The sequence below is a fragment of the Sphingobacterium sp. SGR-19 genome (genome assembly GCF_011043555.1).
Lineage (GTDB): Bacteria > Bacteroidota > Bacteroidia > Sphingobacteriales > Sphingobacteriaceae > Sphingobacterium.
Window position 1 is genome coordinate 1 of the sequence record NZ_JAAKGS010000013.1, and the last position, 57,671, is coordinate 57,671.

The 57,671-nt window shown below is 41.2% G+C and carries 48 protein-coding genes (1 of these 48 running past the window's edge); 7 read left to right on the forward strand and 41 right to left on the reverse strand.

Annotated elements, in window-relative coordinates:
• Positions 1-20 precede the first annotated feature (20 nt).
• The 24 genes from G5B43_RS18250 to G5B43_RS18365 all read right to left on the reverse strand — a co-directional run bounded on the left by G5B43_RS18250 (position 21) and on the right by G5B43_RS18365 (position 29,529).
• Positions 21-1,046, reverse strand: a complete 1,026-nt coding sequence (locus G5B43_RS18250; RefSeq protein WP_165296245.1) for a GNAT family N-acetyltransferase — start codon at positions 1,044-1,046, stop codon at positions 21-23.
• The gene (locus G5B43_RS18255) at positions 1,039-2,073 is read right to left on the reverse strand and encodes a hypothetical protein (RefSeq protein ID WP_165296246.1); all 1,035 of its coding nucleotides are present in this window, start codon (positions 2,071-2,073) and stop codon (positions 1,039-1,041) included. The genes G5B43_RS18250 and G5B43_RS18255 overlap by 8 nt, the downstream gene beginning before the upstream one ends.
• A complete protein-coding gene (locus G5B43_RS18260) occupies positions 2,063-2,713 on the reverse strand; it encodes a sugar transferase (RefSeq protein WP_165296247.1) in 651 nt (216 codons plus the stop codon). Before G5B43_RS18260 ends, G5B43_RS18255 begins: the two co-directional genes overlap by 11 nt.
• Positions 2,713-3,834: a polysaccharide pyruvyl transferase family protein gene (locus G5B43_RS18265; protein ID WP_165296248.1), complete on the reverse strand. Its 1,122-nt coding sequence runs from the start codon at positions 3,832-3,834 to the stop codon at positions 2,713-2,715. Before G5B43_RS18265 ends, G5B43_RS18260 begins: the two co-directional genes overlap by 1 nt.
• A gap of 1 nt (position 3,835) precedes the next feature.
• Positions 3,836-5,110, reverse strand: a complete 1,275-nt coding sequence (locus G5B43_RS18270) for an ATP-grasp domain-containing protein (protein ID WP_165296249.1) — start codon at positions 5,108-5,110, stop codon at positions 3,836-3,838.
• A 164-nt stretch (positions 5,111-5,274) separates the two neighbouring features.
• Entirely contained in the window at positions 5,275-6,498 is a 1,224-nt protein-coding gene (locus G5B43_RS18275; RefSeq protein ID WP_165296250.1) for a glycosyltransferase family 4 protein, read from the reverse strand.
• 21 nt (positions 6,499-6,519) lie between these two features.
• Entirely contained in the window at positions 6,520-8,331 is a 1,812-nt protein-coding gene (locus tag G5B43_RS18280) for a heparinase II/III family protein (RefSeq protein ID WP_165296251.1), read from the reverse strand.
• A 422-nt stretch (positions 8,332-8,753) separates the two neighbouring features.
• On the reverse strand, positions 8,754-9,212 hold the full coding sequence (locus G5B43_RS18285) for a serine O-acetyltransferase (protein ID WP_165296252.1): 459 nt from the start codon (positions 9,210-9,212) through the stop codon (positions 8,754-8,756).
• A gap of 1 nt (position 9,213) precedes the next feature.
• The gene (locus G5B43_RS18290; protein WP_165296253.1) at positions 9,214-10,317 is read right to left on the reverse strand and encodes a glycosyltransferase family 4 protein; all 1,104 of its coding nucleotides are present in this window, start codon (positions 10,315-10,317) and stop codon (positions 9,214-9,216) included.
• 31 nt (positions 10,318-10,348) lie between these two features.
• Complete coding sequence (locus G5B43_RS18295; RefSeq protein ID WP_165296254.1) at positions 10,349-11,470, reverse strand: chondroitinase-B domain-containing protein; 1,122 nt, start codon at positions 11,468-11,470, stop codon at positions 10,349-10,351.
• Between the two features lie 23 nt (positions 11,471-11,493).
• A complete protein-coding gene (locus G5B43_RS18300) occupies positions 11,494-12,864 on the reverse strand; it encodes a hypothetical protein (RefSeq protein WP_165296255.1) in 1,371 nt (456 codons plus the stop codon).
• 18 nt (positions 12,865-12,882) lie between these two features.
• Positions 12,883-14,235 carry an oligosaccharide flippase family protein gene (locus G5B43_RS18305; protein ID WP_165296256.1) on the reverse strand — a complete coding sequence of 451 codons (1,353 nt, stop codon included), beginning with the start codon at positions 14,233-14,235 and terminating at the stop codon, positions 12,883-12,885.
• A 4-nt stretch (positions 14,236-14,239) separates the two neighbouring features.
• Positions 14,240-15,451 carry a UDP-N-acetyl-D-mannosamine dehydrogenase gene (gene wecC, locus G5B43_RS18310; protein WP_165296257.1) on the reverse strand — a complete coding sequence of 404 codons (1,212 nt, stop codon included), beginning with the start codon at positions 15,449-15,451 and terminating at the stop codon, positions 14,240-14,242.
• A gap of 59 nt (positions 15,452-15,510) precedes the next feature.
• Positions 15,511-16,626 carry a non-hydrolyzing UDP-N-acetylglucosamine 2-epimerase gene (wecB, locus tag G5B43_RS18315; protein WP_165296258.1) on the reverse strand — a complete coding sequence of 372 codons (1,116 nt, stop codon included), beginning with the start codon at positions 16,624-16,626 and terminating at the stop codon, positions 15,511-15,513.
• Between the two features lie 16 nt (positions 16,627-16,642).
• Positions 16,643-17,941 carry a nucleotide sugar dehydrogenase gene (locus G5B43_RS18320; protein ID WP_165296259.1) on the reverse strand — a complete coding sequence of 433 codons (1,299 nt, stop codon included), beginning with the start codon at positions 17,939-17,941 and terminating at the stop codon, positions 16,643-16,645.
• A 50-nt stretch (positions 17,942-17,991) separates the two neighbouring features.
• Positions 17,992-18,474, reverse strand: a complete 483-nt coding sequence (locus tag G5B43_RS18325) for an adenylyltransferase/cytidyltransferase family protein (protein ID WP_165296260.1) — start codon at positions 18,472-18,474, stop codon at positions 17,992-17,994.
• A gap of 73 nt (positions 18,475-18,547) precedes the next feature.
• Positions 18,548-19,930 (reverse strand): nucleotide sugar dehydrogenase, encoded by a 1,383-nt coding sequence (locus tag G5B43_RS18330; RefSeq protein WP_165296261.1) that lies wholly within the window; start codon positions 19,928-19,930, stop codon positions 18,548-18,550.
• Between the two features lie 38 nt (positions 19,931-19,968).
• Positions 19,969-21,366, reverse strand: a complete 1,398-nt coding sequence (locus tag G5B43_RS18335) for an ATP-binding protein (RefSeq protein ID WP_165296262.1) — start codon at positions 21,364-21,366, stop codon at positions 19,969-19,971.
• Between the two features lie 43 nt (positions 21,367-21,409).
• Complete coding sequence (locus G5B43_RS18340; protein WP_240904923.1) at positions 21,410-21,952, reverse strand: ArsR family transcriptional regulator; 543 nt, start codon at positions 21,950-21,952, stop codon at positions 21,410-21,412.
• Between the two features lie 17 nt (positions 21,953-21,969).
• On the reverse strand, positions 21,970-22,431 hold the full coding sequence (locus tag G5B43_RS18345) for a hypothetical protein (protein WP_165296263.1): 462 nt from the start codon (positions 22,429-22,431) through the stop codon (positions 21,970-21,972).
• A gap of 146 nt (positions 22,432-22,577) precedes the next feature.
• Complete coding sequence (locus G5B43_RS18350; RefSeq protein ID WP_165296264.1) at positions 22,578-23,717, reverse strand: cellulase family glycosylhydrolase; 1,140 nt, start codon at positions 23,715-23,717, stop codon at positions 22,578-22,580.
• A 17-nt stretch (positions 23,718-23,734) separates the two neighbouring features.
• Positions 23,735-24,937, reverse strand: coding sequence for a sialidase family protein (locus tag G5B43_RS18355; RefSeq protein ID WP_165296265.1), 1,203 nt, complete (start codon positions 24,935-24,937; stop codon positions 23,735-23,737).
• 17 nt (positions 24,938-24,954) lie between these two features.
• Entirely contained in the window at positions 24,955-26,481 is a 1,527-nt protein-coding gene (locus G5B43_RS18360) for a RagB/SusD family nutrient uptake outer membrane protein (RefSeq protein ID WP_165296266.1), read from the reverse strand.
• A gap of 3 nt (positions 26,482-26,484) precedes the next feature.
• Positions 26,485-29,529 (reverse strand): SusC/RagA family TonB-linked outer membrane protein, encoded by a 3,045-nt coding sequence (locus G5B43_RS18365; RefSeq protein ID WP_165296267.1) that lies wholly within the window; start codon positions 29,527-29,529, stop codon positions 26,485-26,487.
• 192 nt (positions 29,530-29,721) lie between these two features.
• On the opposite strand from G5B43_RS18365, the gene G5B43_RS18370 reads away from it, so the two are divergent.
• The 6 genes from G5B43_RS18370 to G5B43_RS18395 all read left to right on the forward strand — a co-directional run bounded on the left by G5B43_RS18370 (position 29,722) and on the right by G5B43_RS18395 (position 39,562).
• Positions 29,722-33,642: a hybrid sensor histidine kinase/response regulator transcription factor gene (locus tag G5B43_RS18370; protein ID WP_240904924.1), complete on the forward strand. Its 3,921-nt coding sequence runs from the start codon at positions 29,722-29,724 to the stop codon at positions 33,640-33,642.
• A gap of 62 nt (positions 33,643-33,704) precedes the next feature.
• The gene (locus G5B43_RS18375; RefSeq protein WP_165296269.1) at positions 33,705-34,037 is read left to right on the forward strand and encodes a hypothetical protein; all 333 of its coding nucleotides are present in this window, start codon (positions 33,705-33,707) and stop codon (positions 34,035-34,037) included.
• A gap of 6 nt (positions 34,038-34,043) precedes the next feature.
• The gene (locus G5B43_RS18380; RefSeq protein WP_165296270.1) at positions 34,044-34,325 is read left to right on the forward strand and encodes a hypothetical protein; all 282 of its coding nucleotides are present in this window, start codon (positions 34,044-34,046) and stop codon (positions 34,323-34,325) included.
• 2 nt (positions 34,326-34,327) lie between these two features.
• Positions 34,328-35,959 (forward strand): PepSY-associated TM helix domain-containing protein, encoded by a 1,632-nt coding sequence (locus tag G5B43_RS18385; RefSeq protein ID WP_165296271.1) that lies wholly within the window; start codon positions 34,328-34,330, stop codon positions 35,957-35,959.
• 169 nt (positions 35,960-36,128) lie between these two features.
• The gene (locus tag G5B43_RS18390) at positions 36,129-38,303 is read left to right on the forward strand and encodes a TonB-dependent receptor domain-containing protein (RefSeq protein ID WP_165296272.1); all 2,175 of its coding nucleotides are present in this window, start codon (positions 36,129-36,131) and stop codon (positions 38,301-38,303) included.
• Positions 38,304-38,332: 29 nt separating this feature from the next.
• The gene (locus G5B43_RS18395; RefSeq protein ID WP_165296273.1) at positions 38,333-39,562 is read left to right on the forward strand and encodes a DUF4374 domain-containing protein; all 1,230 of its coding nucleotides are present in this window, start codon (positions 38,333-38,335) and stop codon (positions 39,560-39,562) included.
• Positions 39,563-39,614: 52 nt separating this feature from the next.
• On the opposite strand, the gene G5B43_RS18400 is transcribed toward G5B43_RS18395, so the two are convergent.
• Together G5B43_RS18400 and G5B43_RS18405 are read right to left on the reverse strand one after the other, a co-directional pair.
• On the reverse strand, positions 39,615-40,037 hold the full coding sequence (locus G5B43_RS18400) for a hypothetical protein (RefSeq protein WP_165296274.1): 423 nt from the start codon (positions 40,035-40,037) through the stop codon (positions 39,615-39,617).
• A 28-nt stretch (positions 40,038-40,065) separates the two neighbouring features.
• Complete coding sequence (locus G5B43_RS18405) at positions 40,066-40,875, reverse strand: tyrosine-protein phosphatase (protein WP_165296275.1); 810 nt, start codon at positions 40,873-40,875, stop codon at positions 40,066-40,068.
• A 136-nt stretch (positions 40,876-41,011) separates the two neighbouring features.
• Here G5B43_RS18405 and G5B43_RS18410 point away from each other — a divergent pair, with 136 nt between their 5' ends.
• A complete protein-coding gene (locus G5B43_RS18410) occupies positions 41,012-41,662 on the forward strand; it encodes a hypothetical protein (RefSeq protein WP_165296276.1) in 651 nt (216 codons plus the stop codon).
• 7 nt (positions 41,663-41,669) lie between these two features.
• Here the strand turns inward: G5B43_RS18410 and G5B43_RS18415 are convergent, their stop codons facing one another.
• From G5B43_RS18415 to G5B43_RS18485, 15 genes are all read right to left on the reverse strand, one after another.
• Complete coding sequence (locus tag G5B43_RS18415; RefSeq protein WP_165296277.1) at positions 41,670-42,305, reverse strand: response regulator; 636 nt, start codon at positions 42,303-42,305, stop codon at positions 41,670-41,672.
• Entirely contained in the window at positions 42,305-43,150 is an 846-nt protein-coding gene (locus G5B43_RS18420) for a hypothetical protein (protein WP_165296278.1), read from the reverse strand. Before G5B43_RS18420 ends, G5B43_RS18415 begins: the two co-directional genes overlap by 1 nt.
• On the reverse strand, positions 43,138-46,080 hold the full coding sequence (locus G5B43_RS19645) for a histidine kinase (RefSeq protein WP_165296279.1): 2,943 nt from the start codon (positions 46,078-46,080) through the stop codon (positions 43,138-43,140). Before G5B43_RS19645 ends, G5B43_RS18420 begins: the two co-directional genes overlap by 13 nt.
• Positions 46,077-46,559 carry an adenylyltransferase/cytidyltransferase family protein gene (locus tag G5B43_RS18430; protein WP_165296280.1) on the reverse strand — a complete coding sequence of 161 codons (483 nt, stop codon included), beginning with the start codon at positions 46,557-46,559 and terminating at the stop codon, positions 46,077-46,079. Before G5B43_RS18430 ends, G5B43_RS19645 begins: the two co-directional genes overlap by 4 nt.
• A gap of 109 nt (positions 46,560-46,668) precedes the next feature.
• On the reverse strand, positions 46,669-48,228 hold the full coding sequence (locus G5B43_RS18435) for a capsule assembly Wzi family protein (protein ID WP_165296281.1): 1,560 nt from the start codon (positions 48,226-48,228) through the stop codon (positions 46,669-46,671).
• A 35-nt stretch (positions 48,229-48,263) separates the two neighbouring features.
• Positions 48,264-49,262: a mannose-1-phosphate guanylyltransferase gene (locus G5B43_RS18440; protein WP_165296282.1), complete on the reverse strand. Its 999-nt coding sequence runs from the start codon at positions 49,260-49,262 to the stop codon at positions 48,264-48,266.
• A complete protein-coding gene (locus tag G5B43_RS18445) occupies positions 49,259-50,035 on the reverse strand; it encodes a WecB/TagA/CpsF family glycosyltransferase (protein ID WP_165296283.1) in 777 nt (258 codons plus the stop codon). Before G5B43_RS18445 ends, G5B43_RS18440 begins: the two co-directional genes overlap by 4 nt.
• Positions 50,032-51,144, reverse strand: a complete 1,113-nt coding sequence (locus tag G5B43_RS18450) for a glycosyltransferase family 4 protein (protein ID WP_206367422.1) — start codon at positions 51,142-51,144, stop codon at positions 50,032-50,034. The genes G5B43_RS18445 and G5B43_RS18450 overlap by 4 nt, the downstream gene beginning before the upstream one ends.
• Positions 51,141-52,310, reverse strand: a complete 1,170-nt coding sequence (locus G5B43_RS18455) for a polysaccharide pyruvyl transferase family protein (RefSeq protein WP_165296284.1) — start codon at positions 52,308-52,310, stop codon at positions 51,141-51,143. Before G5B43_RS18455 ends, G5B43_RS18450 begins: the two co-directional genes overlap by 4 nt.
• A 19-nt stretch (positions 52,311-52,329) precedes the next feature.
• On the reverse strand, positions 52,330-53,448 hold the full coding sequence (locus G5B43_RS18460) for a hypothetical protein (RefSeq protein WP_165296285.1): 1,119 nt from the start codon (positions 53,446-53,448) through the stop codon (positions 52,330-52,332).
• A gap of 1 nt (position 53,449) precedes the next feature.
• Positions 53,450-54,304, reverse strand: a complete 855-nt coding sequence (locus G5B43_RS18465) for a beta-1,6-N-acetylglucosaminyltransferase (RefSeq protein ID WP_165296286.1) — start codon at positions 54,302-54,304, stop codon at positions 53,450-53,452.
• A gap of 4 nt (positions 54,305-54,308) precedes the next feature.
• Positions 54,309-55,121, reverse strand: a complete 813-nt coding sequence (locus G5B43_RS18470) for a glycosyltransferase family 2 protein (protein WP_165296287.1) — start codon at positions 55,119-55,121, stop codon at positions 54,309-54,311.
• Positions 55,118-56,347: an O-antigen ligase family protein gene (locus tag G5B43_RS18475; RefSeq protein WP_165296288.1), complete on the reverse strand. Its 1,230-nt coding sequence runs from the start codon at positions 56,345-56,347 to the stop codon at positions 55,118-55,120. The genes G5B43_RS18470 and G5B43_RS18475 overlap by 4 nt, the downstream gene beginning before the upstream one ends.
• Positions 56,348-56,359: 12 nt before the next feature.
• The gene (locus G5B43_RS18480) at positions 56,360-57,484 is read right to left on the reverse strand and encodes a polysaccharide pyruvyl transferase family protein (RefSeq protein WP_165296289.1); all 1,125 of its coding nucleotides are present in this window, start codon (positions 57,482-57,484) and stop codon (positions 56,360-56,362) included.
• Positions 57,481-57,671, reverse strand: the 3' end of a protein-coding gene (locus tag G5B43_RS18485) for an MATE family efflux transporter (RefSeq protein WP_165296290.1). Its footprint extends 1,339 nt past the window's final position; the window shows 191 of its 1,530 coding nt (coding positions 1,340-1,530); its start codon lies beyond the right edge, outside the window; its stop codon occupies positions 57,481-57,483. Before G5B43_RS18485 ends, G5B43_RS18480 begins: the two co-directional genes overlap by 4 nt.

Here is a 57,671-nt window from a genome sequence, read left to right on the forward strand (position 1 = left end):
TGTCTTCTTTTCAATACAATTTAGGAACGATACAAAGGGAAGAAATTACTTTCTTTATCTTGGACATCATTTTTTTCCACCAACATATCGTATGTAGTAGGATCGACTATGTATTTCCAAACAGAGAATTGTTTAAAGTCTTTAGAAAAACCTGATTTGAATCTAAACAAGGAATCATCATCACTACCACCAACGCCGCCTCCTAAATGTAGGTATTCTAATCCAAGTCTATTACCTAGCAATCTAGCTTCATCGAGAACTAACTTCATCGGTGTTAGCCTTATAAATTCCTCTGTCGTTCCGGCTAAATGATACTGCATGATTTTATCCGTGGCTGTAAAGATCGCTCCCGCCACAATGCTTCCCTCATATTTTGCGACTAGCAACTTACTCTCAAACTGTGTATTTGCTAAAAACTCATGAAAGTACTCTTTCGTAAAATAATAATAGGGTGTTGCATTCACCCTGTCCATTGTTTCGTAATAAATTTCAATAAACCGGTCTATATCTTCTGTTCTTCGTACTTCCTCCACGTAAAAACCTTTGTTCCGTAATTGGTTGATTTCCGATTTGTTTGATTTTCTATATTGTTTTCTCTGCTCTTCAGGACTGAGCGTCAGATCTATAGATATCGTTTTGTTTACATGTTGGATGTCTCCAAAATTAACAAAAGCCGATTGTTGGTCTATCAAGGAATGTAATCTAGAAAAAGCGCTTACAATATTATTGTTTAAGCAATAGGTATCGAATCTTTCTTTAAAAAAGGCTAGAAAGCTGTCTGAGAAACAAAAGTCGGCTTTGTTGGTAATTGGTCCACAATAACCATATACCGAAGTCAGGTCAAATAAATCCGTTCCTTCAATTGGTCTTAGTACCAACGGCATTGCTAAAAAGTCCTGTTCATCCTGTGCCAGAAACAAAATAGATCTATACTGGTTATCGATTTTATGATAAAATGCGGTATGATGGAAATCGTAAATATAACTAGTCTTTATTATCTCCTCCCACCTTGGATCATTTACCTCCAATATTTCAAAACTATACATGCTTAATAAATTTATTAATTACATCTACTATAAAATATATATCTTTTTGGTTATATCGGAAGTCAACATGAACAAATAAAACTCGATGTTGAATTTCGATATCTCTTTCACTAATTTGATTCGGCCATAAAACAGCTGGAAAAATATTATGAGATATCAAATAGGTTCGAAACTTCTCTCTTATGGTATAATCTCCACATAAGAACGCAAAACCCATTTCTGTACCATTTTCTGCTGACAGGCAAACAATATTTTTAGAAAGTTCTAGCAGTTTTCTTCCATAATTAATGTTTAGCCTTGTTTTCTCAATCAGTTTTCTCGGCACCAATCCCTTCAATTGAGCTTGCACAATCTTAGGTAATGCTGTATTCGTTTGCAAATCACCGAATAGCTCTTCTGCTTCCAAATATAATGTTCGGAAACTGTCCTTGTGCGAAAACCTACCTTCCAAATATTCGCTCTTTAAATACATTGCTGTTAATTTTTTGAGTGCAATTTGGTTCGAAAATCGATTATCTTCTAGGTTGACAGCAAAGTCACCATGCCTACTCCATATAACCCCCCCTACAGCTAGCGGTAGCTGCTTTCTCAGAGAACCAAAACAATAGTTTGCCGAACTTCTTGATAAGCTTTCTAAATTATGCGTTAAATCTTCAATAACCTCCGTTTTCCTTAAAAACGAACAGTCCAACTTCTTAATTCCAAAAAAATCTACGTTGATAAAAACACTGCCGCTTTCATCTTCCCATTCAACTTCTTCATCTTCATCAAAAGGATTATAGTTATAATACTCGACTTCCAACGGTAAATTCTTGCAAAAATCTACAACTTCATGGCAATAATAGCTTGGGAAGCCCACCTTATGCCATTTATATTTCTTCTGTCCGAATTGTAGTAAATTATAAAGAGCTACTCTACCAGAAAAGAAATATTCAAGATTTTGGTCTTGAAAAAGACTCCCTAGGTTCAATACACTATTCTCATCATAAAAATAATGAAAATCAGACCCAAATTCCTTATTTTTCATCCTCGTCTACATTAAAATAGTGCTTGCTTAGTCCTTTTGTAATCCCAATATCGTCAACCTCAGACATCTTTCTTCCCATACTAATTTCACCGGATTTGAAAACCTTTTGAGCCGTTTTATAAATAATTAAGACATCCAGTTTAAAACTTAGCGTATCTACGTATTCTACGTCTAAATTAAAGCGTTCGCTGAATTTTAGAAAATTTCGTCCATTCACCTGTGCCAACCCTGTTATACCCGGAAGAACTTCATGTCTTCGAATATGATAATCACTATAATAAGGTAAATATTCGACTAGCAAAGGTCTTGGCCCTACCAAACTCATATCTCCTTTTATCACGTTGAATAACTGAGGTATCTCATCTAATGAAGTTTTTCGCACTATTTTTCCCAAAGTCGTTAGTCTATCCTTATCTTTTAAAAGATTCCCATTTTTGTCTTTTTTGTCATTCATCGTTTTAAACTTGATTACATTGAAAAGTTTATTATTCTTTCCAATCCTTTTTTGCACGAAAAATGGTTGAAAATTATTCTGTAAACTCAGCAAAATAATTAAGATCAAAATCAATGGTGAAAATATCACAACTGCCGTAAATGCAGCTATAAAGTCTATACATCTTTTAAAAAATTTCCTATACATTACGTTGAACTTACTAATCTATTTACGACATCATCAAAAGTTTCTTTCAACTTCTCTCGCATAAATTGTGCATAAAGAGACAGTGATTTGGAGTGCTGGCGCTCATATTCTAATTTTTCGAAAATAGCTGCAAATTCACCAACGTCACTTACTAAAAAATCTGTTCGAAACTGCAATCCATATAAGTCTTGTAGTTTACTGCCTTGCCACTTATTGAAAACGCTTGCCGGCACACCATCTGCTAATGCAGTAATAGCGACGTGTAAACTTGAAGTAACGGCTAAAGATGCATGAACAATGACATCCAACATCTGGAAAACAGATAAGTCATTTGGTAGAACTATAAATTCATTCCCCGCAAATTCGTTAATTTGTTCAAGATATATTTCGTCTTGCCATAAATGTATCACAGGCATCATCACAATTTGATAGCCATATTTCTCTTTTGCTTTCAACAGGTCCCCGGCTATAATTTTCGCTTCTTCCTCCGTGACATTATGCACTTGGAAAAGTAAATATTTCGTATTCGGGGAGATAAAATCTAGATAGTATTTCCCTCTTAAATTTAAATCATCAAGGTATTGTGGAAATATCCAACCTAAATCCGGTGTTAATCCAATTTTCTTATTAAATTTTTCAAAGTTTGAATCTTCAAGAACTTTTTTAGATAGGATACCGCGACACGAAATATAGTCTAATGAATCAACTGCTTCAAATACTTTGCTCTCATCCCACTTATCACCAAAGGGTCTCACGCCAACCGAGAGCCAAGCCTTAAACCTACAACGACAAGTCACCCAATCCCAAACCGTGTCCGATGCATGTTCACTTATAACAGATTTGCCTTGTTTCTCATATATAGGTTTCCAAGTACGCTCGTCAAATAGATGTACCACTTCGCCTCCTGCCAAAAATACACCGTCGTATTTGTCGTCCACCTTTTCTTTTTCGTATCCCTGATAATGATATCCTTCCAGATCTATTGTCGACGGTGTATAAAAATGTATATCCACATCAGAGAGGCGCTTTCTAAACTCCATATTAAACACGTGAGAAAAAAGAATATCTCCATAATTATTGATATCGGCAAAGGACATCATTGCAATCTTTATACTCCTCATATTAATTCGCGATTAAACTCTTAACAATATCTACGTCAAAACAGGGAATACCATGCTTTTCACTGACTTCTTTTCTTTCACGATACCAGTTGTCGATAAAAATTGAATCCGGTTCAATAATATAATCAGATTTTTTTTCTTCGAGCGCCATACAAATAATTTGATCAAATAATGCGGGATCGATACAAAAAGTTCTTAGATCTTGATGTATATGATGTCCGTGTTTCGATATTAAATGTATCTTAACACCATTGTTTTTACATTGATATATAAAGCTAATAACATCTCTGTTGACTTTACCATTCACTATTACCGTGTCGTCGTAATCAAGATATACATGTGAATAAGTAAACCCATATTTGTATTTATTTACTGTTGTACGGAACAGTGTGACATCAAAATCTTGTTTTTGAATCGTGACATCCATTCCCAATGCATCGAAAACACTGAATAGGGGAAGATTAACACCTTTATGACGGAAATATCCCATCGTTCCAGCAGTTCTTGTAGAAACTTCCAATAGTTTCAATCTTCCTTCTGTATCTTCTTTAAGTTGAAAAAACCATAAACCACGGAACTTAAGTTTCTCGTTGATTTTTTCTGCTATTTTTCTTATCTCATCCGTCATCGGAAACTCATAGCTTTTGAATGAAATGCCCATTTTCACCTCCGCTCGTTCTCTTGCACCCGTGAATAATAGTTTTCCTTTTCTGTCGGTGAAGCAGTCGATTGTATATTCTTTCCCCGGTAAATATTCTACGAAAAGGGTGTCCCTGTCTTTCTTTAAGGTGCGGTGCTCTTCTCTACATTTTACTATCTTAACTCCCTGCGCTCCTTGACCAACGTCAGGTTTGGAGAAAATTGGATATTCGTTGTCATCCAAAACTGTCAAAAACACCTTCGGACAAAACGAGTCCTCTTTAAACAACTCATATGTCTTAGATTTGAAACGACAAATTTCATTAGTAGAATAATCAGCAGATATTATTTGGGCATTAATATTTCCTCTGTGCTTTGTCAATTCTAATGCAGCAGTATCGTCGGTAGGGAATATAAGTTTTATTTCTTCCTTTCTAATCAGCTCGTTTAACTCCGGAATAAAATCCTCGTCATTTAAAAAAGGTAGCTGTCTAACTTTGTTCTCGTATATTAATTCACTGTAATCATTTCTACCAGATCCCGGAATCACCTCAACATGTACAGAGTGCTTGATCGCCTCATTAATCTCTAAAGCATTTTCTGCACCTGAAGGAAATATCAAAACTTTATTTTTCATTTTTATTACTTTCATCAACTTTCAATACAAAATATCATTCACGACCAGAGATTTGATAGCGAAAATATCTCTTATTTGTGTCATACTCCACACCACCTTCTTTTAATTTCTGCAATTCGTGATCAAACATATGATTATTGCGCCTATAATAATCTTTACCTATGTTATTTTTCGTTAACTCCTTCTAAAAAAGCAACGAACTTGTTTGCTAAATCATTGCGTGAAAATTTCTTTTCTGCCAATTGCCTAGCATTCTCTCCCATTTTTCGACGCAACTCGGGGTTGTTTGCTAAATATATTAGCGTGCTCGCAAACTCTTCCGCATCTTCCGGTCTAACCACCATCCCACATTTGCTTTCTCCGATTATATCAGCAAGCCAACCTGGATAATTATTAACAATTGGTAGTCCAGCTGAGAGATAGTCGAAAAACTTGTTAGGCGAAGTCCCGTAATAAAATGCAGGCACATTCTGAAGAACCATTAAACCGATATCCGCTCTATTCATGACTGTGTTTAATTCATATTTAGACATTCTATTCAAAAATATACAGTTGTCAAGTTGTTGTTTCTTAGCACGCTCTATTAGACGTTGCTTTTCCTTTCCACTACCTACAAATAAGAACTTGATATTTCCAGTATTTCTTTTCTTGAGCTCAGCGGCAGTATCCAACAAAGCGTCAATTCCATTTGCAACTCCATGAGCACCGGTAAAAACGGCTACGACATCGCTTGGATTAATTCCTGAAACTGAAAACGAAGACGCGATTTTTTCATCTCTTCTAAACAGCTCTAGATCGCAACCGTTGGGAATCATTTTAATCAACTTACCTTCTGAACTTCTTTTCTTAATCCCCTTACATATTCCCGGTGAAAGACCTATACAAGCATCTGCGCTTTTATAACCATATTTTTCTAAGATGCTCATCCCTCCTAGTAAAAGGGGGTTTTTCATACCTAAAGCCTTAGGTAACTCAGGCCATAAATCACGGACTTCAAAGACAAATTTATTCTTTTTGCGGAATAACTTCATGACGATTCCGGGTATAGCGGCGGTCAGGGGAGTTGAGGTAGCAAATAACAAATCATACTTTTCTTTCAAAGCTAATCGAACACCAATTATCCCATAGCTTAAAAAGTCAACAGCACGTTTTGAGATAGAATCAGTATTCTGCGTATTCACTCTAACTTGAATCACGTCGATGCCATCTACCTCTCCTCTACTTATGTATTTTGAGACGATAGGTAAATTAAATTTATCGTCCGCGCCCCCACATACCACAGTGACTTGATGACCGTTGGCTATTAAAGCTTGAGCAAATTCATATGAGCGAGTTCCTCCTCCATTTGAAGGGGTAGTGAAATATTGATGGTAATATAAAACTTTCATAATTGTAATTGAATCATTATCTTATACGTTCCGAAAGCTAATTGAGGTCTCGAACTGACCTCTTTCTGCTTCCGTCTCATAGACAAACACTTTATGCGTTTCTTTATTCATATAATAAAAAGAATGCTCTCCTTTAGCTTCGGTAAAGCGTAAATCAAAATTCCCCTTACATGAAATATCGATAAGAGTCTCAATGCCGGGAGATAAGTTAAACCTAAGTTTCTTATTACTTCTACATGGTGATTCAAATCTATCTTTAAGTTTTAACACCATATCCTGCTTGTTAATCACGATAGTACGTTGATGTATATTGCCTCTATAATCCCGATATTCCCCCGTCCAGGTTATCTGATCAGCGGTTTCCAGAATCTGGTCACTTCCTTTTACATTAATCCAAGCTCCATTTAAAAACCTGCTAATCCTCGGCATTGGCTCCTGATCGTCAAACTGCAAAGTATTATGACTCATTATTGACTTAAAATAACCTGAACTTTTAGCATTATAAGAGAAACTTCCACTGTCAATTATTATATTCCTCCCTTTATACCATACATCCAAATTAAGCACATCATTCATAGGGCGAAAGTTATCCTGAGTCGCTTTAATCCTAACCAACAGATCGTGATGAAAAAGCTGCACAAACTCTTTATCTCGAATTGAACTTTTATGTTTTACCAAAGCTTGCTTATTTAGCGTCCTTAAGTCAATACTTCTCCAAAATAATGATTCATTCACGGAGTTGTCTTCCCAAATCAAGATTCCATTTAGTAATGCGAAGTAAAGCTGGATGCAAGGTCTATAATCACGGTAATCAGAATTGTGTAGATTTTCGAACATAGCACCGTCGTTAGCTCCCAAACAAGGAACCTCTCCATTATCGTTGCTAACCATCTGCAATAGCCAATCTCCTAATTTGTTAAGCTTATGAGTGACTTCCGATGAAAACATTGGTTCGTCATACCTTTTTATACCGTATAGAACAAAAGACACCGTATCCATTACTACACGATGATAATTAACAGATTTCTGAGCAAATGTACCATCTGGTAGTATCAGTTTTTTTAACCGTTCGATAAATATCTGCCTTCCTCTCTTCTTGTATTGTTCTAGTTGTTGAAGCAGTTTTTTACTCACAGGCTTTTTTTGTCTGGAAAGCCATAGTGCTCCTATATAAAGTCCAGCCGCTTCGGTAGTTCCGTGATTGTTGTCTTGAGCAATAGCATAGTTAATATTCCCCGCTATACGCTCCAGATGCTGATAGGCAAACTCCCACAGTTCCAGAGAAATATCATCCACATTATCGAGCACCAACGAAGCGTTGAATAATTTCATTAACCGGATTGTTGTCTCTTGGCCGCACAGCCAGTTCACTCCAACATTCGGTGGGTTATTTAAAGACCAATGGTTAAGTAAATCGTTAAGACGATACATATATAGCATCTCTCCACTCACTCGATAAGCTCTTGTTAGGTCAGTCACCCAATCAAACCTCGATAATTCCCAAAGATTCTTAATATCCCCAGTATTCAAATCGAATTCGTTGATATCTGTCCAGTGCTTCTCCCTGCTTTCAATCGATAGCCGTTTTTCGGAAAAAGGATCATAAAACCAGTCTGGTAAATCTCCCACTGAAAATTGATGATAATGATAATAGGTAAATAAACCTGTCCGAATTTCTTCAGCTCGACGAATTATAGACGCAACATCGACTTGAGATTCATGATTACTCTCGAATATTCTCGAGGTATGAAAAAATACACCTTGAACACTGTTCCCAATCTTAAATTTACCCTTCCTTAGTCCGAATTTAATCGATAGTCTATAATAGAGCATATAGGCCATATTCGCAAAGCCTAACTTTGGAATCAGCTTAATAATTAATATTAAATTATAAAATTTACTTTTCATCTATCGAATATTCCCTATTTAGTATTTGTCTAAATTTCCATATTTATTCAGCCCAATCATAAAGTTTTCCAAGATACCTCTCCACTTTTTTATTAAAATAAACATTTGCTTTGCATTTTCCCCATACTCCCATTCCATTTCGAAGTCCATATTTGTTAGTATTATTGCAATTGTCATCTTCTGCAATTGAGAGGTTACTATTGCCACTACATCTATTATTAACACGGGCTAAATCATTAGACTGCATCTATTGATTACTAACACTCTCAAGAATATAAACAACATTCCCTAATTAACTAGACCTTATCCATATTTAAAAAACACAGTTTCGTCACTATCTCGTTATTTTATTTAATTGTATCAAGTTCGTAATATTTTTCTACTCTATTCTCTTGTATTATCCTCATCGGATTTCCCACTACAGTGCAGTTATCTGGAATACTTTTATTAATTACTGAGTTAGATCCAATAATAACATTATTTCCAATTATGATCTCACCAAATACTACACTTCCTGCTCCTATATACACATCATCACCGATGATAGGCACCTTTGTATCTCCAAAGTTTCTACCGATAGTGACATTTTGAGCAACCAGACAATTGTTCCCAATACGCGTTTGAGAATGGATTACAATCCCCAATCCTCCATAACCCAAAGTAAAATTTTTTCCTATCGACGCAGATGAAGGAAGCCACGTTGCAAACAAAAAACGATTGAGCAACGAAAACATCTTCCCAATTTTGGTCCAGCCTCTCTTTTGAAAGAAATTCCCAATTCTATATAATTTTATCGGTATTGACATCTTATTCTGTTAATTTTCTAACCATATCTTTAAACACATTATAATAATGTTCGAAGCTAAACTCATTTGTAATTCGTCTAAAGGAGTTTATCTTCATTTTTTCACGTTCTGTTGGATTATTATATAAATATTCGATTTTGTTACATAGGCTCTCTAGGTTCATGTCTTCTATTATAAACCCATTCTCATCACCGACAAGGTCATACTCAGTACCATCCGCATTTCCTGTAATAATCGGTAAAGAATTGAGCATTCCCTCGCAAATTGCTAATCCTCCAAGTCCCGGAAGTACAAATGCGTCACAATTGCCGAGTATTTTTGAAGCACCTTCATTCATTCGCCCATAAAATTTAATCTCTGTGCTTTCACCTACATATCTTTGTAGTTCGGCCAAATAAGTTCCGTCGCCAATGATGTGTAGTCGTATGTTTTTATATCGTTCGTTCAGTTTTTGGACCGCATCCACTAAAAGTTGTAAGTTTTTAGTTTTCTGTATGGTGCCAATAAAACCAATATTAAAGCAGGTATCATCTAAATATCCTTCGATATAAAATCTTTTAATTTCTTCTAATTTGGTTTCTGTATCAAAGACATTAACTGCCACATAAATCTTTTTATCGTCTACCCCTCTACTTAAAAAATAATTCCTACCCTGGGTGCTATATGTGAATATCGCATCAGAAGATTTCTCTATATATTTTTCCCAACGGTTGATGAATTTTCTGAGCCCAGAATACTTCTTATTCGTCAGTGTCCCCAAACTCCACCAAATGAACTTTTTTTTAAATAACTTCGCATAAAAAAAAGCAATCGAGGCATTAATTAACGATGATGACCCTTCGGTAAAAACAATTTTAGGGCTCTCTCGCATTAGATAAAACAACAAGAGCGGACTAAAGGGTAAAGGTATTCTCAATTCCGGAATCTGAAATCTCCTAAAAGTCACATTGTCCAAATTCGTATTTCTCAACTTGCCTTCTTTAAGCCCCTTTCCGTGTATCAATGTAAAATCAATCTCAGGATCTTTTGAAATTCGGTTATAAAATGGTAGTCTATAGTGCATAACCACTTGATATAAACAAACTAGTTTTATTTTTTCTCTCATTAATTGAATTTAAAAGACCGTAAAGTTTTGTTTAAAAATCGTAAGTATATAATACAGTATTATCACTTCGTTTATTTTTAGTCGCTATTCTGTTGTTCTCAATATTCGTATGCTTATTCTCTAAAGGTATACCATTCTGATAATTTTGACTCAACCTAATGTCTGATGGAAACGAGTGATGATTAGGAAATTGAATACAGTTGAAGGTTACATTCTTCAAATTAAATTGATTCCGTGATATCTCGATATTTTCTACGTTAGGATAACTTTTTCCACCAACCATAAATGTAATGCTTGCGTCTTTCTTATTCTTATTAAATGTATTTCCGACAATTCTATGGTTACTCCCCGCAATTCGTATTGGTGTAACAGTATTGCTGAACGTATTATTAACAATATCACAATTGTTGCCGTACCGAATAGAAATTCCTGACCTAGAATTTATAAAAGTATTATCAGAAAGTACAGCTCCATTCGCTTTAATACTAATTGTTTCTGAATCACCATGATAATTAATAAAACTATTACCCACAATTCGCACATCCGAATCGCCGTCAGCGAGACCAACTCTAATCGCTTCCAAGGCACCTGCAGCTCTCGACGGAACGTCCTGAAATATATTATCACGAATTACATTATTATCAAAATTGGAATTCACATGAATAATTGGAAGTCTATTCCTTTTACCGCTAAATCGACACTTATTTATTACAACATTATTTCCGAAAATATTAATCCAATGAAACTGGGTTTCTTTATCTCTATCTTTAAATCCATTCCTTGATCTAAATTCAACATTTTCAATACGGATATTTGTAACCGTCGATTTCTTAGATCGCCCAATTTCAATCAAACTAGTGGAGCTTTTATATTGAATGACGTTATCCTCAAATGTTAAGTCCCGAATAATAATATTCGCGCATTGATTGTCTAACTTAATAAACGAGTTCCCTCGCATAATGGCATCTTTAGAGCGCGGTCTAATGACAAAAGGCCGCGTCTCGGTCCCTTTCCCTTTCACGACAATTTGTAAATCTCTATTGTCCCCCGAAACATAGTAAATTCCCCCGGGCACAGCTTGCACATTAATTACCTTAGCATTACAAACCGCTAAAAATAATATCCCTAAAACTGTTAAATAAAATCTGTTCATGTCTTTTATAATAAAGAATAGCATTAACTCCTCTCATTTTTTATTCGACGAAGTATAAAAATAATAGATATCAACGGTATTGACAATAAACCATATACCAACCAAATTTCAAATCCCGACCCCCTAATAAATTGAAGGAGAGTAACAAACATAAACACAAGAAAAACAGCTAATATACCTTCATCGTTATTTGCCAATTTCTTCAACAATGAAACGTATAACCTGTTAATCCATAAGAATATAAACAACAAAAAAAACAATCCGAAAATGTGAAAATTCCAAAAAACTTCAGAATAAACGATCACCGGGAAAGATCCACCTATAGCTCTAAATTGTGGTGCAAATATCATTGTATATGCATCTATTATTCCATTCGGCTTATTAGGAAATACTGATCGCGGAAGGGGCAAAAAAAGGAATCTGACCATTGTAGTTCCGTAAGTTAACTCCGCTCGTCCAGTATAAATATAGTTAATAGCATTTGTGCTATTCCCGTAAACCGAATTGGTCTCAAAATTTGCTGTAAAGGCATCCATAAAAAGATCTGACTGTACGTAATCTGGAACATATCCAGCAGCTTCAGAGAAAGATTCAGTTTCATAATTCCCATAACCCCTCATTATTGAAGAAATGGTGACGATATAAAAAAAACCTAAAACACCTAAGATACCAAGCGTTAGTTGCTTAAATGATACAGTGATATCAATACGATTATACATTATCTCTAAAAAAACAACCAGAATAATCACATAGATAATTTCTCTTTTACTATCATAATGACCAATCATAAAAAATGAAACCATAATTAGATATAAAAGATATTTCCATGCTGTCTTCATCTTGACTAATGTCAATGTAATAAAAATCGCTATCACTAGTTTATATACGTATGAAAAATCGCCTCCTCCTCCGATAAATGAAAGGTCAATATGAATAAAACCGAACAAAAACAATACCGCGAATAGAAAGATTAATTTTAATGAACTGAATCCTTTCTGATTCGAAGCTGCCCAGGGAGACAAACTGCGCAATGATTTAAAGGGTATAGCACAAAATACCATTAAGTTGCACAACAAAAAAAATGCCGTAATAAACTGTATAGAACTATAATTATTAAATGCGTGATAATACGTCAAGCTCAAACCAAATCCACGTGAAACGGTGTGATGTCCTACTATGAAATTTAGATTTAGGTACAACAACGAAATAAAAGAAGGGGAAAAAATATAATATCTGTTATTAGGTTGTTGCAAAACAGCAATTGTGAAGACGGCTGTTTGTAATAAATATACATAACTCCCAGTCTCAATTAATAATTCTTTTCCACATAGCGCAACGTATAAAAGAAGAATAATTGTAGAAAAAATAGCACTTAAGCGTGGAAATTTTGTCATATCAAACCGATTATAAATTCACTTTGCGTTTCGTTTGTATAATTTCTCGCCTGTAAAGAAAAAATAGATTACTAACGATCCTAATAGTACAGTAACCACTAAATAATGAGCGTTGAAAAACATACATAAATAAAAGCTCAACGAAATCACAACAACTTCAAGGACTTGCCTCTCTATCCGTCCTCCGACGGAGATATATGTAAATAATAAAGCCTGCGTCACATACGAAATAAACGTGACTAAGACGGAAGCGTATAACCCAAACTTAGGTATTAATAGAAAGTTCAAGCCAATATTAAGTAAACAAGTCAAAATAGATAAAAAAGCAATTCTTTTTGTTCTTTTATCGTATATCATCCTATAGTTCGCCGTCAAATAATATGGATAAACAACAAATGATATAGCAATAAGGGGGATGAGGTACGCGACGTCTCTATAACTATTGCTATAGAAATAGTCCATCAAATAATGACTGAAAATATTTATACAGAAATATAATATAGTGGAGATCGCAGTTCCATATAACAAATAATCATTTAAATATTTTTCCTTCTTTTCTACAGTTGCTTTATATATCAGTGGTTCAAGATATACCGATATTCCGACAAATCCAAATACCATCATCGAGCCAATCGAATATACAAAGGTATATTGTCCAACTTCAAACAAAGTTAAATATTTTTCAATGATAAACTTGTCGCCGTTACCTAATAGATTAGTCGCTAACCCATGAAAGATAAATGGCCAAGAAAATGCAAACAGATTTTTAAAAGTAACGCTGTCAAACTTCTGAGTAATAGTGGTTGATCCGGTTACTCTAAAAACTATATTAGTAATAAAGGCAATTAAAATACCCCCAATAAGATATCCAATATAGCTTTCAGTAAAATATACCAATAAAAAAACTAATAAAAATTTTCCTATTTGTAAAAATAAACGTGCCCCGAAATATTTGCTATGTAAACCTTGAACTCTAAGTTTATTCAATACTAATAAATTAGTACCCTGTAAATACACCAATATCAACAGCAAAAATAAATCGGGAAAAACATAAAGCCCAAAAATATCTCTTACACCGTAAATATAAGCAATTATTAAAAAACATAAAACCAGAAAGTGAGCAATGTTTATCGCTATATTTATTGTCCTATCGAAATTTTTAAATTCGTCATGCTGAGAATAGAATCTCAAAATAACTCTTTCAAAACCTAACAACGTAATGAATGGCAATAGGGTTTCTATAGATAGAATTAGCCCTACCTTTCCAAAATCTATAGTACCTAGAATAAAGGGTAAAAGCAAAAGGATCAATTTATTTAATCCCTTTGCGACACCCTCAATAAATCCGTATGAAAGAATTCGCTTTAACAAGATATTATTTATTTGTCACTCCACAAAAATCCAGTACTAATTGATCCTCTCTAAACGTTAATTCTTTAAACTCATTATGAGCAACCAATAAAACAACGATATCGGCTTTTTCAACGGCGTCTCTGTAATCTGTTAGCTTGAAAACTTTATGCTCATGAACATTAGGCTCTACGATATACATATCTGCATCGCCTGAGTCCTGTAACACTCGCTCAGCGATATGAATCGCGGGAGACTCACGAAGATCATCGATATTCGGTTTGAAAGCCAATCCCATAATCGCTATAGATGGTTGGCGTCCATTTGCCAACTCAAATTCTAGTCGAGCTGTTTTTACCTTTTCGGCGCACCAAAAAGGTTTATAGTTATTTGTCGCACGCGCCTGCGCGATCATACGCGACTCCATCGGAAAATCAGCAGTGATAAAATAGGGATCCACCGCTATACAATGACCACCTACCCCACAACCCGGCTGAAGAATATTGACACGTGGGTGCTTGTTTGCCAACCGTATCAATTCCCATACATTAATGCCTCCCTTATCACAGATCAAAGATAGCTCATTAGCAAATGCAATCTGTGAATCTCTGGATGCGTTTTCGGTAAGCTTACACATCTCGGCTGTACGGGCATTTGTTGAGTGTAATTCTCCTTTAACAAATTGACCGTAAAAAGCCAAAGCTTTTTGTGTAGACCGCTCATCAACACCACCAATCACACGGTCGTTATGCACCAACTCGTACATTACGTTGCCTGGCAAAACACGTTCTGGACAATACGCTAGGTATATTTTATCTTGCAATTCAGGTCTTTTACTAAAAATCAAGTCCTGCATTTTCTCCGTAGTACCTACCGGAGAAGTCGATTCGATAATATACAGATCTCCCTCTTTTAATAAAGGGATAATACCTTCCGTAGCAGCCTGTACATAGGAAATATCGGGTTGATGATCGCCTTTAAATGGCGTAGGAACCACAACTAAATACACATCGGCTTCAACTGCTTTAGTGCTTGCTCTTAAGAAGCCCTTGGACACCGCTTCCGCCACAGCTTTATCCAATTCAGGCTCTACAATATGTATTTTCCCAGCATTAATGGTATCAACGACATGCTGAGACACATCTACTCCGTGCACAGGAATACCACTGTTGGCGATTAATGCCGAAGTTGGTAATCCGATATATCCTAATCCTATGGTTACAACTTTTGGGTTCATGTTTTAAATAAATTTTAATTTCTGTTATTGTATATTGATTGTATTTATTTGCAGATTTCCTACAAATTTTTGATAAATTCCGCTATTCGTGCACATGCTTTTCCATCGCCATACGGATTATGTAAAGCGCTCATTTGTTGATATCGTTCACTATTATTCAGCAAATCATTTGCTTCGTTGACGATTTTGTCTTTATCTGTACCCACGAGAATAACCGTACCTGCATCGACGGCCTCCGGTCTTTCGGTCGTATCGCGCATAACCAATACAGGCTTACCCAAACTTGGTGCTTCTTCTTGTACTCCACCGGAATCCGTAATAATTAAATACGATTTGTTCATCAGCCATACGAAAGCCGGATAAGCTAACGGATCGATTAAATTTATATTATCAATACCAGAAAGGATTTCATACACTGGCCCCTTAACATTTGGATTAAGATGTACGGGATAAATAATTTGTACATCTTCATGTGACTCCGCAATTTCTTTTAATGCTTCGCAGATTCTAATGAATCCATCTCCATGGTTTTCTCGTCTGTGTCCGGTTACCAAAATTAAGCGCTTACTAGCATCGACAACGGTTTTTAAATAGTTAATTTCAGGATTATCCAAATCCTTGACACGCTCCGAACTGTCAAATAATGCATCAATTACAGTATTTCCGGTTACTAGAATGGTCTCTTTCGATATATTTTCATTTAGTAGGTTTTGTTCGGACGCGGCAGTTGGAGCAAAATGATAATCGGTAATCCGACCCGTAACCTGACGGTTGATCTCTTCCGGAAATGGGGAGCGTTTGTTGTGCGTCCGAAGCCCCGCCTCTACGTGGCAAACCTGTGCTCCCGAGTAGAAAGCCGCAATACTGGACGCCATCGTAGTCGTTGTATCACCATGAACATATACGTAATCTGGTTTAAACTCTTCCAATACCGGTTTTAAGCCAGTAATAATATCTGCCGTTAACGTATAAAGATTTTGATTAGGCTTCATTAAATCAAGATCAAAATCGGGGGTGATACTAAAGAATTCCAATACTTGATCCAACATCTCGCGATGCTGTGCCGTTACACAAACTTTAGTATCAAACGCTTCGTCTTGTTGAAAAGCCTTCACTAATGGAGCCATCTTAATGGCCTCGGGTCGAGTTCCGAATACGATAAGGTTCTTAATCATTTTTTGTTTGTTTGCTTTAAAGTCTTGCGTCTACCCATGCCCGTGGTAAAACGCCTTTCGTGTCGAAAACAACACTTTGTTCTTTTCTTATTTGATTAATATCTAATGTTAAAAATTCATCATGAGCTGTAGCTAGAATAATAGCATCATATTTCTTTTCAGCGGAATCCTTCCGTATCCCTCCGGCCTTAAGTACAATTCCATATTCGGCATATACTTCCTCAGGATTCGCCCAAGGATCATATATTTCCACGTTTACACCATATTCTTTGAGCTCCCTATATATATCGGCGACCTTGGTATTCCGAACGTCTGGACAATTTTCCTTAAACGTGACACCCAAAATAAGGGCTTTTGCTCCTCTAACAACAACATCTTTCGCCACCATCAATTTGATCACCTTAGAAGCTATAAAAGCTGGTATAGAATTGTTTACACGCCTACCAGATAAAATCACGTCCGGGTGATAGCCTAACTGTGTGGCTTTATGCGTAAGGTAGTAGGGATCCACGGAGATACAATGCCCACCTACTAAGCCGGGTTTATATTTTAAAAAGTTAAATTTTGTGCCTGCAGCTTCGAGTACGTCATTGGTATCAATGCCGATACGGTCAAAGATAAGGGCCAGCTCGTTCACAAACGAAATATTTACATCCCGCTGTGCGTTTTCAATGGCCTTCGAAGCTTCCGCGACCTTTATACTGGGGGCTTTGTGAGTGCCAACGGTAACGATAGTTTTATATAGCTGATCTATCTCTTCTGCAATTTCCGGAGTAGAGCCAGAAGTTACTTTCTTGATTGTGGTTAATGTATTGACTTTATCTCCCGGATTAATACGTTCCGGTGAATACCCGACAAAGAAATCACGGTTAAAACATAACCCAGAAGTGCGTTCTAATATTGGTATACATTCCTCTTCTGTACATCCAGGATAAACTGTCGATTCATAAATAACGATATCGCCATTTTTAATGACCCTCCCGAGCATTTCGGACGCTGTCCTCAACGGACTGAGATTAGGCGCATTGTAACGATCAATTGGAGTTGGAACGGTGACAATGTAAATTTGTGCTGTTTCTAAATCATCAAGCGAGCAGGAAGCTTTATAGCCTTTTTGAAAATTTGTTTCCTTTATCAATTGGATACCTGTATGAAGCTTCTCCAAATCTGCCTCTTGGGTCTGATCTATTCCTTTCGCCAACTCGGCTATACGCTTCTCGTCGATATCAAAACCAACAACAGGAAAATGGAGGGCTAATTCAATTGCCAGCGGCAACCCCACATAACCTTGACCAATAACGGCAATTTTTTTCATTCTCTCTAAATTCGGTCTTCCCTGTTAACTTGAAGTCTCTCTATGCGTGTTTATTTTTTCTCATTCCCGTTCTTCTCACTCTCCTTATCGTAAACAATCTTACGCAGACCCGAACTCGAAAAGCGGTGGTCGCGGCTATTGAAGTACAGTTCGATACCTTTTTCTTCACAGTACTTGCGACCAGTAAAGTCTTTATCACGGTATTCATCACCTACAATACGAACATCCAGTTTAAAGGAACGAAGGATATCTTCCAGGTCCTGTTCGGTAGAGTAGGGCACAATTTCATCAACGTATTGGCAGCCGCGCAACTGGATATAGCGTTCTACTACGGTTTGCGTAGGTGCGTTTTTTTCTGGACGGTCTAAGGTAGGATCCATTTGCAGTCCACAGATCAGATAATCGCATTGACGCTTTGCTTCGGCAAGCATCATAATGTGCCCTGCGTGCAATAAATCAAAAGTGGAAAAGGTAATGCCAACGCGTGGCCCCGGATTATAGTCTTCTCTTTTTTTCACTACTCTTTCTTCCATATTGTTATCTTTTTAATGCTTCATTGCTCGATAGTGTAGACTTTGCACCGCTATAAGCAATAAAAGTGCCAAGCTATTCTCCTATAGCGTAATATTTAAATCCTAACGTTTCTAATTGTGACCGGTCCAACAACTTCCGACCGTCAAAAACAAAGGCGGGTTTTTTCATCGCTTCTTTAATCTTCGCCCAGTCATATGTTTTAAACGCATCCCATTCGGTCAGGACGGCAATAGCGTGTGCCTGATCCAATGCCCGATAGGGGTCATCGACCACCTTCACCAATCGGCGGTTGGCCTCTGGCGCACGCGTGCCAAGCGCATCTAAATCTTTATATATTTGCTCTGCGGATACTTTCGGATCGTAAACAACAATTTGTCCTTCTTCATCCAGCAGATGGTCTGCAACGTAGATAGCGGCAGATTCACGGGTATCATTGGTATCTTTTTTAAATGACCATCCTAGGAACGCTATGTGTTTACCGTTTACCGTATTGTACATCGTTTGGATAATACGCTCGGCAAAACGTGTCTTCTGGTGATCGTTCATGATAATCACCTGTTCCCAATAATCGGCTACGGCATCGAGCTTGTAGGACCGCGCAATATAAACGAGGTTCAAAATATCTTTCTGGAAACAAGAGCCTCCGAACCCAACCGAGGCTTTTAGAAATTTCGGCCCGATACGAGAATCCATGCCCACGGCTTTTGCGACTTCATCTACATTCGCACCAGTAACCTCACAAAGTTCAGAAACAGCGTTGATAGAGGAAACACGTTGTGCAAGGAATGCATTGGCCACCAGTTTCGATAACTCGGACGACCATAGATTCGTTGATAAAATCCGCTCGCGGGGAACCCAGCTGGCATATATATTGACCAATGCCTCAATCGCTTCGGTATTTTCACCACCAATTAACACTCGATCTGGGTTATGTAGATCAGCAATAGCGGTTCCTTCGGCCAAAAACTCGGGATTGGACAGCACGTGGAAGTTCACGCCGTTACTTGTATTATCTAAAATACTTTTTAATGCTTCTGCCGTACGTACCGGAAGCGTTGATTTCTCCACGACAATTTTATCATCCTTAGCAACGGTGGCGATCTGACGGGCACAGAGTTCGATAAATTTCAGATCGGCCGCCTGTCCTTTACCTTTTCCATACGTTTTGGTGGGTGTATTCACCGAAATGAAAATCATATCCGCTTCGTCAATCGCCTTATCGACATCGGTATCAAAAAATAAGTTACGACCACGCGCTTCAGCCACAACCTCATCCAAACCTTTTTCATAAATCGGAAGCTTCGATAAGTCTTCATCATTCCATGCAGCGATACGCTCCTGATTGACATCAACTACCGTAATCTGGATATCGGGATTCTTCTGCGCAATAACAGACATCGTCGGACCACCTACGTAGCCTGCTCCGATACAGGTTATTTTTCTTATCTGTTTCATTTGCTTTTCTGCCATTTACTATCTGTCCGTCTTACTTATTACGCTTCACTCCCAACTTTCCAGTAACCTCCTGTTTTCCGGCTCCCTCTACGTTCTATAAGCTTCCGCTCCACTAACTGCGCTATCTGCCTTTCGAGGGTTCTTTGTGATTTGTTTTCAACCACGCTTAAAATTTCCTTTAGCTGAATACCCGGATTTTTCTCAACTAAAGACAAGAGAAATCTATCCTCACCATTTAATCCGCCACTTAATCCGCCACTTAATCCGCCACTTAATCCGCCATTTATAGTATCATCTTTTTGTATATTCTGCTTCTCATTAAACAGCACCACGCGGAAACCACCAGAAAACTCTTCGAAGACAGGTGCAACCACGCCGTAATCCCTACAGATCTCCTGTACGCGATGAATACCCGAACCATACCTTTCGATAAGCCCCACTTCTTTAAAGGCTTTGGCGATCAACTTGTTCCTCGATTTGGAGCTGTAATTTCCCGTAAGTAAATCCTCGATCGTAATGCCGCCAAACAGTTTTCCCGGATTATAAAATTCGATTCGGTTGTCAAAAATCTTGATTACACTGCTCGAACTGTCGCGGTAGTCGCGGTGCACGATCATGTTGATCACAATCTCCCGGATAGCATCCAAGGGGTAGTCGAAGCGCTCCGTACGCTGTGGCTCGCCCGTGATGATGTACTCTACCATCAGGTGCTTTTTGATAAAAGCAATAATCTCGTCCACCTCCGAAAATAGGTCCGTATTCAGCGAGATCGAATCGATGATGGTAATGTTGCTCTTGAAACGTCCTACCTGTACATCACTCACTAAGCAGTAATCCGTCACAAATAGCAGATAGGCTCCAAACGTGAGTTTCCCTTCACGGAGCATTTCCATTTTGGTTAGAAACTCTACGGGGGTATAGGGTACTTTATTTTCTGTCCGTTGCTCGATCCTGTGGATAAAACGGCTGACTTTCTCTAAAGAAATATCTTCTAACGAGTGATGGGGATCTGGATAGAAATCCCAACTGCCGTTAATTGTCTTTAAATGTTCGTTGGCAATTTCTTCAACGCCCATCAAATGGTTCGAATTACCTACACGCCTATAACATTTTCCTTTAATGGATACGGGTTTTATAGGGTACTCCTGGATCTTTAGCAGGACTATTGTTTTATCTTGCTCTTCAATAATTTCCGCATCGGGTATTAACGATGGCCGGGTCTTTATCTTGATTTCGTTGATCCAGTTCTGCACCGTCTCTTTTCCTAACGACACGCCTTTGATCTCTCCCGTATCCCCTACACCAACATACACCGATCCTCCCTTGGCATTGGCAAAGGCCACCAAAGAAACGATCACTTCATCCTGAAAGCTGGATTTGAATTCCACCGTTTCAGATTCGGTTCTCGGTATAGGGTATGTTGTTGTTTTGTTCATTTGATTTTCCAGTAACCTCCTGTTTTGGGGACTCCTCTAAATTCTATTTTTTATACACCACAATGTAACTTCCGCTTGTGGGTTTTTCGAACTGCAACCCAATTTTCTTGTTGATCAATTTCTCTGTTTTCGCTGCAACATTCTCTAAATAGTCGTTATCTAAATCTCCTCCCAAAACGACGACTTCTACCTGATCCGACTCCTGCCCTTTGGCGTACGCACCCACGAGCATAACTTCATGCACATCACCTGCGCGCTCCATGACTTGATCAACTACTTTATCGATACCTAAGAAGGAATGCACTAAACGTTGAACGGGATTGAATAGGGGGTGTTGGGTGTTGGCTTGGTACAGTACTTTTTTCTGCTCCTGCTTCCGCTCCAGGAAGCCCGCTTCTGTTAATTGATTAAGCTCTTTGCGGATAGCATTGGTGGATTCATCAAACTCTTCCGCGATACCACGTAAATAGCCGGTATTACCTGCCGATACAAAAAATTTGATCAGTAATTTTAATCTTGTTTTAGAAGTGATTAACGCACCTAACATAGATTTGAATAGATTGAGCAACAAAGGTACTCGATACATTTCTAAAATCCAAGTTATTATTTTGTTAACTCGATAACATAAGGAATACGCGCCTTAAACGGCATGACTTTATTCTCCTTATCTGTTATCGACCCTTTTAGGATGATGTGTACCTGCCTTCCCTCCAATCGGTGTAGGCTGTGACGACTTATCCGGAAACGTGCCGAGAGAAGTTGGCTTTTATCGCCATTTCCTTTGAAGTATAATTGATCAAACACCGGCACGTAGAAAACGCTGTGGCTAAAAGAAACGTCTTTAATAACGATCCCTTTTATATGTTCTGCACTCTTACGCAGGTTGATCATGACGCTGCCGTGGCGCATTTGATCATGAGAACTCTGTGATCCCTGGAATTGCACCGTGACATCCATATCCATGAAACGCTTATAGCGTTGATATTTTCGTCTTTCGTTGATGACGAGTAAGAAAATAAGCAGTGGTGCGAGCCCTGCGAGCATGAGGTAGATTAAGGCGTTCATAGTACCATTCTTATAGACAGTTGATTACGAGACAAATAAACGACAAAATTTTGATAAAGAACGGGAGCAAAAGCAGAATTAACAATAAGTTCAAACTAAAAAAGCCGCCCCCTGATTAGGAGACGGCCCTGAAATAGGAAGGGATCTTATTTCGCCCCTGTTAAGGACTTGATAACTTCTGTTTCTGCGGGGTCGTAGGGGCTTCCGTCTCCTCGCAGGATATCATGGAACCAAACCGGTGGTTCGTCGGTGTAGGTCTTCGTCCACGAATCCCAAGGGAATTTTGTTTGGGTCTTCCCATCAACAAAGCCCCAGTTGATCATACCGACGTTATACTTTTTCGCGATGGGCAAAAATGTGGCAAATGTACTGCCATTTGGCCTCGCCATATATTCTGTACAGATGATCGGTTTTTCATAACGCTGCAACCATTGGATGCGTTCCTCGAAATCTTCGGGGCCATCGTAGTTATGAAAGGTAATGATATCGGATTCTTCTACCTGCAATCTCTCGATCGGCTTCATTTTTTCTTCTGAAGACCAGTCTCCAGACCAGACGCCGGAGGTAATTGGCTGGGAGGGGTTGACCGACCTTGCCCATGCGAAAGATTTCCGAAGTAGGGGAAGCACGAGAGCGACCTTGTCTGGTGTTTCTACTTTTTCGTAGGATGGTCCCGTCATGTTATCTGGTTCATTCCAGATATCCCATCCGAGCACACGTTGATCATTGGCAAACCTTTTAATAACGCCTTTAACATAACGCTCCAACCGTGGATATTGTGTGGAATCCTTCAAGGCTAACTGTCCTGGACTTTGTACCCAGCCCGAATTGTGTGTAAATGGCGTAGGTTCTCTTTGTTTACCAAGTTCAAAGAATGGATCCCAGCAGGAATCGAAAATCACCAATAGTGTTTTGATGTTGTGCTTGTCTGCCAAGCCTAGAAAATGATCGATCCGGTGGAGAAAGCCGAGGGAGTCTTGCTCGTACAAAGCGTCGTGCAGATAAACCCGCACGGTGTTCATACCCAAATCGGCTGCCCAACCAAGTTCTCTATCAATGGTTACGGAATCATAGGTTTCTTCCTGCCACATTTCTAGCTGGTTAATGGCGTTACTTGGTGTAAAATTCGGGCCAACCAGCCATTCTTGATCCTCGTACCAGGCGTTGGCCTGCTCCTTGGTCCATATTTCCCGGTTCGACTCGGTTTCTTGCTTTTGTGTTTCTGTACAACTGCCGAGCAGTATGCTGGCAAAGAGTGCAATAAAAATAAACGTGTTTTTCTGCATGATTTTAATTGATTGTACTATTGATTTGTATTGTTGATGAGTTTTCCTTTGACCATCCACACCTCCGTGTTACCGGCAGTGCCATAGGCGTTGGTACTGGTCACTGCAATGATCGTATTATCGTTCAATACCGTTATGCTGTTCCATAAGCAGGATCTGTTGCTCGGAATCGAGAACGGCGCGGACTTGCTGGTGAAGTTTTTGGCCTGATCATCACCGATCACGACTTTCATGTCGGCAAAATTCATGTCGTTGGTACGCCCTTCCGTGCCCTGGTAAGCCAAGATCGTCTCGCCTGTGCTCAATTGCCGGATATAAGGCGCGCCGGCATAGATTTCGTTCGCAACAGGCTCTAGTAAAGCGTAGTTCCGCTTCGGACTTTCGGCACCAATCGTCGTTGCCCAGTTTTCTTCCATACTGCTATGCAGCGTATACGGTTTGAAGGCTTGAATAGCGTTATCTTCTATCGCGACGACGATATCCTTCCCGTTGTTCAACAATACGGGGACAGGCATTCCGTCTCTTCTGCCCGGGCGGAAACTCACGATAGTGGGATCGGTCGTCCACGTTTCGCCATCATCCTGCGAGCGCATCATGGAGATATTTTGCTCATTGGACTGGGTATAAGGCCCTTCGTTAGCGAAAAAGAGCTGTATTTCGCCGCTAGGCAATTGGATGGCTGCCGGCTCCCAACAACCGTTCTCAAACTCGTGGCCGGCTTCGTATAATACCTTCTCGTCCGTCCAGGTTTGCCCGGCATCCGTACTTTTCTTTATCCTTATATCGAATTTCCGTTCTGGGGAAATCGCGAAGGGCCGCCCGTTATACAGCGCCAGTATGGTTTTCTGATCATTTAGCAGGAGCATATCGGGCACGCACATATTTGTGCCTTCAGTCCGCGCTGCGACCACCACCGGTTCGGACCAGCTCTCGCCTAGGTCGTCACTTTTTACCGACACGACATTGCCGTCGGCTTCGTAGATGCCCAGTAAAGATTGGTCGGGCAATTGGATAATCCGGCCGTAACCAGCGTACCGCGTATTGTTTCCGGAAGAAATCTTCCGGCGCGTCTGTTGATCCCACTCAATATAAATTTCATCCTGATCCGGCTGTTCCGGGGGCAGTGTCCCCTCGGGGGAGTTTTCTTTCGCGCACGCCACGAGGGAGAGAAACATAAAGGCATGTTGAACGATGCGTCTGAATAAAGTGCAATAAGTCATAGCTATATCTTAGAAAATTAATAATGCGGATTGTTGCTGGTCAGATTTGGATTATTGGCAACCTCTACCTCGGGCAAAGGCAGACGTATATGCTTGTCTAACACAAAATTGTTGAAATCTGGATCACGCTGGGCTACTCGGTCTATACCGGCTTGCGTTTCTAGGTCTCCCCAGCGTTTTAAGTCTGCCCAGCGCACACTCTCGCCACAGAGCTCCAAGGCCCGTTCCATTTTCAGCCGTTCTCTAAAGCGATCTTTATCGTTGCCGATAGAAGGATAAGCCGCCGCCAATGGTGCGAGGTTGACGCGCGTGCGTACCCGATCTACATAAGGATACGCATTAGCTGTTTGATCAAGTTCATTGAGGACTTCGGCATACAGCAGCAATATATCCGCAAATCGGATGACCCGGTTATTGACCTCGTTAAAATAGTCGTCGTGGTTCTGTTTATAATCCCGCGCATATTTTCGGAACCATGCTTCATCGGCATCCCATTGCCAGCTTCGGCCATAGACCTTATCCCCAAAGTCTGCTTCTAAGCCCGGGTAAAACAAGGAATAGCGCAAACGTGGATCTATTTCGCCATCCACGGTCTTTTCTTTCTTGAATTCGGTGACTAACCAATAGCGGGCTTGTCCGTCGGACCAGCCGATCGATCGGGGTGCAAAAAACTGCGCACGGTTTGTGCTCATCGTCGAGCTCGGGATATCGCCCTCGGCGGTTTTATGCGCGTCGGAGAACTGAATTTCGAAAACAGACTCTTTATTGTTCTCATTTTCCGCGCGGAAGTTGTCTTGATAAGCCACCAAATCATAATAGGTTGTTCCCTCGCCGGTGATAAAGTAATCTAAAGCCGATTTGGCCTCGTTCCATTTATGCTGCTGCATATAGGTTTTTCCGAGCAATGCCAGCGCGGCACCTTTGGTCGGCCGTCCGATGTCGTTCCCCGACCATTGTAGCGGTAATGCCTGTGCCGCTTCTGACAGATCGGACTCTACCAGCGCCCAGACATCCGATAAGGTACTGGCCTCTGGCATATCGGTAGGGCTTTGCAAGGAGGTCACGATGGGAAAATTCTCCCATAGTAGTGCGGCATAGTAATAGTAAAATCCGCGGAGGAATTTCGCCTCCGCCAGGAGTTGTGCTTTTTTGTTCTCGTCTGCGAATTCAATCGTGGGTACATGGGTCAATACCTGGTTGCACCGGAATATCGCTTTGTAGGTGTCCTTATAGGTAATGACATTGCCCTCTAAAAAATTGTAATTAACATATTGAAACCGCGTCCAATCGGCCAGTTCTATCCAGGGGCTCTTGCTAAAACCTTCATCGGAGGTAAGGTCTAAACGGAAGTAGATCCACCGCGACCAGGTACCCGGCTGGTAAAACATGTGGTAAATGGCATTCACACCGCGCTGGGCATCGGATTCGGTAATCCAAAATTGCTCTTCGGTAAGGGTGTTGGGATTGTCCTGATCGAGCAAGCTCTTATCGCACGAAATCAAACTGGACACTGTTATAAGGAGAATAAATAATATCTTTTTCATCGTTTAAAATCTAAATTGTACACCTAATGACACCGTTTTCAAGTTCGGGAACACCCCGAAGTCGTGCCCTTTTTGGAAAACACTGTTGTTGTTGAATTCGGGATCAAGACCGCTGTATTTGGTGAACGTGAGCAAGTTTTGCCCCGACAAGGTCACCTGTGCTTCGCTAAAGTATATTTTGTCGAGCAGGCTGCTTGGAAGACGATAGGAAATGCCGATATATTTTAAGCGGACAAAGCTGCCATCTTCCAACCAGCGGTCGGTATCACCCCGGGAGTTCATGGTACTCGCGTAATAAGCACGAGGCACATCGGTATTCGGATTTTCGGGCGTCCAAGGTTGTATGCCGGCGCGGTAGTTTGTGTTGTCGGAGAACATATCGGTTACACTTTTGGGACCGTTAAATACCATTGCCCCTACCGATCCAAACCAATCCATACTGAAAGAGAATTGCTTATAGGAAGCATTCATATTTAAACCGACTTCATAATCTGCCCAAGCATCGCCCACGATAACTTTATCGGCATTGGTAATCGTGCCATCGCCGTTGTGGTCTTTGAAGCGGATATCGCCGGGCTGTGCGTTCGGTTGAATGACGCGGCCGTCTGCATTTTGGTAATTGTTGATCTCCTCCATGCTCTGGAATATACCGTCTGTTTCGAGCACAAACCACATACCGAGCGGTTGGCCTTTCTCGGTAACCGTATTGCCCGAGAAGGTTCTGTTTTGACCATACCCCAAATCGATTACGCGATTTCGCAGCGTGGTGATGTTCGCCGTGACACTGTATTGGAACGGCTTCGTATTCTCCTGGTAGGTGACGGACAATTCCACACCCCGGTTTCCAAGGGTTGCGCCGTTGGTGTACGGGTTACCGCCATCATTTCCGGTGGAAATCAGCAATGGGTATTGAATCAGCACGTCTTTGGTTTTAGAAATAAAGTACTCCGCGCTCACGTTAAGTCGGTTTTTCAGAAACATCGCATCAAAGCCATAGTTCTGTTGCGTTAAGGTCTCCCAACGAAGATCTTGGTTCGCTAGCTGAATCTGTGTCGCGCCCGGCAAGGTGACCTGTCCCGGACCCATCGCAATGGTGGGAAAGGTATTGATAATGGGGATATAGTCATAGGGACCGATATTGCTGCTACCCAGGGTACCGTAATTCGCCCGCAGCTTCAGATCATCAATCCAGGAAGCCTGAAAAAAATCTTCCTGACTAATACGCCAGGCACCTGATAACGAAGGAAACGTGCCGAACTTGTAGTCTTTCCCGAAACGGGACACGCCGTCGGTTCGGATAATACCATTAACCAGGTATTTATCGGCGTAATTGTATTCAAAACGACCGAAATAAGAAATCAAGTCCGTTCTGCGCGCAAAACCGCCGGTTTGCGGCTCGTTTCCTTGATCGAGCACGGTATAATAACCGCCGGCCGGATTTTCCAACATATTACGTTTGGTGCCCCACATTTGTGCGTAGCGATCCCGTTGATAAGATTGCCCTGCGAGGATGTTCAGCCGATGTTGATTAATATCTTTTTCGAAAGAAAGGGTGTTTTCTACTAAGATCGTCGAGGACTCTGCTCTATTTTCGTGATAACGGGAGGGATCCAGCGGTTGGTTTAATGTCCAACTTCCTGCTTTTCTTAAAAAGGTGTGGTGATCCCGGCTGGTTTCGTATCCCAGATTAAACCGGTATTTTAAGAAGGGTAGAAATTGCAGTTCCGAAAAGAGGTTTCCACGTATACGAAGGTTTGCGTTGGTTCTATCCTCTAGGTCGGCAATAGCGACTGGATTCGATCCGAAGGTACGCGCCCGGCGTTCATCACCATAACCGTAGCCACCTGGGTTTTCTGGATTGTACACCGGAATCGTCGGCAATAAACGAAGTACATCAATATACGGGTTACCCGACATTTCGTCGGTTTTGGCGCTACTGATGGCTAAGTTTTCGCCAATGGTAAAGATGCCTTTCTTTGTGACGGTGTTTACCCGGAAGTTAAAACGGTCAAACCCCGTGCTGATGACCGCGCCTTTGTTGTCGAAATAGCCGCCGGAGATAAAATACTGACCATCATCGCCACCACCGGAGAAACTTAGGGAATAATCTTGCACTTTTCCGGTGCGGAAAGCGGCATCCTGCCAGTCTGTATCTACGGTCATGTCCAGATCTTGCCGGGGAACATTGGCGTTATCGTAAGCCATGTAGTTTAGCCTAGCAAATTCTTCGGTTCTTGCGAGGTCGTACCGGGGAGTAGTTTGTAGCGTGGACTTTGCCGAGACATCGATTTGCGCCGGCCCTTTCTTACCTTGTTTGGTGGTGATAATAATGACACCATTGGCTGCTCGTGAGCCATAGATGGCTGCGGCGGATGCATCTTTTAAGATTTGGATAGATTCGATGTCGCTCGGATTGAAGTCCCGGTTGGCCGTGGTGATCAGACCGTCGACCACATAAAGGGGCGGCGTTCCAGATAAATTTTTCATGCCCCGAACTTGAATTTGGGCTTCCGAGCCAGGCTGTCCTCCGCCCCGTACCCTAATGCCCGTGGCCAGCCCCTGAAGGGATTCCGCTACGGTAGTGGCTTGTCTTTTTTGTACATCTGATGCTTTTACAACCGACACCGCGCCGGTAAGGTCTTGTTTACGCTGCGTGCCGTAACCGACCACGACAACTTCATCGAGGTCTGTATGAGCCGCTTCCAGGATAACCTCGACGGGCTGCAAACCGGATATGAGGACCTCTTGGGTAACGTATCCGATATGCGAAAAAACCAAAACAGATCCGTTCACTTGATCTGTAGCCATACGAAAATGGCCGGCGGCGTCGCTTTGTGTAGCAATGTTGCTTCCTTTTAGCGTGACAGCCACACCTTTTAGCGGTCCGTCTTTATCCCTGACAGATCCTGTTATCTGCGCGTGGACAGCAAAAACACAGGTACATAAAATAAAGACGAAAGCCAGCGTCAGCATTCGGCCTTTGGTTTTGTTGGTCAACTTTTTTCTGCGGATGTTTGTTTCACATCGCTGCGTTATCATCTTGCTCATATACAATAAATTTAAAATTGGTAGCTGCTAAGTACGCCATTATCGAGACGCATATTGATTCAAAATGTATGCAATACGTATCAATTATACTTATTTTTGGCGCCCCTGTAGCATATTTTTAAGCTTTTGTATATTTTGCTTCAAATTCCATCGATGATGATCTACTACCAACGAATGTTTAAAACCGTATGTATGCTTTGCGTCTTCTTGATCGTTAATTTATCGTTATTCGCCCAGTCGTATAACTTTCGACATTACCAGGTCGAGAACGGATTGTCGCACAATACGGTCATCTGCAGTTTGCAGGACAGACATGGTTTTATGTGGTTTGGTACAAAAAACGGCCTGAATAGATTTGATGGTTATCAATTTAAGGTGTATCGTCATGATCCTGAACAAGCGGGCAGCTTGGGGCATAATTTTATCCATTCACTATTAGAAGACGAGAACGGCTTTCTGTGGGTAGGGACGCTTAAGGGGCTCTACAGTTACGATCCTTCCAAAGACACATTCGTTTGTTTACCTGAAACAAAAGACAGCGATATTTCCAGCCTGCAACGCGACCAAAACGGCGAAATCTGGTTTGTTGGAGGCAACGTTTTGCAGCGCTATAACCCCAAACGACAGCAGTTGGTGACATTTGACTATGGCGATCATGGTGAAATAACGTCGGTGGTAATCACCAAAGATAATGCCGTCTGGGTGTCGACTGCGCGCGGGTACCTGCAGCGATATAATGACAAGACGGGAAAATTCGAGAGTTTCGACGTTTTTAATGGTTCGGGCGGGATACTAACAAAATGGATCGAAAAGATTGAGGATACGGGCGATGGCCAATTGTGGGTAGCAACAGCAAGCCAAGGAATTAAATTGTTCAATTTAAAGACGTACCGATCAACCGATATACCGATCAAAAACCCGGATAGATCGCTTTTATTTGCACGGGACTTTTTAAAGACGGGTATAGCGGAGTATTGGATTGCGACGGAGTCGGGTGTATTCGTATATAATATTAAAAATCAACACCATACTCGTCTGACAAACAGAACCAACGATAACTATTCACTCTCGGATAACGCGGTTTATACCTTAACACAGGATAAAGAAGGGGGTATCTGGTGTGGCACCTATTTTGGAGGGCTGAGTTATTACCCACAGCCGTACACCGCCTTTGATACTTTTTACCCAAAAGTTGGCGAGAATAGTATCCAAGGGGACGCTGTACGCGAGATCGTGAAAGACAACAACGGAAATTTCTGGATCGGTACAGAGGACGCTGGGCTGAATAAATTTAATCCACAAACGAATGTGTTTGAAAATCTTACGGTCGAGAAGAACGGCATCTCGCATTCCAACATTCATGGACTTGCCCTGTATAAAAACAAGCTTTGGATCGGCACGTTTGAACACGGGCTGGATGTGTTGGATATCGGAACGTCCAGGGTGGTAAAAAAGTACAGGGCCGGACCGGCGGCTAATGAATTGAAAAGTAATTTTATAGAAAGCCTGTTAGCGACAGATGGCAACGGATTGCTTGTTGGCACGGCTGTAGGTTTGTACAAATATAAGGATGATACGGATGATTTTATCTTGGTAAACCAGGTACCCGGCAATAAACATTATTCGGCGTTGATAGAGGACGAGGATGGCACCATCTGGGCCGGAACGCTTAGGGATGGTTTGTATTTCTTTAACAGCAAAACAAACCGATCTGGCAGTTACTTGTTTGATGCGCGCGACAGCAACAGCTTAAGTAGTAACGAAATCAACGGCCTGTTTATCGATAGTAACCGTGACTTATGGGTGACGACGGAAAATGGCTTATGTGTAAAGCGCCGGGGATCAAACGTTTTTAAGCGTTATACGATGAAAGATAATTTTCCTACGAATAGCTTTTACAAGATATTGGAAGACAGTCAAAAAAATTTATGGATCAGTACCGCGCAGGGTTTGGTGGCGTTTCATCCAGAATCCGGTAAGGTTCGCACGTATAGCAAGTCCAATGGCTTACTTAGCAATCAGTTTAACTATGGTTCCGCTTTTAAGGATCACGACGGGAAAATGTATTTTGGGAGTTTGAAAGGGATGATCAGTTTCTTACCGGAGACTTTCCGTGAAAACCGCGCCATATCTAAGGTTTATATCACCGGGTTTCAGATAAACAACGAGGAGGTTGGTGTAGATGAGAGGGGCTCCATCCAGCTAAACCACAACCAGGCAAACTTTAGTATTGATTTTGCGGCATTGGGGTTTACCGCCCCAGATATGATTCAGTACGCCTACATGATGGAGGGCATCGATGACCATTGGACCCACCTCAAAACCAATAGAAGGGTTTATTTTACGGATCTTTCGCCCGGCAAGTATATTTTCAAGGTAAAGGCATCTAATAGTGATGATGTGCTGGATGCACCGGTTACGCAATTGGAGATCACTATATCGCCGCCGTTTTGGGCAAGTACCCCTGCGCTATTTGTGTACGGCATCCTGGTTACGGGTATAGGTTTGATTATTACCCGGAACTACCATAGAAGGGTGCTGCGCAAGCATCAGGAAAAAATGGAGCGCTGGGAAATTCAAAAAGAAAAGGAGCTATATCGCACAAAGATTAATTTCTTCACACAGGTAACACATGAAATTAGGACACCGTTGACGTTGATTAACGGACCGCTGGAAGATGTGCTACATACATGTGCGGATGATTCGCCACTCCGCGGAAACTTGATGATCATGAAAAGGAACACGGACAGGCTTTTGGAGCTTTCCCGTCAATTGATGGATTTTAGAAAAACCGAGCAGAAGGACTTTAATCTCAGCTTCGTCCGGTTGGATGTTCATGCACTCATTAACGAGATATGCATCCGTTTTCAGCCAGCGGTTGATGAAAAGGCAATCGTAATGAATGTCGAGTTGGGAGAAACTCCTCTGTTGGTGTACGCAGATGCGGAAGCGCTGACCAAAATAGTGAGCAACCTGGTGGATAATGCCTTGAAATACGCTTCATCTAAGGTTAGTATCCGAACTTCGATAGACGTTGAGCGTTTTAAGATTGTCGTGACGAACGACGGTGAGCCCATACCGTATAAATACCGCGAGAAAATATTTGAACCTTTTTTCCGCTTAGAAAGTGCTAAATCAAAATCTGGATCCGGAATAGGCCTCTCTCTGGCAAAATCGTTGACCGAATTGCATAAAGGGTCGTTGACCTGGGAAACGAATGCCGCTGGTCAGACCTGTTTTGAGCTTTCATTGCCCAAGTACCAGGAGCATCGTTATACGCTTGATCGTCACATTTCATCAGCGGAGGAGTTGGAAGTTCCGGAAATCGATCTGGATCTAACCGAGCACGAACTCCCCGTAATTTTAATTGTTGAAGACGATGCGGAAGTACGAAACTTCACCAGTCATATCCTCAAGAGGGACTTTGTTGTCTATACGGCCGACAATGGACAGGCTGCTTTGGATCTGCTGGAAGAAGTCAGTGTGCAGTTGATCGTCAGCGATGTGATGATGGCGGGGATGGACGGGTTTGAATTATGTAAGTCGGTCAAGATGAACGTCGATCATGCGCATATTCCGGTGGTGCTTTTAACGGCAAAAAATAGTTTGCAGGCGAGAATTGAAGGGTTGGAGGTTGGTGCTGACGCCTATATTGAAAAACCGTATTCGCCCAACCACCTGCTGACGCAGATCGTTAATCTGCTGACGGTAAGGGATAAAATTAAAAATCATTATGCACAGTCTCCGCTGGCGCATATAAAAAGTATGGCCTACACGAAAGCGGATGAAGCTTTCTTAGAAAAAATCAATGACACCATTGTGAAGAACATGTCCAACACGACATTGGATGTCGATTTTTTAGCTGATATCATGCATATGAGCAGATCTACGCTTTACCGGAAAACAAAAGCTATTTCAAACCTGTCTCCGCACGAACTGATCAACATTACCCGATTAAAACACGCGGCTTCGCTACTCGCCGACGGTCATTTTAAAATTATGAAAATTGCATCGGTAACAGGCTTTAGCTCGTCGGCGCAATTTGCCAGGAGTTTTGCGAAACAGTTTGGGATGGCACCTTCTGAATATGTTGCCTCATTAAAAAATAAGTGACTATTGCTAATTTATTAAAAACAATTATATTTGCATTTATTTAAATCAAATCTAAATAGTAAATGTATAGTTTATTGTTTTTAGTGCTCTTTTTTGGTTGTTACCTGCTTTACATTACCTCTAAAAAAGCGAGGCTGGGCCACGTTCCACCGACGTTGCTTCGGCTCGCACAGCCGGCCGGAAACGCTAGGGTCATCGCAGCAGGGCTTTTTGTATCGGCCTGGGTCATTATTATTATCGATCAAGGTTTTGGCTCAGGAACTTTTGCTTTTGGGGGATATATAATGACAGCGCTTTGTGTTATTATACTGATTAATCCTTTACGGTATATCCGCTGGACGCATCTTCTAGCCCTGTTTGTGGTATCTATTCTTGTCGAAATCTTTATTTTTTAGTTCCTCATGCCTGCAAATAAAAAATATTTAAGTAGTCCTTTCCAACGTTTCTTAAAAATCACTGGTGGCTTCGCGGGTGGCTATGTGGTCATGGTCAGTTTCCACCTGATGCTGACTTGTATATTCGCTGACAAGGATATTGTCATTACCGCGTATTTGTCCGGGTATGTCCTATGGGCTGTGCTGCTACTGTACGCTTTTCTCGTTAAGAATGGTTGGCAGATATGGGTACTTTATCCGGCATTAGCAGCCGTCTTTTATCTCCTATTCTATTTTCTACACGCCTAAACATGAACATACGTAACTACAATATCTATTTTAATACGCATACGATCAGCGGAATCATTATCTGTGCCCTTCTGTATGTAATCTTTTTTGCCGGCTCCTTCTCTTTTTTCAAGCATGAGATACGCGCTTGGCAACATGGCGTTTCGTACGAAGCGAATAAGGAAGTTGGGAAAGACTTTGATTTCTTATTGGATTCGCTCCGGCAAACGCATAATTTACAAGGGAGGGACATTACCTTCTACCTACAACCCCATTCGCTCGGGGCTTCCGTGAACATGGGCGTATCAAAGGATACCACCGTTAGTAAGCCACAGCAGGCTGGCCCGGAAGGAAAAAGACGCGGCCGCAGAGGTGGTGGAGATAATGCTTTCTTTTATTATGATTTCCATCAGGCAAAAGCGAGTACCTACACAGAAAGCTATGACATGGGTGAATTTTTATACCGATTACATTTTCTAGCCCAGTTGAATCAGGTTCCCATCCGTATCGGTATGCCGTTTGGTTACACTCTTGCTGGATTAGTTTCTTTTTTGTTTCTCTTCGCATTAATCACCGGGTTACTGCTGCATTGGGATAAAATAGTATCCAATTTCTTTATATTCCGTCCCTGGAGCAAATGGAAAACGGTATGGACCGATATGCATACGGCGTTAGGCGTCATCGGCTTCCCCTTCCAGTTTATTTTTGCCTTGACCGGCATTATCCTGATCGTCAATTGGGTACTCGTGAAGCCGCTGAGCAACTATCTATACGACGGCAAACAGGAAGAACTCTATCAGGATTTAGGTTTCTCGGACGGTACAACATACGATTACCTGTACAAGCCTATTGATCAGGATTTCAGCATGCAATCGTATCTCACCGAACTGGAGCAAAAGTGGGAGGGTGCCGAGTTTAGCCGTATCTTTATCAAAAACTATGGGGATGAAAGCATGCACCTTATCGTCCATGCCAAGCCCAACCCAAAGCTTAATTTTTCCGGTGAGGGAAAAGCCATCTACCGCATTCACGATAAGGCGTTGATCTATGAGAAGGATCCGCATACGGCATCTTCTTATAAAGATAAAGTGTCCAGTATTATTTACCATCTGCATTTTGGAGACTTCGGCGGCTACCCGGTAAAGATTACCTTCTTTATATTGGGTATCATGGGTTGTATCGTCATCATCTCCGGCATTCTAATTTGGTTGGTGGCCCGGGATAAAAAGAATGTACCGAAGCGCAAACGTATATTCAACTTTTGGGCAAGCAATGTATTCCTGGCGATCTGCCTGACCATGCTTCCCGTAACGGCACTGACTTTTATCGCAGTCAAGGTTTCTCCTGAAGTGAATCAAGATTTTATCTATTCCGTGTATTTCTATAGCTGGCTGGCCTTGTCGGTTTTTTACATCATCCGTCGCAATCTTCGTGCAACTAATAAGGAGACCCTCCTATTGGGGGCTATATTGGGTCTTTGTATTCCGATCGTGAATGGGCTGTATGGCGGCAACTGGATTTGGAAAACCTTTGTTGCCGGCGAAACCGATATTTTGTTTTTTGATCTATTGTGGATTGTCATTGCAGCTGTGGCGCTAATTGCGTTTGTGAAGATTCGGCGGGATGGCACCAAACAGAAAATTGGCAATCGTTAAAAAAGCAATTTCGTTTTGGAATTATCAGTTCAAGTTTTACCTTTGTCTCGTTGTTTATATTTAATCTAAATAATCTATAGGAAAAATATAAAACAAAAAGAGGTCTGGTTGCCGCCAGACCTCCATACGGTAGACGAGTCTACCGAACTTTAATCGTCAAACTAAAGTAATGCAATATAATAAAATTTATACAGCCGTGCTATGGGCTATGGTGATTTCTGTGGGTTCTCTGAAAGCACAGGCGGTGCGGCGCGACACGAGCGATTCCGACAAACCACAGGACCAGCATCTGATTGACAGTGTGGTGGTGCATGGCCGTACGCAGGTACAAGAAATAAACCGGCAAGCGTATAATGTGACGGCGCTGGACGCAAAATCCCTACACAATACGACGCTCGATCTTTCCCATGCGCTGGACCGAGTGTCCGGTGTGCGTGTTCGGGAGACTGGTGGCGTAGGTTCCAATATCAATTTCTCTTTAAACGGTTTTTCGGGTAACCACGTCCGCTTTTTTCTCGATGGTGTACCGATCGATAACATGGGTACCTCCTTTCAGATCAATAATATTCCCATCAACTTTGCCGACCGGGTAGAGGTTTATAAAGGCGTGGTGCCGATCTGGCTGGGCTCGGATGCGCTGGGCGGTGCAGTGAATATTGTTTCATCCCGCAGTAGGGGTAATTATGTAGATGTATCCTATTCCTATGGCTCGTTCAACACCCATCGGACGGCTATTAACGCAGGGATGACGAACAAGAACGGCTTTACGTTACAGTTAAGTGCCTTCCAGAATTATTCGGATAACAATTATTGGGTAACCTTGGACGAAGCTTCGGATGCTTCTGGTCAGTACTTTCGTAATCAGCGTTTGAGACGTTTCCATGACCAGTACCATAACGAAACACTCGTTGCAAAAGTAGGCGTGGTCAACAAACCGTATGCCGACAGGCTTCTATTGGGTATGACCGTGGGCCAGAATTATAAGGAGATGCAGACAGGCGCACGTATGGCTTCGGTGTTTGGGGCTTGGCACCGCAGGGGTAACCTGCTGATGCCATCACTGGCCTATCAGAAAAAAGACCTGCTGTTGGAAGGGTTGGATGTCACCCTCAACGCCAATTATAACTTTGGCGAAGAAAAGAGTATTGATACCGTTGCGCTGCGCTATTACTGGATAGGTGAACCTACCGAGACCGGCCGTGGGGGCGGTGAACGCGATGGGGGGCTTTATCGTTACCGCAACAACAACGGTCTGGCTACGGCGACTGTGAATTATCGTATAAACGACAATCAACAGGTAACCCTAAACAACGTATTCAACACGTTCGACCGCAAAGGGGAAAACGAATTGAATCCCAATCAAGCACGCTATAATGTACCCAAGAAAACGAACAAGAACATCTTGGGGGTGGGGTATATATATGATATTGCGGATAGATGGAATATTTCTGTTTTTGGTAAGTTCTATCATCAAACGGCCATCACGGATACCTTGGGAACAGATCCTGCAACCAAACAGGAGTTTTATCAGGAAGCTCGGAAAAGTCACAATTACTTCGGTTATGGAACGGCGGCTAGTTACTTTTTGAACCCCAAATTGCAATTAAAAGGATCGTATGAAAAAAGTATACGTCTGCCCGAAAGTGATGAGTTATATGGGGATGTGGAGAATCTAGAGGGTAATTACCGTTTAAGACCCGAGTCGAGCCATAATGCTAATCTCGGATTATCTTATTTCGTCTCGCTCCACGATGCGCACCATTTTTCGTTTTCGGGAAGCGCGATCTACCGCTATTCTACCGATTATATTTATCGGATTCTGAATAACAACCAGTCGAAGTACGTGCCGGCCAACCTGGATGGCGTCTCCAACATCGGCGGTGATGTTGAGGTGCGTTATTCATTTCGTGATCTTCTTATTGCGGGGGCCAACTTCACGTATCAAAATGTCCGGAACCAACAAAAGTATGAGCCTGGCTACACCAGCATCAGCCCGGTTTATCAAGACCGTATGCCCAACCTCCCTTATGCTTTCGGAAATGCCGATGCTTCGTTTTTTCTCAAAGATTTTGGTGGAAAGGGAAATCGGCTCAGTGTAGGTTACAACCTGCTGTATGTCCAACAATTCTATCTCTATTGGCCGAGCCGGGGCGGCGATAAAAAGTTTGTACCGCAGCAGTTGGCACACGATGCGAATATCACGTATACCATGCAAAACGGACGATACAATATCGCGCTGGAGTGCAAAAACTTGACAGATGCCTTGCTATACGACAATTTTAGTCTACAGAAACCAAGTCGTGGTTTCTACATCAAATTCCGGTATTTCTTAAGCAATCAATAACCATTCGTTTATATCATAATTTAAATACAATGAAAGCAATAAAAAATGTAGCGTTAGCGCTCGGTGTGTTAGCACTTGGCTTCAGCTCATGTGACAAAGATGAAGACATCGACAGACGGACCAGAGGTAATTTCGTACTCGCCGTTACGCCGGTTGCGCAGACCGGGGTAGCCGATTACCTAATCAATGCTCCTTCGCTGGAAAGCGGAACGATAAGTACGGAAGGCAACGGAACCGAGCAAGATGGAACCTATCGGTACTATTTAACACACAACAATAGATTTTATAGCATGCTTTATGGGCAGGGGAACCCGGGCGCCGTGACTGCCTACAATTTGCAAGACGGACTACTTAACAAGGTAACCAATTTCCAAACAGAAACGGTCCACGCTTTCGCTCCTGTCGACAACGATATCCTGCTGGTGAAAGTTGCGCGTAACTTGACGACTCCGGAATCACAATGGTACAGCGTAGATACCGATGCGCTCAACATCGTGCGAAGCGGGAAGATCAACACGCACGAGGAACTCACCGGAAATAGCGAGATCGCCCATTTCTCGTGGATAAAACAGGTGGGAAATAAGGTATTTGCGCCTTTTTTCAGCATTAAAGCCACAGAGGAGGCGGGGTGGGGTACCGATTATCCCGATAATGCTTGGATAGCGGTATACTCTTATCCTGAAATGCAATTGGAAAAAGTCATCAAGGATGATCGTACCAGCTATATCGGGCGTTATTTCGTAGATGGGCTGGCGAAAGTGGAAAATGGCGATGTCTACGCTTTCTCTCCGGCTACGGCGATCAACAACGGCAAGGATAATGTTTTCAACTCCAGCAAACCGTCGGCTATTACGCGTATCAAAGCGGGCACAACGGCGTTCGATGATTACTACTTTGATCTGGAAGCGGCAACGGGCGGTCACAATATCACCAACTGGACTTATATCGGGAATGGCAAAGCGGTTGGCCATTTCACAACGAAAGCAGAAAAGGGCGTTTATAGTGTGGGTGCACACATCGGTATCATCGATTTCGAATCGAAGTCGGTAGAATTTGTAACGGGCTTTCCGGAAGTTGGAGACATTGCAAATGTGACCACCAATAATTATAGCCCACTAGACGGAAGAACTGCGGCCATCGGTGTCACGCTAAAAAGCGGCATCAGCTACGTATACAATATCCATGCGGAAACGGCGACGGCTACCCAAGGGCTGAAGGTGGAAGGCGGAACGATCACAGCGATCAGCCGTCTGGATTAATAATCTTCTGACTATATTAGATGTAAAGAACGGGCTGACATGGCCCGTTCTCTTATTTTTTATGGAATGCCGTAGCGTGTCTACGTGACAAAGCCGTATATACATAAGCAAAAAGGAAACGGGATAATACCACGTAGGCGATGACCAGGCCTACCAAAGCACCCAAAAAGTATCCTACTCCGTAAAATCGATGTTCTATCAGCGTACATCCGATAAATACAGGTAAGAACGTTATAACGGATTTCCATGTGGCGCGCAATACGTTTTCTAGCCGCTCGATGGTACTATTGGCATATAAGCGTAAATGCAATGCTGCAACAAGCGCAACGAGATTGAACAGCACCCATACCGAATAAACATCTGACAACACCGCTTCTTGCATACTAGTAGCCCAATACAATCTAGAAAATAAGAACGCCGCGATAAATGCCATATTTGAGCATATGACATCCATCAAAACAAGCGACGTTTTCATATAGGTTAATATACGTTTTTGGGAGTCTCTATACATGACTTCCATATTTACCTTTCAATATTTCGCCTGGACGCACTTCCATACCCAAATCGAGAAGAAATTCCGCATTCCGAAGCTTCTCCCGAAAGACACCGGATACATCCTCTTTCCTGACATAATGCTCAATGGCCTTCATATGCCGCACATCATGTACATTTGTTCCGACGAGGTCTACCATATTTTTACGCGCCAGATATTTCACTACATTTTTTTCCCTTGGGCCATAATAGCCGTAACACGAAAGCAAGTTGACCTGGATCAAACATCCCATGTCCTTAAACACCTTCAGCATACTGGGTGAATGTTGATAGTATATATAACGTTCGGGGTGGGCTAATATGGGTGTTATACCGCGCCCGGTTAATTTTTGGATAACATCCTTGATAAGCGGACTTTCATTCATAAGTGGCATCTCGATCAAAACATAGCCCCCTGCTAGACAGAGTAGCGGTACAAGCGGATTGTCAAGGTCTTTTAGCAGCTGTTCGCTCACCATATACTCGGCGGCATAGCGGAGTCTGTTTCTTGGAAGATCGGCATGTTGATGCAACTCCTCCCAAGCTCGCTGTATACTTTCCTTATTATTGGGATAAATGCCATCCCAAACATGAGGCGTGGCTATAAACTGCTTTATCCCTTGATCGGTTAGTGCAGCCAGCAAGTCCAAACTCTGCGATACCGACGCGCTACCATCGTCCACGCGCGGTAATAAGTGGTTGTGTACGTCGACCTGCAACCAACTGAGGTCGTTGTATTTTCGTTTGCGGCTAAAGATAGATAGCATAAAAATGTTCTTCATAAGTAGATGCTGCAAACATAGGCAAACCACCCTACCGCTTTCCCACCCAAATGGGCGGTTTTGCGCAAACTACCCACATGGGTGGGAAATAAAACGGGGCGATTATCTTTTTTTGTGCTAAAATTAAAGTACTACTATGAAGAATCAATTATGGATCATGTTCATTGCCCTCACTATCTGTATCGGATGCGGAAAGAGCGATCCACCGCTATCCATCAACCAAACAGAGGTCACCCTGCGTTATCAGGAGGAATTTCTCTTTGCCATCAAGAACGCTGTTATCGTGGAATGGACGTCGAGCGATGAGTTTGTGGGCAAAATAGGAAGCGATGGGACCTTCAAAGCATGCCACATCGGTGAAACCACCATTACCGGAAAAAGCCAAGGAAAGACCTTTACTGCACACATCGTCGTAGAGCCCACGATTACGGGTGTGGCTGAGCCTTTTCTGCAATTTGGGAAAAGGAAACCGGATATCAAGAATTTTGAGATGAGGCAGCTTGCCGACGAGACACCGCAAACCTTGTTTTATACCCAACCATCCACCTACACTTGGGGGGCACGTTATATTTTAGAGGATAACCTGTTGGCGAAGGTTGATCTGCTATGGAACTTTTCCAAAATAGAAGAGAGTACCATTTTTTATGCCGAACGGTATGAATTGATTGGTACGAGCAACAACATCTCCTATTTTACGGACCGGTCCGGTGCCACGGTCGTGCAGCTAACCAGCGATCCTTCGCTTGGTGTGACGGCTAGCTACTCTCAAAACCGCTCCACGGATTAAGCGGGGGTTACTTATATTTCAAAATCAGTTCAGCACGGCTCGTCACCTGCAGTTTCTGATAAATATTCCGGATATGGTATTTTACCGTATCTACACTGACAAACAATTGCGCTGCAACCTCTTTATACGAAGCTCCTCGCTGTAACATGGTCATTATCTCGATTTCGCGCGGCGTCAGCTGCGCTGTCTTTTCATACTGGCTTTTTCCAACCACTGGGTTAAAGTGATCGAAAACTAACCGAGCTACCTGCGGGCTCATCACGGATCCTCCGGCGAGTACTTCCAGCAAACGCTCCTCCATCTGCGGCAATGGTGTACTTTTCAGAAGATAGCCCGAGGCACCGGCGCGAAGGGCCTGAAAAACAGCGTCCCTGTTTTCGAAGACGGTAAACATCACCACTTGAACTTCCGGCATACGTCTTTTGATATACCAGGTCGTTTCGATACCCGATTTACCGGGCAGGCCGATATCGCTCAACACGACATCCAGTGCCTCGTTCTTCCACGTGTCGGTGAACTCTTCAAACGAACGGGCGGAAATGCTTAAGTCAAAAGACGCACTCGATGCAAAAAAAAGTTTCAACGTGTTTAAAACCGGCTCGCGGTCTTCCACGATAGCTAAACGATATTTGATTTTTTTCATTATGCATTCATTTTTTCGTACACCATAGCGCTTGTTTCATCAACGCGCATACCCAGCCGGAACATATGCTGAAGCAGCCAACAGCTGAGTATCAGGTAAAGGAAGCTAATTGTCGTCAATTGATCCATATTCTGCATCAGGAAGCTGCTCTGCATCGAATTGGACAATAGACTCACGACCATCCCTCCTTGCAGCAAGAGCTGTCCCGAATACACCAGACTAAAATACACGACATTTCGCCGGACAGCAAACGAAACGGACGAGAATTCCATATCGTGCAGGTAAACCAACCGCCACTGTGCTATAACGTAGATAAAGGCCATGGAAAACTTAGCGATATAATGCCATTGCTGATCAATATAACCATATTCATGCTGTACACCCATTTTCATATTGTGTACGATCTGTTCGAGCAGTGCCGTTTTCTCTTCTATAGAAGCCATCGCATAAGGGATGGCGTCCATTATACCAAAGACAAACGGCAACAGGTGCAACCACGCATATCGCGGCCATTTGAGTCGTGGGAAGAGCGAGAACAACGTAAAAAAATATGCACAAGGCGCGATGAGGTAATACAGGCCAATGCCCTTGTTATACCATTCCGGAACCGCCCGAATAAAGCCCGTGAAAATGAGTGCGTAGGTAAATGCATGCCAGAAAGACGCCATAGCAAGCAGGGTGATCAAAAGAACGCGCCGGTCCTTGAAACGGACGGTAAAATAGAAAAACCCAATAATGGCCATGGCGGATAGAAACAGTCCCAGCAAGGCAAAAAACATACCCCAGGTTTGCCACTCCTCCCGCCGGGCACCGTATTCCGCTATAAAATCTGTCATATTCTCCATAGTGGATTGCGTAAATTTACCTTTAACTGCACCGTATATAGGTCGTTATCTTGTGTAACAAGTATCGTGGCATTCATTTGTCGCGCTCTGGTCTCCATATTGCGCGTTCCCTGGCCTTTTCTACGTGTACTTTCTGACAAAGGCTGGTTTGCACCATTATTACGGACCTCCATCAGCAGTTCTTTCCGATCGACACGTATGGTAACCGAGACCCATTGGGGCTGTGCATGCTTAACGATATTATGCAAAATTTCTTTAAATAAGAGATAGGTGTTCTGCCGCACAATTTGTGGGATTTCTCGATCCGTTTTGGCATCGCTGTCAAAAAGTACCTGGATACCCTTCGGGTCCAACATCTGCGATGCCAGGTACTCCATGCGCTCCTGTAGACTGCCTCGATAATTATTGCGCACGTCGATCGCCCAAATGATGTCATCCATTGTTTGTACGGCCTCCCGACTGTAGTTTCCGATCGACGCGGCGCTCGCCTGTTTATCTTGTACCACATCCATCGACAGCAGATCCGCCTGCATGGATATGCCGGTTAAAAGACCTCCCACTTCGTCGTGAAGATCCCGGGAAATCTGCTTACGCAAAGCCTTCTCATCTTTTATTCTTTTGGAACGCTGCAGGATAATAAAGATCACGAGTCCGGCTATACTCAGCAGTACCAACGCATAGAAACCCTGCGTTTCAAAAAATGCCGGCTTTTTGATCAGCAACCATGTCCAGGTTTTTTCAAAGCCGCCATTCGTGGACCAGGTACGCACATGTACCTTATATGCTCCAGGACGCAATCCCACCAATGTTATCTGGCCCGACGAAGCCATCGGCTGGAATCCGTCCATCAGCGGGTCTATTTTATAGGACACGTGATAGCTATGCCGATAGTCGTCGGGACGGGCAAAATCCATATTGAAAGTCAGTGCGTCTTCGGACAACATGATGGTGTCGCGCAAGGCATCTGCCGCATAGTAATCCGCATACCTGTTTCCTTTCAAACCGATGCGCAACGACGCGATACGTGGCTCCGGCATCACATTTTGCTGTTGAGCTGTCTGTAATATCTCCTGCGGATCGAAGAAGATATAACCGCCTATTCCGCCCATAAACAATTGTCGCACCGCGGTATCGTAAAAGATCGCCTGATGGTTAAATTCTTCGAAGGGCAACCCATCATTGGTTCGGTAATTAAATATACGGGTATCGTGTACGAGTGATAGCCCGCGGTGCGTTCCGGCAAATATGCTACCCTTGAACGCAAACAGCTGATAGACCGTGTTGCTGCCCAATCCCTGTTGCACATCTATGATACGACTCCCCGAGTCCGTTAGCACGACCATGCCCCGCCCCTTCGTGGCGAGATACTCTTTTTCATCATCTATAAGATGATCATAGATCATTAACTGTTCTTTCCCTTCTGGATAACGCTTTTCATAGCGGAGTCCATCAAATGCATAATATCCATCTTCGGTAGAGTACGTTAGCTGTCTGCCACGATAACGGATAGAGAGAATTCGTTTCCCATCAGTGAAAAAGGCACCGGTGGCATCTAACAAAGGCGCAACTTGGTTCGTCTTTGTATCATATTGCCAAATTCCATTCGATGTACCGACCAGCAGGGTAGTTTCTTTGTATGGTGACAGGCAGTAAGCCAAATCGGAGTATTTATGTGCATATTGCGGTGAAATAATCGGTTTTAAAAAAGTCATTTCACCATGCCCCATGCGTGCCAGAAAACCACTTTCCAAAGCGATATAGGTGGTATCCATATCTTGTATGTAGGTCGCATAATAGTTTTTCTCGGGTGCTTTTTTATAGGTTGAAACACTCCCCTGTTGGGGCATCCGATGGAGAAAGCCATATCCTCCAAAATAATAACAGTTTTGCTGTCGAAACATGCCCCTTGCCGTTCCATATTCGACATAATCAAAAGAAAAAGACGAAGGGAAGACAGCATACAAACCCTGATCGGTCGCTAACAACCATTCGTCCCCAAACTGTCTCCATGCGTTCAGCCGCTTATATAATACATGTTCTGCCAAGCGATGGTAACCCTTTTTCAAGACGGTGAGCGTAGTGTCTCTTGCGAGTTCCATATATTGACCATGGTTGTTAAATAGCATTACCCGATTTCCTTCAGCAAAGCCCCAATGGTTCCAGTTTGTAAAATCATTTTCCTGTTCACTCCGGATGGAAGTCAGTCGGAAGGTCCCATCATAGATATAATATCCATCTCTGTAATTTCGGATCAGCACACCGCCCTTCAGTGGCAGCAAATCTTCTATACAGTCGTCGATCTCCGCAGGAATAAGAGCCACTTGACGCTTCTTTTGGTGGCGGTTATAACCGTACAGATTACCGCCTGCAGCTAACCAAACACCATCATTATCTGCGGTAAACAGGTTGCCTACGGTTAGCCTACCCCTGCGCTTGTCCGCCATAAAGGAAAACAACAATGTCTTTCCATATTGATCAATCTGCCAGACCCGACCATTCTCGGTCGCCACAAAAAAATCAGTTTCGGTTTGGCAGAACGCGATGGCTTTTTTTTCCGTTAGCCCTTCTGCAAAATGTTCATTGAAACAAAAACGCCAAGTTGTTAAATCAAAGATCAACATCCCGTTTCTGGTATTTAGCCAAATACGGCCCCAAGGGTCAATCGCCAAGGTCTGTACTTCATCGAATGGCAGCTTTTCTGCATACAATTTGGCGAAGGGAACGACATGCACCCCATCGTAACGGTATAGCTCCCCGCCGGATACCAGCCATATCAACCCAAAAGGATCCTTCTCCGCCACGGTAAACATGACATGGTGATCGTCTACCCCCTTAAGAACCTGCACATGCCGATAGGGCAGTTTGGCGTATGCTACTGTTATGCCCCAAAGCAGGAGGTAGAGGGATATGATGATGTGTTTGTATTTCACCCCAACTTCTTTCCGTTTTTTTCGTTCTCCTTATCGTACACGATCTTGCGTAGCCCTGAACTGGAAAACCGGTGATCCCGACTGTTGAAATATAATTCAATCCCTTTTTCTTCACAATATTTACGGCCGGTAAAATCTTTGTTGGCATACTCATCGCCCACAATACGCACATCGAGTTTAAAGGAGCGTAAGATATCTTCCAGGTCTTGCTCGGTCGAATAAGGCACAATTTCGTCGACATAGTGACAACCGCGCAGTTGGATATAACGCTCTACGACTGTTTGGGTGGGCGCGTTTTTCTCCGGCCGATCTAATGTTGGGTCCATCTGCAAACCGCAGATCAGGTAATCGCATTGGCGCTTCGCTTCTGCAAGCATCATGATATGCCCTGCGTGCAACAAATCGAATGTTGAAAAGGTAATCCCGACACGTGGCCCGGGGTTGTAGTCTTCTCTTTTTTTTGTTGGTTTGTTTTTCATAGTTGTTGTTGTTTTGTTGTCTGTGAATATTCCAGTGATTTCGCAAGCTCATTTGCGTTGTTAAACCCTCCAGGTTGCGCATCGTTTTGAAAGATATGCGATAATATTTTTACTTTTTTCCAAAGAACTTCCGCAATGAGACTTGTCCGCCGACACTGTTATCGAGTAGTTGTCCTTGATCTACAGCGAGGCGTACACCCAGAAAAAAGTTATTTCGTAATTCTCGCTCGGCCTGGACAAATCCAGAAAACTGCGAGACTGGCGTAAAGGTGTCTTTGTATGGTTCATACCGGATTTCTCCTGTTGATTTACCATATATGCTCGTAGCAAAAGTTCCGTAGTGTCGCGCATACGTTAATTTTGTCTGCAAATTCCAATGACGCAAACGTCCGCAGGCACCTATATGTCCGGCAACAACTCGATTGCTAATAAAATAGTCCGCAGGGTCATTGGCTTGCCCCTCTTTAACCGTGTGTTCCGGTACGATAAGAGGTGTCCCCATACCTTGCGCTTTATACGACCAGCCTTCTGTATAGTAATAATTGTTATAATAGTCCTCGTCACCAGATGCAGTAGGCTTTGACCAAGGATACCCGGCCTGATCTTTTGAATAGAAAAATTCGAATAGCAACTTCTGCCAATCCCAGTTTTTATCAGTCGTATTATATTGCTTATTCTTTAAGGTAATGCCATTAAGCCCATCCGCTATATTCGCTAACTTGGATATAGCACCGACCTCATAAACATTCTGCCGGTAAGCCAAGAGCTGTATTTGATCCCAATCATAGGAAAGACCTAAATCAATAGAGCCTAACTGATTCCCTAGTTTTGATCGAGGGATGGGTATGTTGCCGCCACCATAAGCTTTTCCCCAAAATACATACCATAATGTTTCGACATTATTCAGCGTATAACTGTCTCCATATACTTTCTTTTCACTGCCCCACTGCGCCTGATGATTAATTCCTCCATACAGGTTCAGCCGCCAATGGGGTTTGCCGATACGCCCATATAAGGATTTTTGGTGAAGGAGTGTAGGATGCGCATATTTATCGGTAGGCACCAAAAACTGATTCGCCGCGATGGGTATTTCCCCCATCAAACCATTGGCAAAATTTCCTTTAAACGAGAACAGGCCATCCCACCATGGTAAGCGGTAATATTCCGGTATACGTATATCGAGCATCGGTATACCCAATGCATTCCCCGACACCGCGAAATTTCCCGAGCTTAACAACGTATCTCCGTTTAGGCCCATTACATCCTTGGTCCGCCCTAACTTGGCTTCGAACATAGCATAACGAGCTTTTACATGCGCATCGATCAGCTGAATTTCTGCTTTATGCCCTATATTGGTTCGTACTTCCAATCCATAGCCCCAGTCCCAAGATGACGTCGATTTATCTTGCCGATCTGTCCACTCACCTTGTATCGCATAGTTTTTCGCGGCTCGCACCAGCAAACCTCCGGAAGCACCGTCTAGTGGAATAGAACCAAACTGATTCGAACGCATCCAAAACGGCACTATGTCATTGCTGGTATAACCGGCAAGTAGGCTGACATCTACATATTGTCGGGTCGTGTCTGTCTGCGCTTTTACCTTTGTACTTAAAAGCAAAATACCACAGTAAAATGTAAGGCTCAAAAAAAGAATGTTTAATCTTTTCATAGCGGTCAGGTTAATGCGGAATGCATCGCCGATTTTTAGTCAATTAGTTTCGACTGATGCTTATCCAATGTATTATAAATCTTCTTCACATCCTGTGATTTCTCCTTTTGTACAAATAGCAGTGCGTCATCTGTATATACGACAATCGTATTTTTTAAGCCGACAAAGGCCGTATAGAGGTCTAATCCAATGACCATATTGCCTTGCTCATCCACGGCGTAACCGGTAGACAATAGGTAATCATATAATGCTTCAAATGATCCGAGATCAGACCACTCGAATTGTGTCGCTACAACACGAATTTTCTTCGAGCGCTCCATGACGGCATAATCAATACTGATGGATGGAATCTTTTTAGACAGTGCTTCGTCCAGCTTACCGCCCTTTTGCTGTTCCCATGCAGCAAGTGCTGCGGCGTATACTTTCGGTTCGAACGCTTGTAGTTCATGTAATAGCGTATCGGCACGAAAACAGAACATGCCGGAGTTCCAAAGAAAGTTACCGCGTTCGATAAAATCCTCGGCTGTATCTTGATTTGGTTTTTCACGGAAGGACAGCACACGCTCATCTTCATATTCGATATAACCATATCCGGTCTCTGGTCTTGTGGGTTGGACACCGAAGGTTACAATATAGCCGTCTTTTGCTTTTTTTATACCGGTTTCTATCGCTTCTTGGTAGGCTTGTTCTCCAACGATGACGTGATCGGAGGGAGTAACCACCAAAATGTCGTCCGGGTTTGCTGCAAATGCTGCGAACGCAATCGCCGCAGCTGTGTTGCGAGGTATAGATTCTATGATATCCGTATAAACTATACCTTGGCTATCTAGTACCTCTCTACTTAGCTGGTAATTATCGCGGTTACCAACGACCATTACGTGATCGCAGAGTACCTTGTTCCGTTGTACCGTCATGCCAAAGAGTGAGCCTTCTTTAAAAAGATTTAGGTATTGTTTTGGATTGCTCTTACGCGATAAGGGCCACAACCGGCTTCCTACGCCTCCTGATAAAAGTACGTGTATAATGCTGCTCATTTTTTTTCTTCGAAAGGGTTTCTATAAATCTTCAACTTTTCTTTTAATATGAGACCGAGGAAGGGTAAATCATCGATCATATAGCGTTTCCAAAGACGTTTAGGCTCTTTAAACAACCGATAAGCCCACTCTAATGACATTTTTTGCATCCAGACCGGAGCACGTTTTAATGTCCCGGCTTCAAAGTCAATTGTGGCGCCCAGTGCCATAAACAACTTGATATTTGAAAGCCTGTCTTTATACTTATAAATCCATTTTTCTTGCTTAGGAGCACCAACTCCTACGACTAAGACGGTTGCGTCAGAGGTATTGATTAAACTCAAAATTTCTTCGCATTCTTGTTCATCATTTTCAAAGCCAAAACTGGGAGAATGTGAAGCAACCACCATATTGCGTCCGACTTTTTTGTTAATTTCTTCTTGTGCTTTTCGCGCTATCCCTTCTGCAGCACCTAGCAGAAATATTCGTATTTGGTCATTATCTTTATGATGTTGATAATAAGCCGAAAAAAAAGAAGAACCTGGGATCACTTCCTTTACTGGCTTTCCAAGAAACGTTAATCCTAATTGTACGATCTTGCTATCACATACGATCCAATCTACGTTTTGATAGATATCATAAAATAACCTGTCTTTTTGGAGTTTGATAATATGATCCACATTCGGGGTAATAAAGATCCCATCAGTAAGTTGGCGTAATAAATCGTCCTGTTTGATGTTGTTTAAATGAATATTAAACAAGGATATTTTGTAAGCTATTTTTTCGTCTTTCATGTTTTATCTTCTAGCAAATCCTCGTAAATAGACGTTAATTGTTTGCATACGCTCTCAGGAAAAAATGGACGTACCGTTTCAAAACATTTTTTCCCGTATTCAGGTAGTAAAGCGGGATGATCAATAAAAAATTGGACGGCTTCTTTTATCTGTTTCAAATTACCTGCTTCTATCAAAATCCCGTTTTCATAAGAATATACAATTTCAGGAATGCCACCAACATTTGTGGAAATAACAGGTCGCGCATAACTCATGGCTTCCAGGATAGCAACAGGCAACCCTTCGTTGTAAGAGGGAAGAATATAGACATCTGCCCATGCGAAGCAATCCGCTTTCTTTTCTCCTGAAACCCAACCCTCATATTTGACGAATCGAGACAATCCATTTTCATTGATAAACGTGTGGATATCGCCATCGACTGCATTTCCACCAATACGTAAAAGAAGTTTGTTCTGGAAGAGCTCTTTATTATCTTTCAGCATCGTTAGTAAATCATAAATTCCCTTCCGGTTACTTATTTCTCCAAGAAACAGTAAATGTAATTTATCATCGGATCGCTGCTCGGGTGATCCTGTGGGAGGCGTGACCATGTTATTTAGCACACGGATGTTAGCTTCACTCACGCCAATGCTCGCAAAATATTTTTCCCACGATTGAGATAAGACAATCAACGTATCACACAAATTAAGTGTACGGACAATATTCGGTTTATCGTGGCTGTTTTCAAAGAATTCCTTAAAGTCAGCAGCATGTTGGTGCATAATGACTTTTTTTCTAAAAAACTTTCCCATTTTTATGAAAATTCTCTTTCGATAGAAGGAAGCATTTGCAGCGCCGTGAATATGCAGTATCTTGATGCGTTGATCGACTAATAACAAGAGAAAACAACGCATCACCGCTTGGAAGGCATAAAATGCCTTTACGAATTTATTGCCCAATCTCCACGTAGGTATGAAACGGTTTTTCTCAAAATATTTTGCGTACGAAACCAATACAGCGGTCATTCCGCCATAGGTGGATTTCGACACGCCTATCATTAGTATCTTATTTGCAATTTTCTTAGGTATAATAAACTGATCCGTCATGTCCAATTCGTTAAAGTACTTCAAACCCGCAATGCATTAGACAAGAAGTTTAGGGAATCATTCCTTATTTCATTCAATTTGATATCGACTGTGTCATAGTCAATCTTATTATCTATCACGCTACATATATCGCCATTAAATATACGCTCCCTTTCAATCTTTAAAACGTCGAAAAGACTATCAATCCGTGAGTTACGGGATGTTTTACTCGCATTTGCAAATCGGTAAAAAGTCATAAACTGACGGTGGAAAATAATGGAAAATATAGTACAATGAAATGAATCTGTACAAACATACGTTGCGTTACTGATATACTTCACGAAGTCGTTAGGATCCACGAAATATGGCGCTTCATCCCCGAAAGACTCATCTTCTGCCACATATTCGTCCATATGGCGAATTGTTATTATTTTGTAGCCTGTTTTTTGTTTTAACGAATTGACGGCGCGTCGAGATTCTTGGTTATCACCTAAGAAGTAGCAAAAAATATAGGGATCTTTCTCGTTAGGCCGAGCATCGGCTATCTCTGTTTCCCATTCTTCGCGCGACAACAACAGTGTCGGATCAGCGACTACTTTAGCAACCTTGTTGGATAATGTATCAACAATGATCTTTCCTTGTTGCTCACGGACTCCAAGAGACGAAAAACGATCTAGGTATTTTCCCGTCGCTTTGCGTTGAAAGGCGGGTATCTCTGAAACACCGAAACTAGCAGCATAAGCTATTTTTGGTATATTATCATCGACAAAGAGCAGATTATAAAATTTATTTGGCAAACTCATTGGGGTCCAAACTTGGTCACTACCGACTACAACAGCTTTATATTTTTTGGAACCTTCGTTCAAATTTTGGTATCCGATATGTTCGCGAAAAAGCGGAATCAATTTTTTTGACTTATATTCGTTGACGGCTTTTGTCCGCTCGGCAATGCCTTTAGCATAATGCGGGTACTTTTGTTCAATCTTTTTGGCAGTAAATCTATTGTAGATCTCTTTAGCTTCACCTACCCGAATCGCATTAATCACAAACTCTATTTTCTGTTTAATAGATAATTTTTTCTTGTAATTAATTATCTCGCAATCGTACCCTAGATTACTTATTTTCTTAACTAACGAATATCCAACCAGCGCTGTCCCGTAATTGTTGTGTCCCTCGTTATAGGCTATTACACATCCTATTTTCTTTTCCATTGATATATCTTTTATAGTTTCATTTTCCTAATGTCATACCATATATTGTCTTCCAATAGTAGCTTCCTGTAAACAACTTGCCGTCATCAGTAACATATATTGGTTGAATCAATGCGCTATCATTAGACAAATCGTTAGTGCCGCTGTAATAAGGATTATCTGGGTTAGTAACGTCAAATATCGCCACCCCCTTTTCGCCAAAATTTAGATAAACATTATTTTCGAATTTTTTCAGGTAACTAGGTTGCCTATCTCCTGTCGTCTTATGGTACCAGTCACTAACTGGAATGAGCACCATTTTTTTTTCTATATTGTCAAGATCAGACAAATCAGCTACTAACAACCCCCTTCTATCCGATTTTACACTAACCTTTTCAGTCTGTGTGGCGTAAGTTGCATAGAGATACGGATAATCGACAATCACGTCCATCGTTTGATAAAAGGGCATCTGGTTAACTAAAAAGGACTCATTCAGGGAGATCTCAGTTACGGCAGTTGCTTTACCGCTGTGATCTAGTTCCCATATCCCGATTCCTTCGGCGAAATGAGCAAATGCGACATATAGTTTATTGTCATTTTCAAAGAAATCGAATCCTTGATACTCTCTATGTTTATGGTGTTTGTAAGAAAATATTTCCTTGGGGTTGCTAGGATTTATTGCATCGAAAATTATAAATCCCCCAATCCCCGAAACAAGTAAATATCTGTCCAAATACTGTTGAACCTCTACCAACTTCATATCCGAATTAATTTTCCGTACAGATTCAAGGTTGTCCTTCTGCAAAACGACTAAGCTTCCAATCTCAGAAGAATTATTAGTAAAACTTCTTGTAGTCATATATAGATACCTCCCGTGAACACAGCCTCCTCTGGCGATGACTCTAGCGGAGGTGAACTCATCATTTTCTGCCAAGAGAATTAAATTCTTAGGATCCGAAGCGAGATACTTTCTTACACCATAATATCCCATAGCGTATAGTGTATCTTGTTCAGAAAAAAGATACCAATTGCCTTTAGCGAAAGATCGAAATATATCGGTTTTATAGTGAGGATTTAAGCGAATATAGATCGTGGCTACACCCAAAACGCACAGCATACATATTAACCAGCGTGATATTTTCTTCCTTGCGCTGATCATATCATGAAGTAGTTATAAATCTGTATACTCTATTGATAATTTCCATATCAATATTAGCATCGAATTTACGGGCGAAAAGGCAATGACTTTCGATTAATTTTTGATAATCTTCTTCTCTCAAAACCTTTGGATACTCAACATCATTCCAATCAATATACCGTAGACTATCATTTTCTATTTGTAGGTTTTCTAGTTGCATGACAATCGTTTGATAAAAAAATTCATCAGCACAATTAGTCCATTTGAATCGACTAATATATTCCGGATGATCATCCAAAAATTTCATTATTTTCTCAACACATCCATGTGTTATGTTTAGCCAATTGGGGCCTTTATAAAAATCATACTTCGTAGATCGAGGTGATACTTTTGAATAAACTGCAAATAAGAAATATTGGAGACTAAACAAATACTTATCCCATAAATTACCACCTCTATGAAACCAATTTGGCCAATACTTTGTCACCCGATCTAAACCACCTTTCTGTCTAGTGCCCTTCGTTACTTTTTCCTCGATAGAAATATACTCTTTGTCATTATCATAAAAAAAACGAATAATCTGTTCATTAGATTTAATAGGAAGATCTTGCCCGGATATGAGCAAATATCTATCATACCGCTTCTCAAATGCTTTTTCTAACAGAAACTGTACGGCTAAAATCTGCGAATAGCCACCCCAGTATACTTTTAGTTCTTTATACGCGTAAACATTTTGATCAATGATGTCTTCTGGACACACGCTACTTTTCTTATCAATATGAACAAAAACATGAAAGTCTCTAGATAAATACCGGATTAACCGAACGGTTTGTTCATCTTTTCGGTGAATCAACATTATTATAGCAATTTTCATCATATATTTACTCTGTCGATAAAACTTTCTTAATTAAACCTTTTGAAATTTCCCAATATCTTGATATCCAAAAATTAGTGATCTCAAAAGCCAATTCTCTTCTGTACTTCGTCGGTATAGATGAGTTGATTTCATTTTTATATCGTTTTCTGTACGATTTACTAAGCATTGGATTTTTTGAAATAGCTGAACTCGGTCTCCACATATAATGGTAAACATGATCAGGAATTAATGTAATTTGTTTCGCATTATATCCTAAACGGAGGTTCATTATAAAATCTTCTCCATGCGTGATTTTTGAGGAAATATTAAACGAGTTTAGGTCAAATAGTGATATTCTAGTCAATCGACCAAATGGCCCCCACGTAACATATTTTCTGAGTAATTTTTTTGAATATTGGACACCATTCAACTTTGCATAAGTATACTCTCTTTTAAACTTAAACGGACCTGTATATTTCAAACTACCACACACCATATCAGTATCCTCATCAACATGATTAAACAACAGCTCTATCGATCGCTCAAACAGCTCGTCGTCCGAGTCGACGAAGGAAACCCATTCGCCAGTACAATTCTCCAAACCGACTTTTCGAGCAATCGTTACCCCTTCATTTTCTTTATGAATAACCTTTATCCTAGAATCTTTCTTTGACCACGTATCACAAATATTACCAGAAGAGTCAGAAGATCCATCATTAACTAATATAATCTCAATCGTATTAAATGACTGACTAACAAGGCTTGCTAAACATCTATCAAGAAATTCCTCTGAATTATAAATTGGAACAACAATACTTATCAGCGGTGTGCTTTTCATTTATTCATTTTTTTAATTAATGTCTTATATCGCGTTTCCACAGCCAAATCAAAGAACCTCGCATAAAACAAAAAAAGTAAGATAATTATATAGTAAGTCAGCAAATACACTTCTGTTAAACAGGCAAAATTATATGCTATGAACATTATCGTGAAAAAAACATAATATGGTTTAAGTCGATACTTCTTAATGAAAAATGTTCTTAACGCTCTCCATACAACTGTAAAAAAAGCTAAGAAACCAATTAAGCCGCACTGTAATAATATTTGTAATATAGTATTGTGTGCATGTCTGTTCCCTTGAACTAGCCATCCTATTGAAGATAGACCGTAGCCAAAAAAAGGTTGATTGGAAAATAGCATAATCGCCTCATCCCAAATGACTAGCCTTCCCGTAAAAGTGATATCTTTATTTAGAATATCCACAATGAAAAATTCGAATAAGTATTGTAATCTGAATAAGACAATACTTAGAAACACAATAAAAATGATGAGTAAAGCTGTTTTCATTTGAAACAACTTTGGGACTCTTCGATAAAGAAACATGCTCAGGATAAATATTAGAGCAGCGGTATATAGTGTCCCTACGTTTAATAAGATAATGTTACCGCAGATCACTAAGAGTCCAAAAACATTGATCACTTTTCTATAATAACCTATTCTTTTGGTTAGATAGAACAGGATAAACCAAATAAACAACAAGGGACTTATTTGGTTATCTAATCCCAAAAAATTAATCCTTGAGGAATTCCAAATTGAATCAGTTTGGAACAGTCCATCCGGATATACTATTAGATAAAACAGATTAAGAAACAACATGAATCCAAGGCAAATGAAGTAGACAAACAGAAAACCAGCAGGACTTTTCCTGACATAATAGCCAAACATGCAACAATAAAATATTATTGCACCCATTTCGTTTACAATCGACGAAATATCATTTGAATTTATGAAAACCGCTATTGCCCATACACCTAAAAATACTAAGACACTTTTATCAAATGAACTCAAAGACCCCTGATTACCATACAAGAAAAGGATAACTACGAGACTGACCATTTTATAATAAAAAAGCAATTGATAAAAAGGAGATTGATAATCAGTCGTAACTTGCGTCAATGGTGTAAGTAAAGCGATAAACGGAAATAGCAATAAAAATATGCCTAGCATATCACTTTTATTTGGTCGTCTAGCTAATAATTTTCTTATCGCTACTGATTTTGTCATAGCCAACTTATTTTATGCAATAAATTCTCTAATGAATCTCATTGAGCGTTCTCTCAACTCATCAATTTTGCTACTGACCTCTGCGTAATTGGGTTCATCTGATAAATTTAGATTCACAACGTCTACCAAATTAACAAACCTATCCATCAACCCCAATTGTGTCAAAAGGAAAGAAGCTCTATCGTCTTTGCTATCAAAGTTTATCTTCTTCAAATACCAAAAGTTTTTTCTGAACATAACCGAGAATATAGTACCGTGAAATGATGATGTGAGCACCAACTCAGCATCCTTTATACAAGAAAGATAAGAGCTTGGACCGCCCTTTGGAGCTAATTTAATTCCATATTTCGCTAAATTCCTTCTTGACCACTCCTTTGCATCAATTATATAAATAGGTAAGTGCAATTTTTTGGACACCTCCAATATATATTCTATTGCCGTTTTTGTGTAAGTTATCGTGTACCAAAATATGTACTTTTCCTTAATTCCGGTTTCTGAACATAACGGTATATAGTCCTCTGTATTCAACAGAAGTGTGGGATCTGCCGTAATTTGGACCGGGATAGACGTCAATTCTTCTAGCCATTTTTTAGCGTTGTATTCACGAACAGAAAGTGCTGAGAAATTGTTAATGAATCTAGCATACTCGTCTACATCACTAATCGTATTAATATTTGTTGCACCGAAGCTTACAGCATATGCTACTTTTTTACTAGATTTTACGAATGGGAGAAAATAAGCTTTATCGGCATCCTGAGCCTTTGTATTCCAAATCTGATCACTACCGCATACAACCACGTCGTACCGATTATCACACGCTAATAAACCCTCACTAGTTTTAATTCGGTTTGATGAAAGAACTAAATAATTATTAGAAAACTCTTCAAAATCGTTGTATCTTTTCTTCAGCTTTTGATAATACAATAAGTTCAGACCTATTCTGGCCATTTGTTTGATCGTACGAGGGAAATACAGTATGGAGTACATCCTTTGCTGATTATGATTTGAAAAATCTATAATTTCATTAGGCAAATTGAATTTATCTTTCAATACTTTTTGAAAGGCATACGCTTGCAACATAGATCCATTATTATGCGAAGCGTGAAAAGTCATGATTCCTACCATTTTATTATTCATTTTTTCAGTATCTTATATAACATATTAGTAACCAGTTGCTTTTCGTCATCACAAAACCCTGTATAATAAACACTGATAAAAAAAGCGATAATTGATACAGGAAATGTAATTAATAACCTAAGGTCAAAATCGAATAAAGTTGTGATTATCAAACAAACTGATAAAATAACTATTGTCGGAATGATCT

Bases quoted from the DNA above. Each gene is read 5' to 3' on its own strand.
- G5B43_RS18250 (WP_165296245.1), bottom strand. From the start codon at position 1,046: ATGTATAGTTTTGAAATATTGGAGGTAAATGATCCAAGGTGGGAGGAG.
- G5B43_RS18255 (WP_165296246.1), bottom strand. From the start codon at position 2,073: ATGAAAAATAAGGAATTTGGGTCTGATTTTCATTATTTTTATGATGAG.
- G5B43_RS18260 (WP_165296247.1), bottom strand. From the start codon at position 2,713: ATGTATAGGAAATTTTTTAAAAGATGTATAGACTTTATAGCTGCATTT.
- G5B43_RS18265 (WP_165296248.1), bottom strand. From the start codon at position 3,834: ATGAGGAGTATAAAGATTGCAATGATGTCCTTTGCCGATATCAATAAT.
- G5B43_RS18270 (WP_165296249.1), bottom strand. From the start codon at position 5,110: ATGAAAAATAAAGTTTTGATATTTCCTTCAGGTGCAGAAAATGCTTTA.
- G5B43_RS18275 (WP_165296250.1), bottom strand. From the start codon at position 6,498: ATGAAAGTTTTATATTACCATCAATATTTCACTACCCCTTCAAATGGA.
- G5B43_RS18280 (WP_165296251.1), bottom strand. From the start codon at position 8,331: ATGCTCTATTATAGACTATCGATTAAATTCGGACTAAGGAAGGGTAAA.
- G5B43_RS18285 (WP_165296252.1), bottom strand. From the start codon at position 9,212: ATGTCAATACCGATAAAATTATATAGAATTGGGAATTTCTTTCAAAAG.
- G5B43_RS18290 (WP_165296253.1), bottom strand. From the start codon at position 10,317: ATGAGAGAAAAAATAAAACTAGTTTGTTTATATCAAGTGGTTATGCAC.
- G5B43_RS18295 (WP_165296254.1), bottom strand. From the start codon at position 11,470: ATGAACAGATTTTATTTAACAGTTTTAGGGATATTATTTTTAGCGGTT.
- G5B43_RS18300 (WP_165296255.1), bottom strand. From the start codon at position 12,864: ATGACAAAATTTCCACGCTTAAGTGCTATTTTTTCTACAATTATTCTT.
- wecC (WP_165296257.1), bottom strand. From the start codon at position 15,451: ATGAACCCAAAAGTTGTAACCATAGGATTAGGATATATCGGATTACCA.
- wecB (WP_165296258.1), bottom strand. From the start codon at position 16,626: ATGATTAAGAACCTTATCGTATTCGGAACTCGACCCGAGGCCATTAAG.
- G5B43_RS18320 (WP_165296259.1), bottom strand. From the start codon at position 17,941: ATGAAAAAAATTGCCGTTATTGGTCAAGGTTATGTGGGGTTGCCGCTG.
- G5B43_RS18325 (WP_165296260.1), bottom strand. From the start codon at position 18,474: ATGGAAGAAAGAGTAGTGAAAAAAAGAGAAGACTATAATCCGGGGCCA.
- G5B43_RS18330 (WP_165296261.1), bottom strand. From the start codon at position 19,930: ATGAAACAGATAAGAAAAATAACCTGTATCGGAGCAGGCTACGTAGGT.
- G5B43_RS18335 (WP_165296262.1), bottom strand. From the start codon at position 21,366: ATGAACAAAACAACAACATACCCTATACCGAGAACCGAATCTGAAACG.
- G5B43_RS18340 (WP_240904923.1), bottom strand. From the start codon at position 21,952: ATGTATCGAGTACCTTTGTTGCTCAATCTATTCAAATCTATGTTAGGT.
- G5B43_RS18345 (WP_165296263.1), bottom strand. From the start codon at position 22,431: ATGAACGCCTTAATCTACCTCATGCTCGCAGGGCTCGCACCACTGCTT.
- G5B43_RS18350 (WP_165296264.1), bottom strand. From the start codon at position 23,717: ATGCAGAAAAACACGTTTATTTTTATTGCACTCTTTGCCAGCATACTG.
- G5B43_RS18355 (WP_165296265.1), bottom strand. From the start codon at position 24,937: ATGACTTATTGCACTTTATTCAGACGCATCGTTCAACATGCCTTTATG.
- G5B43_RS18360 (WP_165296266.1), bottom strand. From the start codon at position 26,481: ATGAAAAAGATATTATTTATTCTCCTTATAACAGTGTCCAGTTTGATT.
- G5B43_RS18365 (WP_165296267.1), bottom strand. From the start codon at position 29,529: ATGAGCAAGATGATAACGCAGCGATGTGAAACAAACATCCGCAGAAAA.
- G5B43_RS18370 (WP_240904924.1), top strand. From the start codon at position 29,722: ATGCTTTGCGTCTTCTTGATCGTTAATTTATCGTTATTCGCCCAGTCG.
- G5B43_RS18375 (WP_165296269.1), top strand. From the start codon at position 33,705: ATGTATAGTTTATTGTTTTTAGTGCTCTTTTTTGGTTGTTACCTGCTT.
- G5B43_RS18380 (WP_165296270.1), top strand. From the start codon at position 34,044: ATGCCTGCAAATAAAAAATATTTAAGTAGTCCTTTCCAACGTTTCTTA.
- G5B43_RS18385 (WP_165296271.1), top strand. From the start codon at position 34,328: ATGAACATACGTAACTACAATATCTATTTTAATACGCATACGATCAGC.
- G5B43_RS18390 (WP_165296272.1), top strand. From the start codon at position 36,129: ATGCAATATAATAAAATTTATACAGCCGTGCTATGGGCTATGGTGATT.
- G5B43_RS18395 (WP_165296273.1), top strand. From the start codon at position 38,333: ATGAAAGCAATAAAAAATGTAGCGTTAGCGCTCGGTGTGTTAGCACTT.
- G5B43_RS18400 (WP_165296274.1), bottom strand. From the start codon at position 40,037: ATGAAAACGTCGCTTGTTTTGATGGATGTCATATGCTCAAATATGGCA.
- G5B43_RS18405 (WP_165296275.1), bottom strand. From the start codon at position 40,875: ATGAAGAACATTTTTATGCTATCTATCTTTAGCCGCAAACGAAAATAC.
- G5B43_RS18410 (WP_165296276.1), top strand. From the start codon at position 41,012: ATGAAGAATCAATTATGGATCATGTTCATTGCCCTCACTATCTGTATC.
- G5B43_RS18415 (WP_165296277.1), bottom strand. From the start codon at position 42,305: ATGAAAAAAATCAAATATCGTTTAGCTATCGTGGAAGACCGCGAGCCG.
- G5B43_RS18420 (WP_165296278.1), bottom strand. From the start codon at position 43,150: ATGGAGAATATGACAGATTTTATAGCGGAATACGGTGCCCGGCGGGAG.
- G5B43_RS18430 (WP_165296280.1), bottom strand. From the start codon at position 46,559: ATGAAAAACAAACCAACAAAAAAAAGAGAAGACTACAACCCCGGGCCA.
- G5B43_RS18435 (WP_165296281.1), bottom strand. From the start codon at position 48,228: ATGAAAAGATTAAACATTCTTTTTTTGAGCCTTACATTTTACTGTGGT.
- G5B43_RS18440 (WP_165296282.1), bottom strand. From the start codon at position 49,262: ATGAGCAGCATTATACACGTACTTTTATCAGGAGGCGTAGGAAGCCGG.
- G5B43_RS18445 (WP_165296283.1), bottom strand. From the start codon at position 50,035: ATGAAAGACGAAAAAATAGCTTACAAAATATCCTTGTTTAATATTCAT.
- G5B43_RS18455 (WP_165296284.1), bottom strand. From the start codon at position 52,310: ATGGAAAAGAAAATAGGATGTGTAATAGCCTATAACGAGGGACACAAC.
- G5B43_RS18460 (WP_165296285.1), bottom strand. From the start codon at position 53,448: ATGATCAGCGCAAGGAAGAAAATATCACGCTGGTTAATATGTATGCTG.
- G5B43_RS18465 (WP_165296286.1), bottom strand. From the start codon at position 54,304: ATGATGAAAATTGCTATAATAATGTTGATTCACCGAAAAGATGAACAA.
- G5B43_RS18470 (WP_165296287.1), bottom strand. From the start codon at position 55,121: ATGAAAAGCACACCGCTGATAAGTATTGTTGTTCCAATTTATAATTCA.
- G5B43_RS18475 (WP_165296288.1), bottom strand. From the start codon at position 56,347: ATGACAAAATCAGTAGCGATAAGAAAATTATTAGCTAGACGACCAAAT.
- G5B43_RS18480 (WP_165296289.1), bottom strand. From the start codon at position 57,484: ATGAATAATAAAATGGTAGGAATCATGACTTTTCACGCTTCGCATAAT.